Annotated in this window: 64 protein-coding genes (2 of these 64 cut by a window edge); 24 read left to right on the forward strand and 40 right to left on the reverse strand. The window is 70.2% G+C overall.

Annotated elements, in window-relative coordinates; translation table 11 throughout:
* From ACFUN8_RS03415 to ACFUN8_RS03430, 4 genes are all read right to left on the reverse strand, one after another.
* A protein-coding gene (locus ACFUN8_RS03415) for a phosphotransferase family protein (RefSeq protein ID WP_383630698.1) crosses the window boundary here: on the reverse strand, positions 1-1,581 show its 5' portion. 603 nt of this gene lie to the left of the window's left edge; only the first 1,581 of its 2,184 coding nucleotides appear in the window; it begins with the start codon at positions 1,579-1,581; its stop codon lies off the left edge, out of view.
* 142 nt (positions 1,582-1,723) lie between these two features.
* Positions 1,724-2,647: a GntR family transcriptional regulator gene (locus tag ACFUN8_RS03420; protein ID WP_383630701.1), complete on the reverse strand. Its 924-nt coding sequence runs from the start codon at positions 2,645-2,647 to the stop codon at positions 1,724-1,726.
* Between the two features lie 176 nt (positions 2,648-2,823).
* A complete protein-coding gene (locus tag ACFUN8_RS03425; protein ID WP_383630704.1) occupies positions 2,824-3,525 on the reverse strand; it encodes an HAD family hydrolase in 702 nt (233 codons plus the stop codon).
* A gap of 266 nt (positions 3,526-3,791) precedes the next feature.
* Positions 3,792-4,682, reverse strand: a complete 891-nt coding sequence (locus tag ACFUN8_RS03430) for a winged helix-turn-helix domain-containing protein (RefSeq protein ID WP_383630707.1) — start codon at positions 4,680-4,682, stop codon at positions 3,792-3,794.
* 268 nt (positions 4,683-4,950) lie between these two features.
* Between ACFUN8_RS03430 and ACFUN8_RS03435 the strand changes: the two genes are divergently transcribed.
* Entirely contained in the window at positions 4,951-5,121 is a 171-nt protein-coding gene (locus ACFUN8_RS03435; protein WP_383630710.1) for a hypothetical protein, read from the forward strand.
* Positions 5,122-5,152: 31 nt separating this feature from the next.
* Here ACFUN8_RS03435 and ACFUN8_RS03440 read toward each other — a convergent pair whose 3' ends face one another.
* The 3 genes from ACFUN8_RS03440 to ACFUN8_RS03450 all read right to left on the reverse strand — a co-directional run bounded on the left by ACFUN8_RS03440 (position 5,153) and on the right by ACFUN8_RS03450 (position 8,206).
* Complete coding sequence (locus ACFUN8_RS03440) at positions 5,153-6,400, reverse strand: GNAT family N-acetyltransferase (protein ID WP_383630712.1); 1,248 nt, start codon at positions 6,398-6,400, stop codon at positions 5,153-5,155.
* A gap of 120 nt (positions 6,401-6,520) precedes the next feature.
* On the reverse strand, positions 6,521-7,543 hold the full coding sequence (locus tag ACFUN8_RS03445; protein ID WP_383630715.1) for an asparaginase: 1,023 nt from the start codon (positions 7,541-7,543) through the stop codon (positions 6,521-6,523).
* 45 nt (positions 7,544-7,588) lie between these two features.
* Positions 7,589-8,206, reverse strand: coding sequence for an ABC transporter substrate-binding protein (locus tag ACFUN8_RS03450; protein WP_383630718.1), 618 nt, complete (start codon positions 8,204-8,206; stop codon positions 7,589-7,591).
* Positions 8,207-8,330: 124 nt separating this feature from the next.
* Here ACFUN8_RS03450 and dtd point away from each other — a divergent pair, with 124 nt between their 5' ends.
* On the forward strand, positions 8,331-8,768 hold the full coding sequence (gene dtd, locus ACFUN8_RS03455; RefSeq protein WP_383630721.1) for a D-aminoacyl-tRNA deacylase: 438 nt from the start codon (positions 8,331-8,333) through the stop codon (positions 8,766-8,768).
* A gap of 36 nt (positions 8,769-8,804) precedes the next feature.
* Here the strand turns inward: dtd and ACFUN8_RS03460 are convergent, their stop codons facing one another.
* The 6 genes from ACFUN8_RS03460 to ACFUN8_RS03485 all read right to left on the reverse strand — a co-directional run bounded on the left by ACFUN8_RS03460 (position 8,805) and on the right by ACFUN8_RS03485 (position 13,683).
* Positions 8,805-9,785 carry a YgfZ/GcvT domain-containing protein gene (locus ACFUN8_RS03460; RefSeq protein WP_383630724.1) on the reverse strand — a complete coding sequence of 327 codons (981 nt, stop codon included), beginning with the start codon at positions 9,783-9,785 and terminating at the stop codon, positions 8,805-8,807.
* A 129-nt stretch (positions 9,786-9,914) separates the two neighbouring features.
* Positions 9,915-10,355: a Fur family transcriptional regulator gene (locus ACFUN8_RS03465; RefSeq protein ID WP_383630727.1), complete on the reverse strand. Its 441-nt coding sequence runs from the start codon at positions 10,353-10,355 to the stop codon at positions 9,915-9,917.
* Between the two features lie 80 nt (positions 10,356-10,435).
* The gene (locus ACFUN8_RS03470; RefSeq protein WP_383630730.1) at positions 10,436-11,008 is read right to left on the reverse strand and encodes an FABP family protein; all 573 of its coding nucleotides are present in this window, start codon (positions 11,006-11,008) and stop codon (positions 10,436-10,438) included.
* 253 nt (positions 11,009-11,261) lie between these two features.
* Positions 11,262-12,143, reverse strand: a complete 882-nt coding sequence (locus ACFUN8_RS03475) for a hypothetical protein (RefSeq protein WP_383630733.1) — start codon at positions 12,141-12,143, stop codon at positions 11,262-11,264.
* A complete protein-coding gene (locus ACFUN8_RS03480) occupies positions 12,140-12,922 on the reverse strand; it encodes a hypothetical protein (protein WP_383630736.1) in 783 nt (260 codons plus the stop codon). Before ACFUN8_RS03480 ends, ACFUN8_RS03475 begins: the two co-directional genes overlap by 4 nt.
* Positions 12,919-13,683, reverse strand: coding sequence for a hypothetical protein (locus tag ACFUN8_RS03485; protein WP_383630739.1), 765 nt, complete (start codon positions 13,681-13,683; stop codon positions 12,919-12,921). The genes ACFUN8_RS03480 and ACFUN8_RS03485 overlap by 4 nt, the downstream gene beginning before the upstream one ends.
* 122 nt (positions 13,684-13,805) lie before the next feature.
* On the opposite strand from ACFUN8_RS03485, the gene ACFUN8_RS03490 reads away from it, so the two are divergent.
* Positions 13,806-14,168 carry a DsrE family protein gene (locus ACFUN8_RS03490; protein ID WP_356587362.1) on the forward strand — a complete coding sequence of 121 codons (363 nt, stop codon included), beginning with the start codon at positions 13,806-13,808 and terminating at the stop codon, positions 14,166-14,168.
* A 93-nt stretch (positions 14,169-14,261) separates the two neighbouring features.
* The gene (locus ACFUN8_RS03495) at positions 14,262-15,107 is read left to right on the forward strand and encodes a maleylpyruvate isomerase family mycothiol-dependent enzyme (RefSeq protein ID WP_383630743.1); all 846 of its coding nucleotides are present in this window, start codon (positions 14,262-14,264) and stop codon (positions 15,105-15,107) included.
* Between the two features lie 82 nt (positions 15,108-15,189).
* On the opposite strand, the gene ACFUN8_RS03500 is transcribed toward ACFUN8_RS03495, so the two are convergent.
* The 7 genes from ACFUN8_RS03500 to ACFUN8_RS03530 all read right to left on the reverse strand — a co-directional run bounded on the left by ACFUN8_RS03500 (position 15,190) and on the right by ACFUN8_RS03530 (position 19,787).
* Entirely contained in the window at positions 15,190-15,450 is a 261-nt protein-coding gene (locus ACFUN8_RS03500) for a DUF3099 domain-containing protein (RefSeq protein WP_383630746.1), read from the reverse strand.
* Positions 15,451-15,549: 99 nt separating this feature from the next.
* The gene (locus tag ACFUN8_RS03505) at positions 15,550-15,837 is read right to left on the reverse strand and encodes a DUF1416 domain-containing protein (RefSeq protein WP_078076505.1); all 288 of its coding nucleotides are present in this window, start codon (positions 15,835-15,837) and stop codon (positions 15,550-15,552) included.
* Positions 15,838-15,937: 100 nt separating this feature from the next.
* Complete coding sequence (locus ACFUN8_RS03510; protein WP_383630749.1) at positions 15,938-16,777, reverse strand: sulfurtransferase; 840 nt, start codon at positions 16,775-16,777, stop codon at positions 15,938-15,940.
* Between the two features lie 148 nt (positions 16,778-16,925).
* Entirely contained in the window at positions 16,926-17,033 is a 108-nt protein-coding gene (locus ACFUN8_RS03515) for a putative leader peptide (protein WP_023540667.1), read from the reverse strand.
* A 255-nt stretch (positions 17,034-17,288) separates the two neighbouring features.
* On the reverse strand, positions 17,289-18,035 hold the full coding sequence (locus ACFUN8_RS03520; protein ID WP_383630753.1) for a DUF2993 domain-containing protein: 747 nt from the start codon (positions 18,033-18,035) through the stop codon (positions 17,289-17,291).
* 221 nt (positions 18,036-18,256) lie between these two features.
* Positions 18,257-19,522: a hypothetical protein gene (locus tag ACFUN8_RS03525; RefSeq protein ID WP_383630756.1), complete on the reverse strand. Its 1,266-nt coding sequence runs from the start codon at positions 19,520-19,522 to the stop codon at positions 18,257-18,259.
* Positions 19,523-19,532: 10 nt separating this feature from the next.
* Positions 19,533-19,787 carry a MoaD/ThiS family protein gene (locus ACFUN8_RS03530; protein WP_383630759.1) on the reverse strand — a complete coding sequence of 85 codons (255 nt, stop codon included), beginning with the start codon at positions 19,785-19,787 and terminating at the stop codon, positions 19,533-19,535.
* Positions 19,788-20,194: 407 nt separating this feature from the next.
* Between ACFUN8_RS03530 and ACFUN8_RS03535 the strand changes: the two genes are divergently transcribed.
* Positions 20,195-21,025: a winged helix-turn-helix domain-containing protein gene (locus ACFUN8_RS03535; protein ID WP_383630762.1), complete on the forward strand. Its 831-nt coding sequence runs from the start codon at positions 20,195-20,197 to the stop codon at positions 21,023-21,025.
* Positions 21,026-21,049: 24 nt separating this feature from the next.
* A complete protein-coding gene (locus ACFUN8_RS03540; RefSeq protein ID WP_383630765.1) occupies positions 21,050-22,072 on the forward strand; it encodes a LacI family DNA-binding transcriptional regulator in 1,023 nt (340 codons plus the stop codon).
* Between the two features lie 50 nt (positions 22,073-22,122).
* Here ACFUN8_RS03540 and ACFUN8_RS03545 read toward each other — a convergent pair whose 3' ends face one another.
* The gene (locus tag ACFUN8_RS03545; protein ID WP_383630768.1) at positions 22,123-23,085 is read right to left on the reverse strand and encodes an alpha/beta hydrolase fold domain-containing protein; all 963 of its coding nucleotides are present in this window, start codon (positions 23,083-23,085) and stop codon (positions 22,123-22,125) included.
* Positions 23,086-23,147: 62 nt separating this feature from the next.
* Complete coding sequence (locus ACFUN8_RS03550; RefSeq protein WP_383630771.1) at positions 23,148-23,465, reverse strand: putative quinol monooxygenase; 318 nt, start codon at positions 23,463-23,465, stop codon at positions 23,148-23,150.
* Between the two features lie 142 nt (positions 23,466-23,607).
* On the opposite strand from ACFUN8_RS03550, the gene ACFUN8_RS03555 reads away from it, so the two are divergent.
* Both ACFUN8_RS03555 and ACFUN8_RS03560 read left to right on the forward strand, forming a co-directional pair.
* Positions 23,608-24,513, forward strand: a complete 906-nt coding sequence (locus ACFUN8_RS03555) for an AraC family transcriptional regulator N-terminal domain-containing protein (protein ID WP_383630775.1) — start codon at positions 23,608-23,610, stop codon at positions 24,511-24,513.
* A gap of 157 nt (positions 24,514-24,670) precedes the next feature.
* Positions 24,671-25,420 (forward strand): SDR family oxidoreductase, encoded by a 750-nt coding sequence (locus tag ACFUN8_RS03560; protein ID WP_383630778.1) that lies wholly within the window; start codon positions 24,671-24,673, stop codon positions 25,418-25,420.
* A 23-nt stretch (positions 25,421-25,443) separates the two neighbouring features.
* Here the strand turns inward: ACFUN8_RS03560 and ACFUN8_RS03565 are convergent, their stop codons facing one another.
* Both ACFUN8_RS03565 and ACFUN8_RS03570 read right to left on the reverse strand, forming a co-directional pair.
* The gene (locus ACFUN8_RS03565) at positions 25,444-26,226 is read right to left on the reverse strand and encodes a GntR family transcriptional regulator (RefSeq protein ID WP_383630781.1); all 783 of its coding nucleotides are present in this window, start codon (positions 26,224-26,226) and stop codon (positions 25,444-25,446) included.
* Complete coding sequence (locus ACFUN8_RS03570; protein WP_383630784.1) at positions 26,223-26,765, reverse strand: GntR family transcriptional regulator; 543 nt, start codon at positions 26,763-26,765, stop codon at positions 26,223-26,225. Before ACFUN8_RS03570 ends, ACFUN8_RS03565 begins: the two co-directional genes overlap by 4 nt.
* A 450-nt stretch (positions 26,766-27,215) precedes the next feature.
* Here ACFUN8_RS03570 and ACFUN8_RS03575 point away from each other — a divergent pair, with 450 nt between their 5' ends.
* The 3 genes from ACFUN8_RS03575 (at position 27,216) to ACFUN8_RS03585 (ending at position 30,654) form a co-directional block, all read left to right on the forward strand.
* Positions 27,216-28,304, forward strand: a complete 1,089-nt coding sequence (locus ACFUN8_RS03575) for a S1C family serine protease (RefSeq protein WP_383630787.1) — start codon at positions 27,216-27,218, stop codon at positions 28,302-28,304.
* A gap of 110 nt (positions 28,305-28,414) precedes the next feature.
* Entirely contained in the window at positions 28,415-29,224 is an 810-nt protein-coding gene (locus ACFUN8_RS03580) for a response regulator transcription factor (RefSeq protein ID WP_383630790.1), read from the forward strand.
* The gene (locus ACFUN8_RS03585) at positions 29,221-30,654 is read left to right on the forward strand and encodes a sensor histidine kinase (protein ID WP_383630793.1); all 1,434 of its coding nucleotides are present in this window, start codon (positions 29,221-29,223) and stop codon (positions 30,652-30,654) included. The genes ACFUN8_RS03580 and ACFUN8_RS03585 overlap by 4 nt, the downstream gene beginning before the upstream one ends.
* Positions 30,655-30,797: 143 nt before the next feature.
* Here the strand turns inward: ACFUN8_RS03585 and ACFUN8_RS03590 are convergent, their stop codons facing one another.
* Positions 30,798-31,736: a phosphatidylinositol-specific phospholipase C gene (locus ACFUN8_RS03590; protein WP_383630796.1), complete on the reverse strand. Its 939-nt coding sequence runs from the start codon at positions 31,734-31,736 to the stop codon at positions 30,798-30,800.
* 92 nt (positions 31,737-31,828) lie between these two features.
* On the reverse strand, positions 31,829-32,422 hold the full coding sequence (locus tag ACFUN8_RS03595) for a DUF1062 domain-containing protein (RefSeq protein ID WP_383630799.1): 594 nt from the start codon (positions 32,420-32,422) through the stop codon (positions 31,829-31,831).
* Between the two features lie 275 nt (positions 32,423-32,697).
* On the opposite strand from ACFUN8_RS03595, the gene ACFUN8_RS03600 reads away from it, so the two are divergent.
* On the forward strand, positions 32,698-33,621 hold the full coding sequence (locus ACFUN8_RS03600; RefSeq protein ID WP_383630802.1) for an NAD-dependent epimerase/dehydratase family protein: 924 nt from the start codon (positions 32,698-32,700) through the stop codon (positions 33,619-33,621).
* A 241-nt stretch (positions 33,622-33,862) separates the two neighbouring features.
* Here ACFUN8_RS03600 and ACFUN8_RS03605 read toward each other — a convergent pair whose 3' ends face one another.
* The 6 genes from ACFUN8_RS03605 to ACFUN8_RS03630 all read right to left on the reverse strand — a co-directional run bounded on the left by ACFUN8_RS03605 (position 33,863) and on the right by ACFUN8_RS03630 (position 37,244).
* Positions 33,863-34,405, reverse strand: a complete 543-nt coding sequence (locus ACFUN8_RS03605; protein WP_383630806.1) for a GNAT family N-acetyltransferase — start codon at positions 34,403-34,405, stop codon at positions 33,863-33,865.
* A gap of 125 nt (positions 34,406-34,530) precedes the next feature.
* Positions 34,531-34,872 (reverse strand): YciI family protein, encoded by a 342-nt coding sequence (locus tag ACFUN8_RS03610; protein WP_383630809.1) that lies wholly within the window; start codon positions 34,870-34,872, stop codon positions 34,531-34,533.
* 100 nt (positions 34,873-34,972) lie between these two features.
* Complete coding sequence (locus tag ACFUN8_RS03615; RefSeq protein WP_383630812.1) at positions 34,973-35,215, reverse strand: helix-turn-helix domain-containing protein; 243 nt, start codon at positions 35,213-35,215, stop codon at positions 34,973-34,975.
* Positions 35,215-35,799, reverse strand: coding sequence for a DUF2975 domain-containing protein (locus tag ACFUN8_RS03620; protein ID WP_383630815.1), 585 nt, complete (start codon positions 35,797-35,799; stop codon positions 35,215-35,217). Before ACFUN8_RS03620 ends, ACFUN8_RS03615 begins: the two co-directional genes overlap by 1 nt.
* Positions 35,800-35,977: 178 nt before the next feature.
* A complete protein-coding gene (locus tag ACFUN8_RS03625) occupies positions 35,978-36,355 on the reverse strand; it encodes a hypothetical protein (protein ID WP_383630818.1) in 378 nt (125 codons plus the stop codon).
* Between the two features lie 61 nt (positions 36,356-36,416).
* The gene (locus tag ACFUN8_RS03630) at positions 36,417-37,244 is read right to left on the reverse strand and encodes an SDR family oxidoreductase (protein WP_383630821.1); all 828 of its coding nucleotides are present in this window, start codon (positions 37,242-37,244) and stop codon (positions 36,417-36,419) included.
* A gap of 186 nt (positions 37,245-37,430) precedes the next feature.
* Here ACFUN8_RS03630 and ACFUN8_RS03635 point away from each other — a divergent pair, with 186 nt between their 5' ends.
* Positions 37,431-37,868: a nuclear transport factor 2 family protein gene (locus ACFUN8_RS03635; RefSeq protein WP_383630824.1), complete on the forward strand. Its 438-nt coding sequence runs from the start codon at positions 37,431-37,433 to the stop codon at positions 37,866-37,868.
* A gap of 88 nt (positions 37,869-37,956) precedes the next feature.
* Here the strand turns inward: ACFUN8_RS03635 and ACFUN8_RS03640 are convergent, their stop codons facing one another.
* On the reverse strand, positions 37,957-38,574 hold the full coding sequence (locus ACFUN8_RS03640) for a TetR/AcrR family transcriptional regulator (protein ID WP_383630827.1): 618 nt from the start codon (positions 38,572-38,574) through the stop codon (positions 37,957-37,959).
* Between the two features lie 112 nt (positions 38,575-38,686).
* Between ACFUN8_RS03640 and ACFUN8_RS03645 the strand changes: the two genes are divergently transcribed.
* Positions 38,687-39,064, forward strand: coding sequence for a DUF4267 domain-containing protein (locus ACFUN8_RS03645; RefSeq protein WP_383630830.1), 378 nt, complete (start codon positions 38,687-38,689; stop codon positions 39,062-39,064).
* A gap of 64 nt (positions 39,065-39,128) precedes the next feature.
* On the opposite strand, the gene ACFUN8_RS03650 is transcribed toward ACFUN8_RS03645, so the two are convergent.
* Complete coding sequence (locus ACFUN8_RS03650) at positions 39,129-40,301, reverse strand: epoxide hydrolase family protein (protein ID WP_383630833.1); 1,173 nt, start codon at positions 40,299-40,301, stop codon at positions 39,129-39,131.
* A gap of 81 nt (positions 40,302-40,382) precedes the next feature.
* Here ACFUN8_RS03650 and ACFUN8_RS03655 point away from each other — a divergent pair, with 81 nt between their 5' ends.
* The 3 genes from ACFUN8_RS03655 to ACFUN8_RS03665 all read left to right on the forward strand — a co-directional run bounded on the left by ACFUN8_RS03655 (position 40,383) and on the right by ACFUN8_RS03665 (position 41,943).
* Complete coding sequence (locus ACFUN8_RS03655) at positions 40,383-40,958, forward strand: CGNR zinc finger domain-containing protein (protein ID WP_383630836.1); 576 nt, start codon at positions 40,383-40,385, stop codon at positions 40,956-40,958.
* Between the two features lie 105 nt (positions 40,959-41,063).
* Positions 41,064-41,576, forward strand: coding sequence for a helix-turn-helix domain-containing protein (locus ACFUN8_RS03660; protein WP_383630838.1), 513 nt, complete (start codon positions 41,064-41,066; stop codon positions 41,574-41,576).
* Complete coding sequence (locus ACFUN8_RS03665) at positions 41,569-41,943, forward strand: DUF4180 domain-containing protein (RefSeq protein WP_383630841.1); 375 nt, start codon at positions 41,569-41,571, stop codon at positions 41,941-41,943. Before ACFUN8_RS03660 ends, ACFUN8_RS03665 begins: the two co-directional genes overlap by 8 nt.
* An 85-nt stretch (positions 41,944-42,028) precedes the next feature.
* On the opposite strand, the gene ACFUN8_RS03670 is transcribed toward ACFUN8_RS03665, so the two are convergent.
* From ACFUN8_RS03670 to ACFUN8_RS03680, 3 genes are all read right to left on the reverse strand, one after another.
* Complete coding sequence (locus ACFUN8_RS03670) at positions 42,029-42,460, reverse strand: hypothetical protein (RefSeq protein ID WP_383630844.1); 432 nt, start codon at positions 42,458-42,460, stop codon at positions 42,029-42,031.
* 76 nt (positions 42,461-42,536) lie between these two features.
* Positions 42,537-42,806 (reverse strand): hypothetical protein, encoded by a 270-nt coding sequence (locus tag ACFUN8_RS03675; protein ID WP_383630847.1) that lies wholly within the window; start codon positions 42,804-42,806, stop codon positions 42,537-42,539.
* Entirely contained in the window at positions 42,803-43,165 is a 363-nt protein-coding gene (locus tag ACFUN8_RS03680; RefSeq protein ID WP_383630850.1) for a DUF2089 domain-containing protein, read from the reverse strand. Before ACFUN8_RS03680 ends, ACFUN8_RS03675 begins: the two co-directional genes overlap by 4 nt.
* A 188-nt stretch (positions 43,166-43,353) precedes the next feature.
* On the opposite strand from ACFUN8_RS03680, the gene ACFUN8_RS03685 reads away from it, so the two are divergent.
* Together ACFUN8_RS03685 and ACFUN8_RS03690 are read left to right on the forward strand one after the other, a co-directional pair.
* A complete protein-coding gene (locus tag ACFUN8_RS03685) occupies positions 43,354-43,899 on the forward strand; it encodes a hypothetical protein (RefSeq protein ID WP_383630853.1) in 546 nt (181 codons plus the stop codon).
* A gap of 65 nt (positions 43,900-43,964) precedes the next feature.
* Positions 43,965-44,834 carry a DUF4097 domain-containing protein gene (locus ACFUN8_RS03690; RefSeq protein ID WP_383630856.1) on the forward strand — a complete coding sequence of 290 codons (870 nt, stop codon included), beginning with the start codon at positions 43,965-43,967 and terminating at the stop codon, positions 44,832-44,834.
* A 55-nt stretch (positions 44,835-44,889) separates the two neighbouring features.
* Here the strand turns inward: ACFUN8_RS03690 and ACFUN8_RS03695 are convergent, their stop codons facing one another.
* The 3 genes from ACFUN8_RS03695 to ACFUN8_RS03705 form a co-directional block, all read right to left on the reverse strand.
* On the reverse strand, positions 44,890-45,513 hold the full coding sequence (locus ACFUN8_RS03695; RefSeq protein ID WP_383630859.1) for a TetR family transcriptional regulator: 624 nt from the start codon (positions 45,511-45,513) through the stop codon (positions 44,890-44,892).
* A 48-nt stretch (positions 45,514-45,561) separates the two neighbouring features.
* The gene (locus ACFUN8_RS03700) at positions 45,562-46,179 is read right to left on the reverse strand and encodes a DUF7010 family protein (protein ID WP_383630862.1); all 618 of its coding nucleotides are present in this window, start codon (positions 46,177-46,179) and stop codon (positions 45,562-45,564) included.
* A gap of 162 nt (positions 46,180-46,341) precedes the next feature.
* A complete protein-coding gene (locus ACFUN8_RS03705; RefSeq protein ID WP_383630865.1) occupies positions 46,342-48,165 on the reverse strand; it encodes a bifunctional metallophosphatase/5'-nucleotidase in 1,824 nt (607 codons plus the stop codon).
* Positions 48,166-48,354: 189 nt separating this feature from the next.
* Here ACFUN8_RS03705 and mshD point away from each other — a divergent pair, with 189 nt between their 5' ends.
* From mshD to ACFUN8_RS03730, 5 genes are all read left to right on the forward strand, one after another.
* Positions 48,355-49,275, forward strand: a complete 921-nt coding sequence (mshD, locus tag ACFUN8_RS03710; protein ID WP_383630868.1) for a mycothiol synthase — start codon at positions 48,355-48,357, stop codon at positions 49,273-49,275.
* A gap of 145 nt (positions 49,276-49,420) precedes the next feature.
* On the forward strand, positions 49,421-49,849 hold the full coding sequence (locus ACFUN8_RS03715; protein ID WP_383630871.1) for a GntR family transcriptional regulator: 429 nt from the start codon (positions 49,421-49,423) through the stop codon (positions 49,847-49,849).
* Entirely contained in the window at positions 49,846-50,745 is a 900-nt protein-coding gene (locus ACFUN8_RS03720; protein WP_383630874.1) for an ABC transporter ATP-binding protein, read from the forward strand. Before ACFUN8_RS03715 ends, ACFUN8_RS03720 begins: the two co-directional genes overlap by 4 nt.
* On the forward strand, positions 50,742-51,773 hold the full coding sequence (locus tag ACFUN8_RS03725) for a hypothetical protein (RefSeq protein WP_383630877.1): 1,032 nt from the start codon (positions 50,742-50,744) through the stop codon (positions 51,771-51,773). Before ACFUN8_RS03720 ends, ACFUN8_RS03725 begins: the two co-directional genes overlap by 4 nt.
* Positions 51,774-52,011: 238 nt before the next feature.
* On the forward strand, positions 52,012-52,852 hold the start of the coding sequence (locus ACFUN8_RS03730; protein ID WP_383630880.1) for an RNA degradosome polyphosphate kinase. 1,385 nt of this gene lie beyond the right edge of the window; 841 of the gene's 2,226 nt are visible here — the first part of the coding sequence; it begins with the start codon at positions 52,012-52,014; its stop codon lies off the right edge, out of view.

Below are 52,852 nucleotides of genomic sequence, written 5' to 3' on the forward strand. Positions count from 1 at the left end.
GTCGTACACGGCGTCGGGATCGACGGTCTCCGTCGCCACCCCGGTGAGTGCGCACAACTGGTCGACCAGATCGTCCGCCTCGCGCAGACTGAGCCCGTTGACGGGATGCTCGGCCGGATGTGTACCTCCGACCGCCCCGACGTAGGAATGGATGACGAACTGGTCGTTGAAGTTGCTGATGCCACGCGCCAGGACCTCCGGAGCGCGCACGCTGGGCCGCACGGGTTTCAGCGCGTGGAGTACAAGGTGCTCGTCGAGGAAGCGGCGCTCCCGGCGATTGCTGTCGTCGAGCCTGCGCCGTACGACCACGGTCCCACCGTCCCGGCCGGCCCTGACAACGGTGTTGAGGTGCCCGGTGCCCTTGAAAACCTGCTCGGCCCCTGCCGTCCCCTCCGCCGCCAGCGCCTGTGAGACTGCTTCCAGGGGGTAGCCGCTCCACCGATGGACCTCCTCGTCGGCCACCCAGGGCACGCCGCCGACGGGATACAGCACCCGGGCCGCCCGGCCCGGCTGCGCCGTGTGCCAGCGGTAGAGGGCCTTGCTGATCTCCGTGGCCCCCACGACGCCGCTGAGCCTCAGCGGGCCACGCGCCAGTTCGAGCGCCGCCTGCACCGCTTCGGTGGCTCGCTCAAGACCGACGGGCTCGGCGGCGACACCCAGCGACTGGGCCGCACGCATCACATCCGGATAGACGGACTGGGCGCGCTCGAAATCCACGTAGTGCTGAAGGTCCGTCTCCAGACCGTTCACAGCCTCCGGGCGCGTGTCACGCATCGCCAGCGACCACGCTTCCTTGACGTCGTCCCACTGATGCTCCGGATAGCGCATTCGCACAAGGTGGGTGGCGAGGTCGTGCAGCGGATCCCCGTAGGACGCCAGCTCCCAGTCGACGCAGATCAACGGCGCCTTGGGCTTGAAGTAGGAGAGGATCACATTGTCGCGGTGCAGATCCGTGTGCAGGAGGCTGAACGGCCTCGCGAACATCGCGGGGATTCGCTCGGCGAAACCGCCCAGGGCTCCCTCGGGCACACCGAGAGCCGCGAACAGACCGCCGAAGACGGCCCGGTTGGGCCACCGGACCTGCTGGTCCGTCAGCACCGCGAGGGTCCGCAGAAAGGAACGAGTCGCGCCGTCCCGCGGCCAGAAGGCGGGCAGCTCCGGCAGATGTGCCCTGCGGACGGCCGCCAACTCGGCCAGCATGCCCGCCAACGCCTGGAGCAGTCGGGCGTCGAGAGGCCTGCCGTCGGAGCAGATGGTGGAGAGCGGAACACCCTCCACATAGCTGTGTACGGCGAACTCGTCCATCCTGACGAGGCATTCGGGGACGTACTTCAACCGGCCCTTGATCGAGCCGAGGATCGCGGACTCGTCCAGCCAGGTCCGCAGCACCACCGGCAGCACATCCGGATGCCTGCGCCGCAGCATGACCTGCGCTCCGGGCTCCAGATTCAGTGGAGCCGCCAGCCTCTCGGGCGGCGCGACCAGATAGTTCTCGTTGTGATGGCCTCGCTGTCGGACACCCTTTTCCAGGGCGTACCGCACGAAGTTGTTGTACGGATCCAACCGCGCGTTTTCGGACACCTATGCTCTGCACCTCACGGGGGACTGCCCACTGAGACGGTGCTGGGTGAATGACCGACAGCCGGTGGGATGCACATCCTAACCACCAACCCACTGATCACATGCGTCACTTGGATCAGAACACAACCAACCAGGCGAGCGATTACTCCAGTCGTGTCGACGGTGACTGTACAGATGAATCCTCGCCAAGTATTGCCCAGTGCTTGTCGAACCACGTTTGCGCGGAATCAACAAAAAGCGACCCCTGGGATTCCTCCTGGTCTTTCACGTAGTGGAAGAGCGTCGCGCCGAGTCCCAGAACGTCGAGGGCCTCGACCTCCTCGCCGTCGTCGAGTCGCATCGCCCGTTCCGTCAGCACATACAGGCCGTGCAGCGCCTGGGTCTCGTTGAGCAGGTAGAGCTTGAAGGTGGGCGTGAAGGGCACCGTCCTGACCTGGACGTCCACCGCGTTCACCAGATTCTCCGTCTGGAGATCCTCCAGGGCGGCCCGCAGGGAGTCCGTATGCAGTCGGGTGATGCGGCGCAGCCGGGCGAGGGGTCTCACGTCCTCCGTGTTGTTCTTGTCCCTCAGCCGGGGGTAGGCGAGCGTGCTGCTCTGCGCCGGCAGGAGCAGCCTCACCGAGATGCTCTTCGGGTGAATCTCCTCGTTCCGTACCCGTTCCGCCTGGAGCCGGATGTGCGTGTGCAGTGATTCGGAGGTGAGCGTGGCCACGTCCAGCGTGACGTCCTGAGCCTCGAACGCCTCCGCGATGAAGGGTCCGAGCGCCGGACGGCCGCTGTGCGTGGGCAGCGCGGAGCTGGTGTGTACGTGCTGCCGCTCCTCGGTCTGCGCACTGAGCACCCGGGATCCGATGCCCTGTCTCGACTCGATCACTCCGTCCGCGATCAGCACGCGCAGCGCCCGCTGGACGGTGTCACGCGAGACACCGAACTGCACCACCAGTTGACGCTGGGTCGGCAGATAGTGGCCCACGGGATGTATCCCGTCGCCGATCTCCGCCCGCAGCGCATCGGCGATGCGCTGGAACTCCCAGCCCTCACTGCCTTCGAACCGGCCAGCTTCCATGACCCGACCGTACAACTCCGGACCGGTTGGCACCCAGACTTTCAGCCAACCCACCACTGGAAAGCCCTAAGCCGTTAACCGATCAGTCAAAGAGGGGACCAATAAGGCAACTTGACCGACCTGATCGCCAGTTGACTGGCCAGCAGGTTCGAATGAAGGAGGGGTCAGCCATGTCGCTACTCTCCCTGCGCCTGGCCGACCACGTCCAGCACCTGCCCCATCGACGAGACGATGGTGGTCGCGCCCGCGCTCAGCAGCAGTTGGCGCTTCCGCTCGTTGCGCGCGTAGCCGACGAAGGCGACGCCCGCCTTCCGGGCCGCGATGCAGTCCGCGGAGGTATCCCCGATCATCAGTGCTCGCTCCGCGACGACCCCCGTGGAGTCGAGGGCCCGCAGCAGACAGTCCGGATCCGGCTTGAGCCTGAGCAGATCCCGCGTACGGCCGTGGATGTGTTGCCCGAAGCGGTCGGCCAGTCCACGAGCAGTCAGGTAACGCTCCACCACGGAGGCCGAGTTGTTGGTCGTGATGGCCAGCGCGAAGTCGCGCGCCCGAAGGCCCCGTATCAGCTCGTCCGCGGCCGGGGTGGCCTCCGCCGTCTCCGTGGCAAGCAGCTCATGCCTGGTGAGTTCGGCCTCCAACTCGGCGAGGAACCCACTGCCCGGAGCGGTGAGGGCGACCGCGCGCAGCACCGCGTGGGGGTCGCCCGAGCGGGCCTCCTCCTCGGTCAGCAAGCCTTCCCGTCCTTGCCGGCGGAGCCAGTCCACCAGATCGGCGGCCACACCGTCGGCGGGATACCCGGCGAACAGCCGGCAGACGGGGCCGTCGAAGTCGAAAAGCACGCATGTTGCCGAATCGAAGAGTTCGCGCAGGTCAGCCACATCGTTCCGTCCGTCGAGAACAAGTCAGTAACTACGCGGGAAAGGACCGGCACTTTCCCCTTCCTGTACGGGACGTCATTCGTACCCACCAGCTGTTCGAGCGGCCGCTCCTCCGAGGGGCGGTCCTGGGCGTCGGCGGAAACACACAAGAACGCTACCGCGTGGCTGCCGAATACGGCCCCAACAGCCCCCGGGCCCCCTTGTCTTGCCGACAACCACGGCCAACTCCACACACCGAAGCGCCGCCGGCCGGGAAACGGCCGGCGTCAGCCCAGGTTGAGGTCGGTGGCGATGGTTGTCCACAGCGCGTCGAACCAGGCCTGCGACTGCACCACGAACGCGTGGTCCCGATGAGGCTGCCGGGCGTCCGCCCCGAACGAGAAGAGCGGCGACTCGCCCCCCAGCGCGTCGTACATCGCGACCGGCTGCCGGTTGATCTGCTCTTCACGCTCCGTCACGCGGTAGTACGCGAACAGCGCCTCCGTGCCGTTGAGGAGATACAGCTTCACCGGCGGCGTGAAGGGCAGCGCCTTGAACTGCACGTCCACGTCGATGCCGTGCGCCGCGCCCAGCCCCCGCAGATGGTCGCTGAGGACGGTCCCGTGCGCGTTGCGCATCCTGAGCCAGCGACGGTGGACGGGATCGGCCTCCTCGGGACTGCTGATCATTCGGGGAAAGGCCAGATCGATGTCCCGGTTGGGCATCAGCACGCGCACCGTGACGGTGGCGGGCATGGATTCCCGGGTGTGGACGAGCCTGCGCTGCTCGCCGAGGGCCGCACTCAGGGACTCCGCCGTGAGGCAGAGGGCATCTATCCGCACGTCGGCGGCGCCGAAGGCCGCGCTGATCCGGGGTCCCAGCGCGACCATCGTCTCCCGGGGGGTGCCGTCCGCCGCCTCCGTACGGGCGGAGCGGTCGGCGACGCGGGCCGGGGAACCTCGGGTGACCTCGGTGAGCAGCCCCTCCTGCTGGAGGATCTTCAGGGCCTGCCGGACCACACTGCGCTGCACCTCGAACTCCACGACCAGGGCGGCCTGCGTCGGCATGGCCTCGCCGACTCCGAGTTCGCCGGACTCGATCCGCGCACGGAGAACCTTCGCCACGGCGTCCGACGTGGGCTTCTCCGTGCCGTTCAGTGCACTGCGTTCAGGGTTCACACAAGAACGTTACAACTTATGGCCATCTCGCGTCAGGCACAACGGAGTTGGTTATTCTCTCCATTTCTTGGGAACAACTTCAGTAGTTGGTAACCAAGCTGATGAACTTGGCGGAATTACTCGCTCCACTCGTCGCACGCACTCGTATCCGCACCCGGCCCCGTCCGCCGTCGTACGGGCTCGCCCCACGCGCTTCCAGTCGCGTCCCTCACGCTTCGTGCCACGCCTCGCACAACTCTGAGTCACCACTCTGCCTGGAGGGGCCGTCATGCCTGTCTTCACCTTCGTACTGGAGCAAGCCGTCCAGCTGAAATACGGCGTCTTAGGGGCGGGAGCCTTCCTCATGCTCACCGGCGGCATCAGGTTCAGGAACTCGACCTGCGCCGGCATCGGCGCCGTCGTGCTGGCCCTGTTGGTCATGCAGCCGGGAATGGGCTGATCCCTCGGAACACGCCTCGGCCCGCCGCCCGTCAGAACCCGTCCGGGCACCAAGGCCGTCGCGACGTGCGGAACAGCGTGTCCGTCCGGGAGGCCGCTCCCGGCTTCTCCTCCGTCACCGTGCCCAGCGCCGACAGCCGTACCGCCGACTCGTCGCCCAGGTACAGCGCCCCCAACTCCCGCACGTCCAGCGTCAGATCGGCCGACTCGGTCGTCGGTACGCAGGTCGTGCCCGACGGGGACGTGTCCAGGCGGTAGCGGCCCGAGGCCAGGGACGAGCGGTCGTGGACGGCCAGGACCAGGGTGCCGGCGGCCGCGTACGTGCGGGACTCCAGCGCGCGTACGGTGTCGAGGATCCGCACCCACAGGTAGTCCGCCTGCGTGACGATCCTCGCCGCGCGCGGGTCAGGGAGGAAGAGCGGCAGCAGGTCGTCGGGGGCCCGGTAGCCGGTGCGGACCGTGGTGATCCAGTCGATCGAGCAGACGTAACGCCACAGCGCCCGCTCCGCCGCCGTCGTCACGGCGATCGCGTCGAGCACCGTCGCCGTGTTCAGCGGCTGCTTGGCGTCGCCCCACACCTCGTCCGCCCGGTACGTCAGCAGGCCCTCGACCTCGCCCGACGCCGAGCGGTACACCGCGTAGAACGGTTCGCTCCAGGATGCGCCGTGCGAGGTGGCCAGGCCCGTGTGGACCCGCCACCAGCGCTCGTTGCGGCTGATCACGCCGTGCCGGAGGGAGCGCAGCCGGTCGTGCAGTTCGGGGCCCAGTTTCCGTACGTCCTCGCCGTCGACCAGGTCCACCCGGCCCCCGTCCTCCGGCCGGCCGGACGCGCGCGGGTCGAGGCCCGCGCGGGGCACGTCGATCGACCAGTCGGTGATCCAGGCGGCCGGGCCGAAGCCGTACCGCCCGTAAATCGGGTACTCCGCCGCGATCAGCGTGGACACGACGTCGCCGCGCTCCTTCGCCTCCGCCAGATCGTCGTTGATCATGCGGCTGAGCAGCCCGCGGCGGCGGTGCGTGGCCGAGACCGTGACGTTGGAGATCGCACTGGCCGGCAGCGGGGCGCCGCCGACGGCGGTCAGTTCCTGCGGGAAGGTGCGGTACGTCGCCACGCAGCGGCCCTCGTCGAACGCGCCCCGCATACGGCGCACGTCCATGTACGCCCGGCGGTCCTCGACATCCTCCTCGCTCACCGCGGGCGACCTGAGGAAGCCGGTGTTCAGGGCGCGGAGCCAGGCGGGCAGATCGGAATCGCTGATCACTCGGACGTCGATGGCCATGCTCGTACGCTAAACACAGGCGGGGTGGAAAGTCCTGCGGATTTCCCCCGGTCCGGCGAGGACGAGGCCAACCGGGCGAGGACGAGGCCAACCGGGCGGCGGCGGTGACGACGCCTGCGGTCAGAACGCCGCGCGGACCTCGCCCACCTCCGCGGCGCCCCCCAGCAGCGGCGCCCGGCCGATCCGCTTCAGCACCGGCCCCTCGACCCCCAGCAGCCCCAACGCCCGCGCCAGCACCGGCCCCAGCGCGCGCATGCCGCCGTCGTCCACCTTGAACGCCAGCGCGCGGCCGTCCGCCAGCGCCACCGCCTGCACGGCTTCCGCGCCCATCTTCGACAGCGCGCCGGGCACCTCGCGCATCAGCCAGGTGTCGGCCCTGCGCGTGCCGGCCACGTACTCCGGGTGCGCGCGCATCGCGTCCGCGACCCGGCGCTCCGCCGTGCCCGGCTCGGCGAGTACGAAGTGGCGGAAGGCGCGGGCGAGTCCGGTGAGGCTGATGGCCATCAGCGGGGCGCCACAGCCGTCCGTACCGACCGCCGCGACCCGCTCCCCCGAGGTCTCCTCGACCACGTCGGCGACGAGCCGCTGCAGCGGATGGGACGGCTCCAGATACGTGGCGAGCGGCCAGTCGTTGCGTACGCAGGCCGCCAGCATCGCCGCGTGCTTGCCCGAGCAGTTCATCGTGACCCGGTCCCTGACCCGCCCCGCCGCCAGATACGCCTCGGCCTCGACCGGGTCCAGCGGCAGATCGGCGGGGTTCAGCAGATCGTCCGCGGTCAGTCCCGACTCGGAGAGCATCTTCTGTACGAGATCGAGGTGGAAGTCCTCGCCGGAATGGCTGGCCGCCGCCAACGCCAGCCGCTTACCGGCCAGTTCGGCCCCGGCGCGCAGCACGGCGGCCGCCTGGAGGGGCTTGTTGCTGGAGCGCGGGAAGACAGGGGCGGCCACATCGCCCAGCGCCAACTCCACGCTGCCGTCGGCCGCGAGGAGCACCAGCGAGCCGCGGTGCCTGCCCTCCACGAAGCCGGACCGCACGACCTCCGCGAGGACGGGGCCGGGGACGGGAGCCGGGACGAGGCCGGGGCCCGAGCCGGGGCCGGGGACTTCGGGCGGCTGTACGGCGCTGGTCCTGCGAGTCGTCATCATCGGCCTTCCGGGCGGGGACCGCTCCGGAAGGCAGTCACGGCATTACGTGAGCAGGTCGTCTACTTGGGCTTCGCCTTCACGGTACCTGCGCGCGATCTCCGCGCTGCACTCGTCCGCCGTCCGCTGGAGGAGGTGCCGCCGTTGCGAAACCTGCTGCTCATGACGGACCAGCCGCCCCATCGCGGCCCTCAACTCCTCGTCCGTACGGGCCGCGAGGTCCGACAGCTCCACCTCGGCGAGCGCTTCGGCGGCCAGCAGTCGGAACTCCTCGTTCCGTGGTGTGGAAAGAGTCACATGCCGGGCCGACGACCGGTGGAGGGACGGAGTGTCCGCCAGGATCTCGGACAGCCGGTCCACGACCGGCGTCTCGGGCGCCGCCCGGCGCGCCAGTTCGGCCCGCAGGATGTCGATACGGCCCTGGAGCAGCCGGCGCAGATAGCTGAGGTCGGCCTCGTCGCGCGTCGCGTCCCGCCGTACGGCGCGCAACTCGGGCAGCCGCAGGGCGTTCTCACCGCCCGGCGCCCGCTGTGCGGGGGGCCGGACCGTCGCCGCACCGGCACCGCCAACGGCACCAGCACCGCCACCGGCACCCCTGCCGGACGCCGTACTGCCGATGATCGGTACAGGACCGGGCGACTGCCCGGCACCAGATGTGCTCATACGCGCTTACTTCCCCTCAGTCCGCCTGCGTGCATCGTGCCACTCCTGCACGTGCACCTGCAGGCGATCTGCACCCGTTCGGCCCTGGATGGGCGTAGGTCGGTACCTGGATAGGTTGGTCCGTATGCGAGCAGTGGTGCAGAGAGTCGACGGCGCGAGCGTCGCCGTGGTGACGGAGTCGGGGACCGAGACGGTCGGCGAGATCGTGGGCGAGGGGCTGTGTGTGCTGGTGGGAGTCACCCACGAGGACACGAAGGAGAAGGCGGCCCAACTGGCCCGCAAACTCTGGACCCTGCGGATCCTCGTGGGCGAGAAGTCCTGTTCGGAGGTGAACGCCCCGCTCCTGGTGATTTCGCAGTTCACTCTCTACGGGGACGCGCGCAAGGGCCGCCGCCCGACCTGGAACGCGGCGGCGCCGGGGGCGGAGGCCGAACCGCTGGTCGAGGAGGTCGTGGCGCGGCTGCGTGAACTGGGGGCGACCGTCGAGACGGGCCGGTTCGGAGCGGACATGCGCGTCTCGCTCACGAACCACGGCCCGTTCACGGTGCAGTTGGAGATGTAGTGGGAGATGCGGGCCAAGGCTGGAGGGAGCGCGCGCTCAGGCCTGGACGACCACTTCCTGCGCCGCCGCCGTGTTCCCCGCCATCAGCGGCGCGTCCAGCGGCACATTGCGCTTGACCAGGGCCAGCGCGATCGGCCCCAGCTCGTGGTGGCGGGCCGACGTCGTGATGAAGCCGAGCTGGCGGCCCTCCTCGCCGTCGGCGGCCAGCCGTACGGGCGTCCCGTGCCCCGGCAGCAGCACCTCGCTGCCGTCCAGGTGCAGGAAGACCAGCCGCCGCGGCGGCTTCCCCAGGTTGTGGACGCGCGCCACCGTCTCCTGGCCCCGGTAGCAGCCCTTCTCCAGATGCACGGCGGTGCCGATCCAGCCCAGCTCGTGCGGGATGGTCCGGTGGTCGGTCTCGAAGCCGAGGCGCGGGCGGTGGCCCTCGATCCGCAGGGCCTCGTACGCGAGGATCCCGGCCGGCGGGCCGTTCTCGCGGGCGTACGACTCCAGGTCGGCGCGCGGCAGGAACAGGTCACGGCCGTACGACGTCTCCCGTACGACGACCCCGTCCGGCGCCTCGGCGATGGACCCGGCCGGGACGTGGACGACGGCGAAGTCGTCCGTGCGGTCGGCGACGTCCACCCGGTAGAAGAACTTCATCGACTCCAGGTAGGCGATCAGCGCCTCCTGCGTGCCCGGCTCGACGTGCATCCACACCGTCTCGCCGTCGTCGACGAGATACAGCGCGTGCTCGATGTGGCCGTTCGCGGAGAGGATCAGCGCCTCGGTGGCCTGCCCGGCGGGCAGCGCGCTGACGTGCTGGGTGAGCAGCAGATGGAGCCAGCTCAGCCGGTCGTCGCCGGTGACGGTGACGACGCCGTGGTGCGAGAGGTCCACCAGGCCCTTGCCGTCGGCGAGCGCCCGTTGCTCGGGGAACAGATCGCCGTAGTGCGCGGCGACACCTTCGTCCTGTCCTTCGGCGGCCACGGCACCGGGCAGGGAGAGGAGCGGGCTGGTCGTTGACTGTCGCTGCATGACGACAAGCGTACGACTCGGTCAGGAGTCCCCGCTTTGCCAGTCGTCCTAAGAGGCGTCCTAAGAGGCGTCCTAAGAGGCGTCCTACAAGGCGCCGCTCACGAGTCGCCGCCGCTCACGACTCGTCTCCTACGACTCGTCGCCCGCCGAAACGGCGGCGGTGCAGTTCTCGCATCTGCCGAAGATCGCGAAGTGCTTCATGTCCGTCGTGAAGCCGAACGTGTCGCGCAGCTTGTCCGTGAAGTCGGTGGCGACCGAGACGTCCGCCTCGATGACGTTCGTGCAGTCGCGGCAGACCAGATGGATGTGGTGGTGCCGGTCCGCCAGGTGGTAGGTCGGCGCCCCGTGGCCCAGATGCGCGTGGGAGACGAGGCCCAGCTCCTCCAGCAGCTCCAGCGTCCGGTAGACGGTGGAGATGTTCACGCCGGACGCCGTCCTGCGTACTTCGACCAGGATGTCGTCCGGCGTCGCGTGCTCCAGGGTGTCGACGGCTTCGAGGACAAGCTGGCGCTGCGGGGTCAGGCGGTAGCCGCGCTGCCTCAGGTCACTCTTCCAGTCGGTGCTCACCACGCGCCCAGTGTAGGCAGGGCGGCCCGGATCGGCGTGCGAAGGACGGGAGGAGCGGGAGGAAGGCCCTCCCCGTGCGGCCTCTACTTGAAGAAGGCGATGCCGTCGTCCGGCAGATCCCCGAGGTCCTTCGCCCAGGCCGCGACCTGCTCCGGCGAGACGATCTTCTTCAGATGCGCCGACATGTACGCGCGCAGCGGGACCTCGGGGGTGGACTTCTCGCCGACCCACATCAGATCGCTGTTGACGTAGCCGTAGAGCCGCTTGCCGCCGCTGTACGGGTCGGCCGACGCCGTACGCGCGACCGCGTCCGTGACGAGGTCGATCTGCGGCTTCTGGTCGGCCAGCTCCCCATACCAGATCTCCACGATGCCCTGGTCACGCACCATGACGACCTCGACCTTGCGGTCCTTGTCGATGCGCCAGAAGCCGGACTCGGACTCGATGGGGCGGAGCTTGTTGCCCTCGGCGTCGAGCGCCCAGGTGTGCGAGGCGTACTCGATGAAGTCCCGGCCGTCGTGGCTGAAGGAGACTTCCTGGCCGAAGTTGGCCTTCTCCTCGCCGGGGAAGTCGAAGACACCCACGCCCTCCCAGTCACCGAGGAGGAAGGCGAGCGGGACAAGGTCCGGGTTGAGGTCGGACGGGATCTCGATCATGAGCGGCTCAGGCGATCTGTAGAGAGGGGCGATACCGGGCGGGAGGGGGCGGGATCAGTTCTGGCCCTGGTAGAGCTTCTTCACGGCCAGCACGGTGAACGCCAGGATCGCCACCGCGATCAAGGCGAGCAGGGCGGAGAAGAAGTTCTCAAGCACGGGGTGCTCCTCGAAGAGTGTCAGGGCGGTTGTGGCGTTGATGGCCGGTCCCCAGCCTAATGGGTGGGGACCGGCCACTCTCCGCAGCCCTCGGCCGTCAGCCGAGCAGCTGGTTCTGGAGGATCACCGTCTGGTGGAAGGGGACGCGGGGCGCGGAGCCCTTACGGGACTGGACGATCAGCGCGAGCGTGTCACCGGCGCTGATGTACGCGTGCCGGACATGCACCGGGCCGCGCGGCGCGACCTCGTCGTAGACGTACGACTCCGTCCCGGCCGCACCGCCGTAGGGGAACGTCTTGTCGCCGGACGACAGTTTCTCGACGTCCGTCACCTTCTGCGACGCGTCCGTGGCCCCCTGGAGATGGGTGCCGAAGAAATTCTGCGCGGTCGCCATGGAGTGGAAACGCAGCAGGTAGACACGGGTGGACGTGCCGTCGTCCGGCATGGTCCAGCCGCGCGCCGCGATGTGGCGCAGGCCGTTGTCCCCGAGGTCGGCGGCCATCGTGGGCCGGACGGACTCGCCGTACTCCTGGAGGAAGCGGCTGACCGGCACCCGGCTGTCCTTGCCCGCGAGCGACGGGTCGGGGCTGCTCCCCTCGGGTGCGGGCAGCAGCAGCCGCTCCAGGTCCGCGTAGTGGATCTGGCCCGTGTTGGCGGGGGCGAACGGGGCCGGGGCGCCGGCCGGCAGGGGCGGCTTGGCGAGCCGGGGGTACGTCCAGCGGCCGTCGCTCTCGGTGGCGAGGGTGGGGACGTCGGTGCGGTCCAGGTCGGTCACGGCGTACGCGACGGTCGAGCCGAGCGCGCCGAAGACGACCACGGCGGCGGTCCAGCGCAGGGCGGCGCGCAGCGCGGTGCCACGGCGGCGCGGGGCGGGGGTGGGAGCGGGGGCGTTCGCATCGGGGCTCGCGTCGGCGTTCGCGTCCGCCGGCGCGACGCTCTCTTCGGCGGGCGAGAGGGCGGTGGTGGGCCGGTCGCTCACACGGACTCCCCGGGGGATACGACCTGGTGGAGCTGGGCGGCGAACACGCGTGCGATCTCCTTGGTGTCCAGTTTCTCGGAGCCGTAGGCATACGCGGTGACCACCACGTCGTGCGTGTACGCGCTGCACAGCATGGCGTCCAGCTCCCGGCCTTCGGTGTCCGGCATCAGGTAGCAGTCCGCGTCGGCGTTCGCCTTGACCGGTGGGCCCTTGCGGACGCCGCCGAGCGCGGAATCGACGTCCTCCCGGAACCGGGAGAGCGCGCTGTCGGCCCCGGCCTTCTTGACCTGCGCGAGGTGCAGCTCCACGACAAGCCGGTCGTCGGCCCGGTAGTAGCTGCGCCGCGCGCCTCCCGTGAACGTCAGCTCCTCCAGGGCCGCGGCGATCTCTTCACGCTGATAGCCGTGGAGGCCACGCGCGACGTCGCGGGCGTGTTCGGCGGTGCGCCCGGCGTCCAGCACGTTGTCGTTGCCGAGCGATCCGATGTCCGGCCCCGGCAGATAGCCGTCCGGCACCGGCAGGAGCTTGGCGCCGACGCCGCCGAGCAGGAGGGGTTCCTCGGCCTGCTGCTTCGGGCTCGCCTCCGCCCAGGCGCGGGTGGGCGGCGCGGTGCGGTCGGCCTCGCCGATCTTGCCGGCGGCCCAGACACCGCCACCGACGACGGCGAGGGCGAGCACGGCCGTGACACCGGCGACGACGCCTCTCGGGAGGCGGCGGCGCGGTGCGGCGGAGCCGATGACGTCATCGGTCGGTGCTCCTGACGGTCGCGGCTCGTTCACAGAAGCTCCAACTGCCGCTCGGCGAGCGCTTCGAAGGCCCTCTTCGAGACGGGTCCCGCGTTGTTGTCGTAATGGATTTCCATGAGGATGTCCCCTCGGAAGGCGACGGCGCGCGCCTGGTACGGGGCGGTGTTCGGCCGCGGGTCCGGCTCGACGAACAACCAGATCCGGCCGTTCGTACTGCCCGGGACGGCCGAGCCCTCGCTGCCCGCCCGATCGTCGCCCAGATACTCCTGCTGCCGCCTGCCCGCGAACTCGGCGGCCTCCAGGTTCTTGTCGTCACGGAACTGGACGAGCGTGACCGTCACGTAGCTCGCGTCCCCGTCCCCCTCCGACCAGGCGACGCTCGCGGCACGGCGGAAGTCGCTGTCGACCATGATCTCGAACACCTCGCCGGGCCGCTCGAACCCGGCCGCGTAGTCGGGGAGATCGAGCAGGCCGGCCTTCTTCTCGGTCCGCGCGCCCTTCGGCTTCTTCACCAGCAGGTCGCGCAGATCGCCGTCGGTCTTGTCCCACCGGTGCGCGGACAGCGACCGCGCCGTGGTCTTCCCGTCGGCCGGGATCGGCGCGGGCGTACGGAGGTCGGCCTGGGCCAGCGGCGGCAGTGGCGTGGGTCCACGCTGGTACTGGACCGCGTACCCGGTGACGGCTCCGGCGAGTACGCCGAGCACGGCGGCTCCCGCGATCAGAGCCGTGGTGCGCCGCCCCCGGCGCGGGCGCGGCGTCCCGTACAGGTCAGGGCTCGTTCCCTGATCGGGCACGGTTTCGGGCGATTCCAAGAGGTCCCCCCACAGGACTGAGGCGCGGATTCCGAATGCCCGCGCAACCAACAGACCTGCCGCGCGCCAACGGGGTTGTACAGGCGCGCATTACAGTTCGGATCATGGCGAAGAAGCTCGTGATCAAGGTAACCGCCGGCGCCGACGCCCCCGAGCGCTGTTCGCAGGCTTTCACCGTGGCGGCGGTCGCCGTGGCGAGTGGGGTGGAGGTGTCCCTCTGGCTGACCGGCGAGTCGGCGTGGTTCGCCCTGCCGGGCCGGGCCGCCGCGTTCGAACTGCCGCACGCCGCGCCGCTGCCGGACCTGATCGAGTCGATCCAGTCGGCGGGCCGGATCACTCTCTGTACGCAGTGCGCGGCGCGCCGGGACATCGCGGAGAAGGATGTGCTGGAGGGCGTACGGATCGCGGGTGCCCAGGTCTTCGTCAGCGAGGCGATGGCGGACGACGCGCAGGCGCTCGTCTACTGAGCCCGCGCCGGCGTCGCGTCAGCGCGTCGCGGGGTCGCGGGCCCGCCCGAAATCCGGTCGCCGCGCGCCCGCCCCGCCTCCTACCGTCACCGCATGACGGCACACGAGCCTTCCCCTTTCGGGCCGGTCCTCGACACCCGCCCGCTGTTCCCGCGCGAACGGCACGCGCTGCTCGAACTGCTCCGGTCGCTGGAACCCGCCGACTGGACGGCGCCCACGGTCTGCCCCGGCTGGGACGTGCACGACATCGCCGGGCATCTCCTCAACGACTACCTGCGCCGTATCTCGGGCGGCCGTGACGGCCACCGCGGCGCCGTGTTCGAGAACGACGAGACGCTGCCGGCCTATCTGACCCGGGTCAACGGCGTCTTCGCGGAGGCCACCCGCCAGCTCAGCCCCCGCGTCCTGACGGACCTGCTGTCCCACCTCGGCCCCCAGCTCGACGCGCTGTGGGCGACGGTCCCGCTCGACGGCCCGGCGGGGATCGACGTCTCGTGGGCCGGCACCGACGAGCCGAGCCCGGCCTGGCTGGACATCGCCCGCGAGTACACGGAGTTCTGGGTCCACCAGCAGCAGATCCGCGACGCGGTGGCCCGCCCCGGCGCGGCCGGACCGGAGCTGCTCCGCCCCGTGCTCGACACGTTCCTGCGCGCGCTGCCGCACACCCTGCGGGAGCACGAGCGCCCGGACGGCACGTCCGTACGCTTCGAGGTCACCGGCCCGGCGGGCGGCACCTGGTCGGCGGTACGCCGCACGGGCCGCTGGCTGCCGTCACCCCCCGCCGCCGACGCCTCGGCGCGTGTGACGACGGACCAGGACACGCTGTGGCGCCTGGCCACCCGTGGCATCACGGTCGAGGAGGCCCGCACCCGCTGCGTCCTGACCGGCGACGAAGCACTGACCCGGGCGGCGACGACACTGCTCGCGGTGGTCGCGTAGCGCGGTCGGGCGCGGGCACGGTCGGGCGCGGGCACGGTCGGGCGCGGTCGGGCGTGTGCGGTCGGGCGTGTGCGCGGTCAGGTCATTTCGGCTTCTTCTTGCCGTCCAGTTCGTCCCACCACTCGTCCGACTTCGGATCGCCCGACGGGTCGTCCCACCACCGGTCGTCCGGGCCCCGCGCGTTCGCGACCATCGCCGCGACCGGGGGGATGACCATCGCGACCACGCACATGCCGATCGCCGCCGGCACCGACCACAGGCGCACGAACGCCCACGCGGAGACGAACAGGGCGATGCATCCGCCCATCAGCACGAAGTAGCGGCGACGGCGTCGCGTATACATACGCCGAGCTTACCGACGGCACGAAGGGCCGCACCCCGTCTCAGGAAGCGTCCAACCCCCTGGGGTGCGGCCCTCCGGCCGATCATGTCCTGGTTCGGCTCAGACCGCGATGGCCACCTCGGCCAGACCACCGGTCTGTGCGACGACCGTACGGTCCGCCGTACCGCCCGGCACCAGCGCGCGCACGGTCCACGTGCCCTCGGCCGCGTAGAAGCGGAACTGTCCGGTCGCCGAGGTCGGGACCTCCGCGGTGAATTCTCCGGTCGAGTCCAGCAGGCGTACGTAACCGGTGACGGGCTCGCCGTCACGGGTCACGGAACCCTGGATGGTGGTCTCACCGGGCTTGATCGCCGAGGCGTCCGGGCCGCCGGCCTTCGCTCCACACATATGGGATCTGTCCTCCGGGTCAGGCGGGTGGTCTCGCGGAACAGGTTGAGCAGGATGGGTCGAACAGGATGAACTCGTTCACCGACCGGGCGGAACCGGGCTACTTCGCCGCGCCCAGCTCGATCGGCACGCCGACGAGGGAGCCGTACTCGGTCCACGAGCCGTCGTAGTTCTTGACGTTCTCCTGGCCGAGCAGCTCGTGCAGCACGAACCAGGTGAGCGCGGAGCGCTCACCGATGCGGCAGTACGCGATGGTGTCCTTCGACAGGTCGACCTGCTCCTCCTCGTAGAGGGCCTTGAGCTCGTCGTCCGACCGGAAGGTGCCGTCGTCGTTGGCGTTCTTCGACCACGGGATGTTGCGGGCGCTCGGCACGTGGCCGGGGCGCTGCGACTGCTCCTGCGGGAGGTGCGCCGGGGCGAGCAGCTTGCCGCTGAACTCGTCGGGCGACCGCACGTCGACCAGGTTCAGGCTGCCGATCGCGGCGACGACGTCGTCACGGAAGGCGCGGATGGACTTGTCCTGGGCCTTGGCCTTGTACTGCGTGGCCGCGCGCTCCGGAACCGCCTCGACCAGGTCGCGCGAGTCCAGCTCCCACTTCTTGCGGCCGCCGTCGAGGAGCTTGACGCCCTCGTGGCCGTAGAGCTTGAAGTACCAGTAGGCGTAGGACGCGAACCAGTTGTTGTTGCCGCCGTAGAGGATCACGAGGTCGTCGTTGCCGATGCCCTTCGCGGACAGGAGCTTCTCGAAGCCCTCCTGGTCGACGAAGTCGCGGCGCACCGGGTCCTGGAGGTCCTGCTTCCAGTCGATGCGCACGGCGTTACGGATGTGGTTCTTCTCGTACGCCGAGGTGTCCTCGTCGACCTCGACGATGACGACCTTCGGGTCGTCGATGTGGGCCTCGACCCAGTCGGCGTCTACCAGGACGTCGCTGCGGCTCATGTGTTCTCCTCCGGGGCAGTGTGCGGCGGGTGGTGCGGGCGGCGGCGCCTTCCGGGCACGGGGGCGCGGCGGGCTGCGTACGGCACGGGGTGGCCCTGACGTGTCAGAAGGCCGGGGAGAGGTGGCGGGACGGACGGACGTGTCCCGCTCAGGCGGTGCGACAGAGCATGGCGGCGACGCGGCACAGGTCGACTGCCCGCCGCTTCGTGAGGTTCGCCTGTCCCCGCTGCTGGAGACCGCTGATGAAGCACTGCATGCGTCCGATCGTAAGGACGGATACGGTGCGATGTCACCGGCGTGTCGGATGGTGAGACGGGATCGTCCGAGATGTGGGACGGATGGGCGTTCCGGGTGGCCGGGAGGCGGCTCCGGCGCCTCTCGTACCCCTGTTCCCGCTGCGGGATGGACATCCGCGTCTCACGATACGGCGACCGGTGGAACATCCCCTGCCGAGCGGACGGCCCGGCGCCTCAGCCCGTCGTCAGCCCGTCGTTGGCTCGTCAGCCCGTCGTCAGCTCGTCAGGTCGACGTTCTGGCCCGTGCCCGAGAACCGCAGACCGTCCTCCGTCGCCGTGGCCTTGTCGAGCTTGATGGTCGACGGCAGCCCGTCGATCGTCAGGTCGTAGTCGACGACGTCCTTCAGCTTGTCGTCCACACCCGGCACCGGCAGCTCGGGAAGATCCTCGGCGCGCAGCCGGACCTTGTCGCCGTCCTCCAGCGAGACGGTGCTGTACGTCGTGAAGTCGTCCGTCAGCAGCCCCTCGAAGGCGGCCGGCACGTCGATGCCCGCGCCCTCCACCAGATCGCCCAGCGGCCCCGAGACCTTGACCTGGCCCTTCGCCGCCCGCTCCGCCCCGGCGTAGCCGACCGTCGCGCCCTTCGGCGCGGACTTGGTGAGGTCCTCGTACGAGATGAGTGCCGAGCCCTCCGCGCTGCGCGCGACCGCCGACGAGAAGCTGCTGTTCACCTCGACGTCCCGGAGCTTGCCCTTCACCTCGGTGACCTCGACCTGGCGGCCCTCGGTGGTCGCGGTTATCCCGCCGATGCTGACCTCGATCTCGTCCAGCGACGAGCCGGCGACCTGGGTGAGGAAGGGGAAGCCCTTGATGGAGACCTTGGGCTCACTGTTGAGTCCTTGGGTGCTCTTGATCTTGCTCGCCGCCTCGCTCTCGGCGAAGTACACCGCGGCCCGGTCGACGGCGACGAACAGCCCGCCGAGGATCACGACGAAGATCAGCAGAATTCGCAGTGCACGCATTGCTCGGTGTCCCCCACCCTGGTCGTACCAGCCCCCATGACGACCGTGAGCCTAATGGCAGCGTTGTCGCTCCGGTCATGCGGATCGATCTCGACGCGGCGTCTCGACGCGGCCGGGCGCCGTGCGGTGACACCGCACTGGGTCGACGTCCGGGGCCGTGGTTCGGTTCCCGGGGCGGGCTTTCGCCGGAACGGGCGGTGTCACGCCGGCGCCCCGCCCCGTTACGCCAGCGCCCTGCCCAGCAGGTAGATCGCGGGCACGGCGACCGTCAGCGGCAGCGCCACCCCGGCCGTCATGTGGACGAAGCGCGACGGGTAGTCGTAGCTGGCCACCCGCAGCCCGATCAGCGCGCACACACCGGCCCCGAGGCCCAGCAGCGCGCCCTGGCCGCCGATGTCCGTCAGTCCGCCCGCCGCGACTCCGGCGCCCGCGGCGGCCGCGAGCGCGACCACGATCGAGACGAAGCCCGGCAGCGGGAGCGCGCGGGCGACGGTCGCGGCGGCGACGGCGAGCGCGCCGACCGTCACGGCGTCCGGCGCGGCGGCGAGGTTCCCGGTGGCGATGATGGCGAGCGAGGCCGAGGCGACGGTGGCCATCAGGCCCTGCATCCGTTCGTCGGCGCCCGCGTAGCTGCGCAGTTGCAGTACGACCGTGAGCAGCACCCACGCGCCGAGCGAGCCGAGGATCGCGGCGAGCGCGTGTTCGTCGCCGACGGCGAGCACCGCGACATCGGCGACGAGCGCGCCGGCGAAGGCGAGCGCGATGCCCTGACGGGCGGGCCACATGCCGTTCAGCCGGAACCAGCCGGCGGCGGTGACGGCCTGGAGAATGACGAGCGGAACGAGGAGCGCGTACGGGCCGGCGGCCGCGCCGCCCGCGAGCAGCAGGGCCAGTACGGCGGTGAGCCCGGCGGGCTGGGCACCGGGCGGGATGATCGGCGACCGGCCCTCGGCGCGGGCGCGCTGGGCGTCGGTGATACGGGCGTTGCCCATGGTGGTGGGCGGGCTGTAGCTGTCCGGGGCGGGGGCCGCGGGGACGGAGGCGGCGGCCGGGGCCGCAGACGAGGCCGGGTTCGCGGGGGGCACGGGCTGGTACGGCTGCTGTCCGGCGGCCGGGACCTCGGGCGGCAGCGGGTACGCGCCCGACTGCTGCGGCAGATAGGCCGTCTCGGCGGCGGCCTGCGGCTGGTGGGGCTGTGGCTGCTGGGGCTGGTGCGGCTGCGGCTGGTGCGGCTGCTGGTACTGGACCTGCGGCTGGTACTGCGTGTCCCAGGTCTGGCCCTGCCACGTCTGCGCGTCCTGCGTGTTGGCGGGTTCCTGGTACGGCTGCTGGTAGGGGTCGTACGCCTGGGCCGGTCCGGGTACGCCGTACTGCTGCTGCGCGTACTGCTCGGAGTCGTAACTCTGGCCGTAGCTCTGCCCGTGCCCGCGATCCGGATCACGCCGGTCGTACTGCCGGTCGTACTGGTTGTACTGGTCGTCGCTCATCCTCGGCTGTTCACCCTCCTGCGAACGGCGGGAGCACTTCGACCGTGCCGCCCTCGGCAAGCCGTACGGTCTCATGCCCGCGGGTCCCCACGGGGTCACCGTCGATCAGGAACGAACACCGCTGGAGTACGCGCACCAGCTCACCCGGGTGCTTCTGCCGCGCGACGTCGAGCGCCTCGGCCAGGTTGTCCGCCGTGTAGGGCTCCTCGGCGAGGCCCGCCGCGGCCTTCGCCGCGGCCCAGTAGCGGATGGTTCCCGTAGCCATCGCGACTCCTTCCGCTAATTTCTCGGCAATATTCCCGTCGATTTCCGTCGGCCCTCCATGATGGCCGATCCCCAGCCCCGCCATGGCATCGGCACCCTTCGGGGCAGGCCCGGGGCCGGTCCCCCGAGCGGATAACCCACTGTCCGCACCCTCTGACACTGAGCACCTGTGGGTTATTCTGCTGCGGAAGAGGATCCGGGCAATGTAGCCCCCGGGTCCTTTTGCGCTTTCCGACCCCAGGGCGCGGGACGGTCAGCGGTGCCACATACGCCCCCACTCCCTCCGGGTGTGGGAGGTGCCCCCTTGCAGGGACCGAGGAGGAACCACGTAATGGGCGAGCCAAAGACGCGGATGACGAAGATGACGCAGACGCATGAAGATTGTCCGACCCGGGCAGGTGGGCGGCGATGAGTTCTCTGCTGCTGCTCACGAACGCCCTCCAGCCGTCGACGGAGGTGCTGCCCGCTCTCGGACTGCTTCTGCACCACGTACGGGTGGCCCCGGCCGAGGGTCCGGCGCTCGTCGACACCCCGGGTGCCGACGTCATACTGATCGACGGCCGGCGCGACCTGCCGCAGGTGCGGTCGCTGTGCCAGCTGCTGCGCTCCACCGGCCCCGGCTGCCCGCTGATCCTCGTGGTGACCGAGGGCGGTCTCGCCGCCGTCACCGCCGACTGGGGCATCGACGACGTCCTGCTGGACACCGCGGGCCCGGCCGAGGTCGAGGCGCGGCTGCGGCTGGCCACCGGACGCCAGCAGATCTCGACCGACGACTCCCCGATGGAGATCCGCAACGGTGATCTCTCGGTGGACGAGGCGACCTACAGCGCGAAGCTGAAGGGCCGGGTCCTGGACCTGACCTTCAAGGAGTTCGAGCTGATCAAGTACCTCGCGCAGCACCCCGGCCGGGTCTTCACCCGGGCGCAGCTGCTCCAAGAGGTCTGGGGCTACGACTACTTCGGCGGTACGCGGACGGTCGACGTGCACGTACGGCGGCTGCGCGCGAAGCTCGGCCCCGAGCACGAGTCGCTGATCGGGACCGTCCGGAACGTCGGTTACCGCTTCGTCACGCCGGAGAAGGTCGAGCGCGCGGCGGAGGAGGCGAAGGCGAAAGTCATCGCCGAGGCGACCGCGAAACTGAAGGCCGCGGGGCCCGCGGAAGGCGCCGACGACGACACCACCCATTCGGCCGACACGTCCGAGGTACGCGAAGGAGCCGTGCGGCCTGCCGGGCGGTAGGTCACCACGCGTAGACTGCCGCGCGTGGCCAAGGTGACGCGGGACGACGTGGCACGACTGGCGGGGACTTCGACCGCGGTCGTCAGTTACGTCATCAACAACGGACCGAGGCCGGTCGCCCCGGCCACGCGCGAGCGTGTACTCGCCGCGATCAAGGAGCTGGGCTACCGGCCCGACCGGGTCGCGCAGGCGATGGCGTCGCGGCGGACCGACCTCATAGGGGTCGTCGTGCCCGACGCGCGGCAGCCGTTCTTCGCGGAGATGGCGCACGCGGTCGAGCAGGCCGCCGCCGAGCGCGGGAAAATGGTGCTCGTCGGCAACTCCGACTACCGCAACGAGCGCGAGGTCCACTATCTGCGGGCCTTCCTCGGCATGCGGGTCTCCGGGCTGATCCTGGTCAGCCAGGGCCCCAGCGAGCGAGCGGCCGCGGAGATAGAGGCGTGGGACGCCCGCGTCGTACTGCTCCACGAGCGGCCCGAGGGCATCGACGACGTCGCGGTCGTCACCGACGACATCGGGGGCGCGCAGCTCGCCACCCGGCATCTGCTGGAGCACGGGTATCCGTACGTGGCGTGCCTCGGCGGCGTCGAGTCGACGCCGGTCGTCGGCGACCCCGTGACCGACCACGTCGAGGGCTGGCGACGGGCGATGCGGGAGGCCGGTCTGTCGACGGAGGGGCGGCTGTTCAAGGCGCTCTACAACCGTTACGACGCGTACAACGTCGCACTGACACTGCTGGCGGGCCCCGACCGGCCCCCGGCGATCTTCTGCTCCACCGACGACCAGGCGATCGGCGTCCTGCGGGCGGCACGCGAGCTGCGGATCGACGTCCCCGGCGAACTGGCGGTGGCCGGCTTCGACGACGTCAAGGAGGCGGGCCTCACGGACCCGCCGCTGACGACGGTCTCCTCGGACCGCCCGGCGATGGCGCGGGCCGCGGTGGACCTGGTGCTGGACGACGGGCTGCGGGTGGCGGGGTCCCGCAGGGAACGGGTGAAGCAGTTCCCGTCGGCCCTGGTCGTCCGCCGCTCGTGCGGCTGCGCCTGAGCGGTCGGCTCTCCCCGGGGGTCAGGGTCCTTCCAGGGCCCGCCCCGGCGTTACGCGGAGCGCAGGAGTCGGGCGAGCCAACGAGTCCGGGTCCCGCGGGCCGTCTCCGAGATCTGTGCCTGCGGGTACAGGGCGTCGAACCCGTGGAATCCCCCCGCCCAGACATGGAGTTCGGCCTGGCCGCCGGCCGCCCAGATGCGGGAGGCGTAGTCGGTGTCCTCGTCGCGGAACACCTCGGCGGAACCGGTGTCGACGTAGGTGGTCGGCAGGCCCGAAAGATCCTCTGTCAGCGCGGGTGAGACGTACGCGGGCACCTCGTCGTCGGTGAGGCCGCCGAGGACTGAACGCCATCCGAACTCGTTCATCTCGCGGGTCCACACACCGGGGTCACCGGCGAACTGGCGGCTGGAGACGGTGGTGTTGCGGTGGTCGAGCATCGGGCAGATCAGCAGCTGCCCGGCGATCGCGGGGCCGCCCAGGTCACGGGCCAACAGGGCGACACCGGCGGCGAGGCCGCCGCCCGCGCTGGCGCCGGCGACGACGATCCCGGCGGGATCGACGCCCAGTTCCGCGGCGTGTTCGGCGAGCCAGAGCAGTCCCTGGTAGCAGTCGTCGACGAGTGTGGTGCCGGTGGCCTCCGGGGCGAGCCGGTAGTCCACGGAAACCACGACCGCGCCGAACTTGTCCAGCCACTCCAGCGGGATGTCGATCTGTGAGAAGCGGTCGCCCATGACCATCCCACCGCCGTGCATCCAGTAGACGCACGGGGCCGCGGTGGTGCGGTCGCGGTCGGTGGGTGTGAAGACCGACAGTCGGATCGGCGTGCCGTCCTCGGCGGGGACGGTCACTTCGCGCAGGTCGGCGTTCCGGTGGGCGAGGAGGGAGTCGACGGAGGGCGAGGGGTACTGGCGCAGTTGCGCGAGGATCTCTGGATCGAGCCGGGACATCAGTGGCATCTCGGCGAGCAGGGCGCGGAGTTCGGGGTCCAGGGCGGGGCGGGCTGCGGTGGTCATGGCTGTTGGCCTTCCATGGGACGGGGCGTTCGGACGGGACGGGACGTGGGGACGTTCGGCCGTCAGAGGGTCGCCTTGCCGCGGACCGGCACGTAATCCGTGTACTCGGACTCCTCGGCCAGCAGCCCCTCGATCCGCGCCACGATGAGCTGGGCGGCCTCACCGGCGAAGACCCGGTGATGGTCCTCCTCGCTGCTCCAGCCCTCGGTGACATGGACGACGTCGGGATCGGACGCGGAACGCGAGACGAGGTAGACGAGGCAGTGCTCGCTCGCGCCCGGACTCCCCTCGTCCAGACCGGTCAGCAGCAGCTCGACCAGGCGGTCGCCCATCCCGGTGCGGGCGGTCAGGGTGGCGTTGAATCCGTACGTGGCGATCATGGGAACCTCTCCTCGGTGGTGGAGTGAACTGATTCCATTGAACCGCCCTGACCTGCGGTGATGTTAGAAGCATCCTCCCTCTCGCTTGCACAATCCTCGCGACCTTGAAGGCCGTGCCGGGAAATGGTGCTGCAATGGAGACATGTCTCTCGAAGAGTTCCGCAGCCTGCTGAACCGGCACGCCCGCCCCGACTGGACCACCGCCGTCGACGGTGTCCTCATCTCAAGGATCGACCGGGCGGATCCGCCGGCGCCCTCCATGTCCGGCACGGTGCTCGCCGTCATCGCCCAGGGCGCGAAACGGCTCGCGTTGGGCGACCGGGTGTACGAGTACGGTCCGGGGCAGTTCCTGGTCGCGTCCGTCGACCTCCCCGTGACCGGGCAGTTCCTCCGGGTCGAACCCGAGCAGCCGGCCCTCGGCTTCGGGCTCCTGCTGGAACCGTCCGCCGTCGCCGAACTCCTGTTGCGGGCGGGGCCCGGTGACACCCCACGAACCGGCGTGGGCACGCCGTCGGGGATCGCGGTCGGTGACGCCCCGCCCGCGCTGCTCGACGCGGTGGTCCGGCTGCTGCGCCTGCTCGACGAACCGCGCGACCGGGCGGTGCTGGCCCCGCTGGTCAAACGCGAGATCCTGTGGCGCCTGATCACCGGCGAGCAGGGCGCGGCGGTGCGCCAGCTCGGCCTCGCCGACAGCGGCCTCAGCCATGTCTCCCGCGCCGTGCGCTGGATCCGCGAGCACTACGCCGAGCCCTTCCGGGTCGAGGACGTGGCACGCCTGTCCGGTATGAGCGCCTCCGCGTTCTACCGCAACTTCCAGGCGGTGACCGCGATGAGCCCCATCCAGTTCCAGAAGCAGATCCGCCTCCAGGAGGCCCGGCTGCTGCTCGCCACCCACCCCGGCGACGTGACAGGAGTCGGCCTGCGGGTGGGGTACGACAACCCGTCGCAGTTCAGCCGCGAGTACCGCCGCCAGTTCGGCGCGCCTCCGAGCCAGGACGCGGCCCGCCTGCGCGGCGCCGTACGCACACCTGCGGGCGCCGTGACCTGAACGGGAGGATCGTGTTAGCGGACGCGAGAATAGTTCTACTATCCCCGCAGCCCAGAGCGTTTCAATGGAATCACAGCTTCCCAGCGGAAGCAGGAATGTATCTGCCCGTTCGGCAGATTCCAGATCCCGGATTCCATCGCATCGCAAGGGGCACACCATGAAGACAGTCCTGATCACCGGCACCTCGTCCGGCTACGGCCGGGCGACCGCTCTCCACTTCCACGAGCGGGGATGGAACGTCGTCGCGACGATGCGCAAGCGCCGTCCGGACGTCCTGCCGGAGTCGGACCGGCTGCGCATCGTCGAACTCGACGTCACCGATCCCGAGAGCATCACCGCCGCGTTCGAGGCCGCAGGACCTGTCGACGCCCTGGTCAACAACGCGGGTGTGCCCTCGATCAGCGTGTTCGAGGGGACCCCGATGAGCCGGGTGCGGGAGGTGTTCGACACCAACACGTTCGGCGTCATGGCGACGACGCAGGCGGTGCTCCCGCAGTTCCGCGAGCGCGGCTCCGGCGTGGTGGTCAACGTGACCTCCAGCGTGGTGCTGGGCCATATGCCGCTCTCGGCGATCTACAAGGCCAGCAAGATGGCCGTCGAGGGGTTCACCTCATCCCTCGCGCTCGAACTGGCGCCCTTCGGCGTCCGGGCGAAGACGGTCGAGCCGGGCGCCTGTCTGACGACGAACTTCGCGGCCAAGGCGACGGGCGGAGGGGCACTGACCGAACTGGTCCCGCCGCCGTACGCACCGTTCGTGGAACGGACCATGGCCGGCTTCACCGGTCAGGACGTGTTCACCGAGGAGACCGACGTCGCCGAAACGATCTGGCGGGCGGTTCACGACACGACGGGCCAACTCCGCTTCCCGGCCGGCCCGGACGCCCTCCGCCTCGCCGAGGTGAAGTAACCGGCGCCGTCCCTCGGCCGGGGTCACTGCGGGGTGAACTCGTAGCGCAACTCGTAGAGATGGCCCGCCTTGGCCATCACGGTGACCTCGATGGGCCGCTCGTCGGCGCCGTACACCACGCGCAGTGTGCGCAACACGGGCAGAGCGCCGGGCAGTTGGAGTGCCTCGTACTGTTCCTGTGTCGGTATGCGCGCGGAGACGTGATCGACGCTGAGCCGGGGCGGGTGGCCGAGTGCCGTCAGCAGGGTGGGAGTTCCGCCCTTGATCCGACGGTTCTCGGCGAGCGGGGTGCCGCGGGCGATGTGCGGCGGGTAGTAGGAATGGACCAGCTCCACCGGGTCGCCGTCGAGCGTGAGTACCTGGTTCCGCAGGATCGCACTGCCCTCGGCGGGCAGGCGAAGGGCCGCCGCGACGTCCGCCGGCGGCGTCACCTCCGTAACGGCGAGAAGCGTGCTCCGGGCCTCGCCGCCGCGTTTCGCGATCTCCCCGAGCCAGGGGTAGGGATCGCCGGCGGCGGCCGGGGCCAGGGACGAGGCGGGGCGCACGGTCGACTGCCGGTGCTCCCGCACGGTCACGGAAGCGCCCGCGCGGCCGACAACCAGCCGCTCGCTCTTGAGGAGTTGCAGGGCCTTCTGCACCGTGGCGTTCGAGGCGTCGAATCGCTCCTTGAGCCGCGCGGTGGACGGCAGGCTGGCGCCGGGAGCGAGGTCCCCGGTCATGATCTCGTCCCGCAGATCGGCGGCGATCCGCTCGTGGAGCGAGCGCCGGTCGTACGCGTTCTCGTCGGTGCGCGGCACGGTTCTCATCCGATCCGGATTTCGTAGCGCAGCCGCTGCCGGTGCGCGGGCATGGTCATCACGTCGGCCTGGATGGGCCGGTCGGCGGCGTCGAAGGTGACCCGGACCAGCCGGAGCACCGGCTCGCCCGGTTCGGTACGGAGCGCTTCGCGCTCTTCCTCGTCGGGCATCCGGGCTGTCACATCCTCCTGTACGCGTACGCCGGTATACCCCAGCTCGGCGAGGAGAGTGACGGCGCCGCCGGGGATCTTCGCGGTGCCGGCGAGACGGGTGCCGCGCGCTATGGACGCGGGGTAGTAGGTGTCCGTCAGCTCGCAGGGCACGTCCTCCAGGACCATCACCCGCCTCCGTACGACCACGGCCTCGCCGGTGTCGATCCCCAGCAGCCCGGCCACCTCACCGGACGCGGCGACCTCTCCCGCACCCACGATCCGCTGCCCACCCCGCCGCCCTCGGGCCGCCAACTCGGCCCCCCACGCGTCGGGTTGACCGTCGCGGCGGGGCGTCAGATACGGCATCGAGGTGCTGATCCAGGCGTCGGCGCTCATGACGTCCTCCTGTGCTGCTGACGGGATCCAGCCTTATCGCTTTTCGTGAATAGCAGTACGGTTTCCCGGATCGTACAGACTCGTTTTCTGCCGACGGGGCTCCCGCACCCCGACGGCCTGCGGATCGAGGTGCACGACGCGTCCGAGCCGCGGCCGTACCGGCGAACGGGGGCGCCGGACGCGAGCGACGGGCGCGGCCTTCTCATCGTGGACGCGCTGGCCGACGCATGGGGTGTCGCCGACCGGGTCGGCCCATGGGGATGCTGCACGCTCAACGACAGCCCCCGCGGGCCCCGCTTCACAGAACGGTTCATCGCCTATCGGGGGGACGCGACGGACACCCCGCCCTCGTAGCACCCCGGCCGCCTTTATATGGGACATACACGGTTCTGTCGGGCTTCTCAGAACGTCTTCAGACTGCTCTCATCCAGCGGGCGGATTGTCGAAGACATGACCGACAACTACCGTCGCAGCGGCGACGAAGACGCGAACCAGCAGCAGGATTCCGGTATCGGTGGCGGGCAGGCGTACCCGCCGCCGCCCCCGTACGACCCGGCCGCGCAGGCCGCGGGGCAGCACGCTCAGCCGGGGCACGCCACCTGGGGGTGGGGTGCCGCCGCTCCCGCGCACAGTGGGGCGCATGCCCGGCGCGCCAAGCGGCCCGTCGCGCTGCTCGCCGCCGCCGCGTTCGTCGCGGCCGTCGTCGGGGGCGGTACGGCCGCGCTGACCGCGACGCTGACGGACAACGACGCCAGCACCGCCGCGAGCACCGTCGCCACCGGTACGACCGTCTCGCAGAGCAGCAAGGGCACGGTCGCGGGCGTGGCCGCCGCCGTGTCGCCCGCCATCGTGGAGATCCAGGCGTCGTCCAACGCCGGGCAGTCCACCGGGTCCGGTGTGGTCATCACCAGCGACGGCGAGATCATCACCAACAACCACGTCATCGCGGGCGCGCAGACGGTGAAGGTGCAGCTCAGCACCGGCAAGTCGTACACCGCGGACGTCGTGGGCACCAGCCCGGACAAGGACCTCGCCCTGATCAAGCTCCAGGGCGCGAGCGGCCTCAAGACGGCGGCCCTCGGCGACTCCGGCAGTGTGAAGGTCGGCGACGAGGTCGTGGCGATCGGCTCCCCCGAGGGGCTGACCGGCACCGTGACCAGCGGTATCGTCTCCGCGCTCGACCGGGACGTCACCGTCTCGAAGGACGAGGGGCAGGGCCAGCAGCAGCAACAGCAGCAGGGCGGTGGCGGCGGCCAGTGGCCGTTCGAGTTCGGCGGTCAGCAGTTCAACGGCGACACGGGCTCCTCCACCACCACGTACAAGGCGATCCAGACCGACGCCTCGCTCAACCCGGGCAACTCCGGCGGCGCGCTGATCAACATGAACGGCGAGATCATCGGCATCAACTCGGCCATGTTCTCCGCGAGCGGTTCGAGCAGCGACAGCTCGTCGGCCGGCAGCGTCGGCCTCGGCTTCTCCATCCCGGTCAACACCGTCAAGGCCGACCTGAGCGCCCTGCGGGCCGGGAACAGCGACTAGGAACACGCCTGACGTGCGAGGCTGAAGTGCCAGAGACCCGAGTGGCAGAGACCCGAGTGCCGGAGACCGGACTGCCGGCCCTCGAAGCCGTTCAGAGAAAGAGCGACGACATGAGCCCCGCCGAAGGCGATCCGCAACGCGTCCTGATCGTCGACGACGAGCCCGCCGTCCGCGAGGCGCTGCAACGCAGTCTCGCCTTCGACGGATACGGGACCGAGGTCGCCGTCGACGGTGTCGACGCGCTCACCAAGGCCGCCGCCTACCAGCCCGACCTGATCGTGCTCGACATCCAGATGCCGCGCATGGACGGGCTGACGGCGGCCCGCCGGCTGCGCGCCACCGGATCGACCGTGCCGATCCTGATGCTCACCGCGCGCGACACGGTCGGCGACCGGGTCACCGGGCTCGACGCGGGCGCCGACGACTATCTGGTGAAGCCCTTCGAGCTGGACGAGCTGTTCGCCCGGATCCGCGCCCTGCTGCGCCGCAGTTCGTACGCGGGCTCCGCGGGCGGCGGCGAGACCCCGGAGAACGACATCCTGGCCTTCGCCGATCTGCGGATGGACCTGGCGACGCGCGAGGTCACCCGGGGCACGCGCCGGGTGGAGCTGACCCGTACCGAATTCACCCTCCTTGAGATGTTTCTGGCCCACCCGCGCCAGGTGCTGACGCGCGAGCAGATCCTGAAGGCCGTCTGGGGCTTCGACTTCGAGCCCAGCTCCAACTCGCTGGACGTGTACGTGATGTATCTGCGGCGCAAGACGGAGAGCGGCGGCGAGCCGCGCCTGGTCCACACGGTGCGCGGGGTGGGTTACGCGCTGCGCGCCGAGGGCTCGGGCTCCCCCACCGGCGGAAACATCGGCGGAAACTTCGGCGGACACGGCGGTGGAAACGCCGGCGGACACGGCGGCGCCGAATGACGTCGCTCGCCCGGCGCTTGCGTACGCTGCCGCTGCGCTCCCGTCTCGCGATGCTCGTCGCCACCGCGGTCGCCGTCGCCGTCGCGGCCGCGGCCGTCGCGTGCTGGCTGCTGACCCGCGCCCAGCTTGAGTCGGAGCTGGACAACTCGCTGCGCAACACCTCGGCGCCCAGCAACGTGGTGCAGAGCGCGCTGAGCCTGTGCGACCGCGGACAGAACCCGCCGACGCCGGCCAGCCCCGGATTCGCCTACGTCCAGATCGTCTTCGCCGACGGCACCCGGTGCGTGGACGCCGGCTCGCAGCCGGTGAAGGTCCAGCCCTCCGACATCGACGTCGCCGGTGGCGAGCAGCGGGACAGCCTGCACGACTCCACCACCGACAACGGCGCCCCCGTACGCGTCCGCACCCAGTTGTTCCGCATCCCCGGGCAGCAGCCGTACGCCGTCTCCATCTCCCGCCCCCTCGGCGAGATCGACGCCTCGCTGAACCGCCTCGCCCTGCTGCTGACCGCCGTCGCCGGCGCGGGTGTCATCGGGGCGGGCGCCGCCGGGCTCTGGGTCGCCAGGACCGGTCTGCGGCCGGTCGACGGACTGACCCGCGCGGTCGAGCACGTGGCGCGGACCGAGGACCTGAGCCTGCGCATCCCGGCCGAGGGCGAGGACGAGATCGCCCGCCTGTCCCGCTCGTTCAACTCCATGACGGCGGCGCTCGCCTCCTCGCGCGACCGCCAGGCGCAGCTCATCGCCGACGCGGGCCACGAGCTGCGTACGCCGCTGACCTCCCTGCGTACGAACGTCGAACTGCTCGCCCGCAGCGACGAGACCGGCCGCGCGATCCCGCCGGAGGACCGTACGGCGCTGATGGCGTCGGTGAAGGCGCAGATGACGGAGCTGGCCTCGCTGATCGGAGACCTCCAGGAACTGTCCAGGCCGGACGCCCCCGACCCCGGCCCGCTCCAGGTCGTCGCGCTGCACACGATCGTGGAGAGCGCCCTGGAACGCGCCCGTCTGCGCGGACCGGACCTGACGATAGAGGTGACGCTGCGCCCCTGGTACGTACGGGCCGAACCGGCCTCGCTGGAAAGGGCGTTGGTCAACGTCCTCGACAACGCGGTGAAGTTCAGCCCGCCGGGCGCGGCCATCGAGGTCGCGCTGAGCGCGCAGGGCGAGTTGACGGTACGGGACCACGGCCCCGGCATTCCGCCGGAGGAACTCCCGCACGTCTTCGAACGCTTCTGGCGCTCCCCGTCGGCCCGCGCGCTGCCGGGCTCGGGCCTGGGCCTGTCGATCGTGGCCCGCACGCTGCAGCAGACCGGGGGCGAGATCGCGCTGCGCCGGGCGGCGGGTGGCGGCACGGTGGCGGCGATCCGTATCCCGGGCGCGCCGACCCCGCCGCCGGACCGGACGGGCTACGGGGAGTCCGCGCCGTAGCCATCGGGCCGGCGCCTCGACCGGTTCGTACTCCGCGGCGGACAAGGAGTAGGAAGGAGTAGGTACGGGCAGGCACGTCGGCCGGAGCCCTGTGTACGGACCCCGGCCGAGTGGGACGCCTCCGCGCGAGCTGAGCCGTCGCGTCAGCCGTTGTGCCGGATCAGGGAATCCACCAGTCCGCCCCTGGTCTCCGGGAAGTCCAGCGGCACGATGCCCAGCCCGCGCCAGCCCGCGCCGGCCGAGCCGTCGAGCAGCGAGTGCACCTGCGGGTTCAGCCGGTCGGAGTTCCAGCGGGGCGGCAGCAGCGCGGCCGTACTGACAAAGTTGATGTACTGCTTGCCCGGCTGCGTCGCGGCCTTACGGAAGTGCGCCTCGATCTTGGAGTACTTGGCGACCGGCTCGGCCATGTAGTCGTCCTGGATGTCGAACAGCCCGCCGTCCCCGTACCGCACACCCGGCAGCCCGCCGTTGTCCGCGAGGAGCTGGACCTTGCCGCGTGCCTGACCGAGCGTGGGCAGGTTGCTGTCGAGCCGGAAGAGGGACCGCCAGCCCTTCCCGTCCAGGTACGTGTCGAAGATCCGCCGGAACTCCGCGTCGCTCTCCGTCGAGTACTCCTGCTTGACACGCATCAGCACGGTCTCGGAGGGGTGCGCCTGGAGGAAGTTGCGGCAGGCGGTGAGGACGTCGTCGAAGTTGAGGTTCTGGTAGTACGCGGCGTGGTGGATCGGGAACGCGTTCTCGAACGCCCGGCAGCGCACGTCCAGGAACCGGACGCCGCTGTTCAACTGCTCGGCGATGGTGGTCCCTTGACAGGCGACGTACAGACCGCCGCTGCGGGCACCGGAGTTGTGGGTGCCCGGGAGGGTCAGGCTCTGTACGGGGGTGGAGTCGGCGAACCCGGAAAGCCAGTCGGAGGGGGCGAGAGCGCGGCGGGCCTTCGCACGGGCGGTGTCGGACGCGACGGCTGTCGCGGCGCCCGTACCGACAAGGGCGGTGGCGGAGACGGCAAGAGCGCCGGCGAGGATTCCTCGGCGGCCAAGTCCAGTACGGGTGGGGGAGGTTGTACCTCTGTCTGTGACCATGGGCCGAAGTATGACGTGCACGCATCACGCAGGGACAGGGCCCGATGCCCGTCCGGCGGATCTTGCCGGACAGGCATCGGGCCCACGAGGATCTAGTCCTTGAGCATGAAGGTGAAGTCGCCGGAGAGCCTGCCGCTCAGCCGGACCGCCGAGACGATTTTCCCCTCCGCGATCAGTCTCCCGGCCTCGGCCCGCGAATGGCCGAAACCGTCAGCGATCAACCGCACCGGCCGGACCGGGATCCGCGCCGCGAAGCGGACCGAGACCTCGATCGCCTCTTCCGCCTCGCCTACCTCGCCCGCCTCTTCCACTTCGCCCGCCTCGCCCTCCGGCTGATCCGATCCGCCGGTGTCGAGGCGCCAGGCGTTGTCCCAGTCGAGGGTGATGCGATTACGGCGCCGGACGACCGGATCCTGGAGCAACTCAGCGGCCAGGCCGAGGTCGTTGTCATGCAGCCGGTCCAACAGCTCGGGTCGTACCGAGCGCACATTCATCCGCTCCAGGACCGTGAGCTTGGTGGTCTCCCCGCAAACGGTGCAGAGCGCGAGGAGCCAGGCGTCGATGAGCTTGTGGTGCGCGTTGACGCGGAATTTGCCGTTCGCCCGGAAACGCTCGGACGCGCACGTGTGGCATCGGCGGCGAACGAGTGGCAGGCAGGTGGGCATAACCACCCAGATTTTGAGCACAGAAGTACACCGGTTCCAGTGAGAAGTCCGCAGCAAAAAGGAGCGCGGCGCACATGCGCGACGCGCGACGATTCATCGCCCGGGAGGTCTCACTTGGTGTACAACGGCACGTCCTTGCCTTGACGCCTTGACGGGCCTTGACGGCTTGGCCCGGCAGCACGGTAATGGCGCGCAGCGGCGCTGTTCCACCGGTTTTCGGGCGACGGCCGACCGTCGCTTTGCCGAAACGGCAACGAGAATGGGCGGGCCCTGATGCGTCTGGCACCTTGAGCGCCATGGACATCTTCCTCACCGGCGCGAGCGGCTACATCGGCGGAGCCGTCGCCAAGCGCCTCATCCGCGACGGGCACACCGTGCGCGGCTTGACCCGTACCTCCGGCGTCGTCGACACGCTCACCGCGGCGGGCATCGATCCGGTTGTCGGCGAGTTGGACGACGCCGCTCTGCTTGAGCGGGAAGCCAAGCGGGCGGACGCGGTCGTCAACGCCGCACACAGTGATCACCGCGGCGCGGTCGAAACCTTCATCGGTGCGCTGCGCGACTCGGGCAAGGTCCTGATCCACACCAGCGGCACAAGCGTCATCGGCGACGACGCCCAGGGTCTGAGCGCCTCAAGCACGGTCTTCGACGACGCCGTGCCCTTCAGTCCGGGCGACCATGAGGTCCGACGGGCCCGTTACGCCATCGATCGCGCCGTGGTCGACGCCGGTGGTGGCGGAGAAGGCGGAGCGGGGCTGCGCACGCTCGTGCTGTGCAACTCGCTGATCTACGGCAACGGTACGGGCCCCCGCCCGCAGACCGTACTGATTCCACCCCTGGTCATCCAGGCCCGGCGCAGTGGCACCGTCCGCGTGGTCGGAAGCGGCCTCAACCGCTGGTCGACCGTCCATCTCGACGACATGGCCGACCTGTACGCACTGGCGCTCACCGAACCCACCGCGGAGGGGTTCTACTTCGTGGCGGGCGGCGAGGACGCCTCGTTCGCCGAGATCGGCCAGGCGATCGCCCGCCGGCTGGGCCTGGGGCCGGTCGAACCGTGGGATCTGGACTCAGCGGCGGCCGCGTGGGGAGAAGGATTCGCCCGCTACGCGCTCGGCGCCAACAGCCGTGTCCGCGCCACCCGGGCCCGCGCCCTCGGCTGGCACCCCTCGGCCCCTCCCGTCACCGCCTGGATCGAGGACGAGATGCCGTTGCCGTAATTTCCCGGTACTGGCAGACGCCACGGCTGCGGAGAACAACGCATGACGGCTTACCGATCGAGAGGACCTGCGCGGTGCCGATCGGCGTGAGCCTCGAACGCCGGATCCGGCGACTTCTCCGAACCTGGTCGGCGACGGAGATTGGACTGGCGCGGCCTTCTGGTCGCGGCCGGGTGGCCCACGAAAGCCGGCCCGATCGCCTGCGGGCCGAACTCGGCCCCGAGGCGGCCCACGACGGACCCTAGACCGGCGAGTCCCGCTTCCACTCCTCGACCAGGAGACCGAGCAGCACCTCGTCCAGGAACTCGCCCATCACCCAGGCCGCGGAGCGCAGCACACCCTCGCGTACGAATCCGTTGCGTTCGGCGGAGCGCAGCATCGCGGCGTTGTCCGACAGCGTGTCGATCTGCAGCCGACGCAGGCCGCGCATGACGAACCCGTAGTGGCACAGCACCGCGACCACGTCCGTGCCGTAGCCCTTGCCACGGGCGGACGGCAGCAGCCCGAGCCCGACGTGCGCGGACCGGTTGTGGTTGTCGATGCCCCACAGCGTCGCGGTGCCGACCAGCGCGCCGCCGTCCAGCTCCACCACGGAGAACGGGACGCGCCCCTCCTCCTCGTCGTTCACCGCGAACCGCGAGCCCTCCGAGCCGGGCGGGATCGGCCGCCACGGCCGGGCGTCCGACCGCGAGGCGTTGACCACGTCGTCGTACAGCTCGGTCTGCAGAACCGGAATGTCGCCCTCGTGCCGGGCCCTGAGCCCGACCTTGCTACCCGTAAGCATGTGAGATTCCTATCCGACCGGGCTCGGCGGCGGCAATCCAATAACCCGCAGGTCACGGGCCGCTTCCGAAACGGACCCCCGGCCACCGCCCCGGGTCGCCCCCGATCAGGCGGTCGACTCCTCGATCAGGCGGTCGGCTCGTCGGCCATGATCTCCCGGACCTCCTGCGCGCAACGACACGCGGCGGCGATCTTGGCGGCCCACTCCAGCGCGTCCTCACGTGAGGGCACATCGATGATCGAGAACCCGCCGAGCACCGGCTTGGTCTCCGGGTACGGTCCGTCGGCGACGGTCCCGTCGGTGGCCACCACGCTCGCCCGCTGACTCCGCAGTCCACCGCCGAAGACCCACACACCGGCCCCCTGGGCTTCACGCACCACCGCGTGCGAGGCGTCGGACAGTTCGGGCAACTCCTCCTCGGAGAAGACCATCGCGCCGTCGTCGAACGAGATCAGGTACTTCGTCATCCATGGCCCCCTTGGCTGTCGGCCTCCGTCGGCCGCCTCTCACTTTATGACGGACGTCTCCTCGTGGAACCGAACTCTTCCCCGGTTACCGACACACGTCCTAGCCCCGGTCCGGCGGCTCGGCGGGGTCGTGGGTGATCAGGTCTCCCGGCTGGCACTGGAGGACGTCGCAGATCCTCGACAGGGTCGAGAAGCGGATGGCCTTGGCCCGGCCGTTCTTGAGCACGGACAGGTTGACGACGGTGATGCCCACTTGCGCGGACAGCTCGGTGAGCGTCATGCCGCGTTCGACGAGGATCCGGTCGAGGTGGATCCGGATCGAGTGGAGTTCCTCTTCGGGCATCAAATGGTCCCTTCGAGGTCCTCTCGCATGCGCACACCGTCGCGCATGATCCTCCCCATGATCACCGCGGCGAGACCGGCGAGAACGAGCACCATTGGTCCGGTGACCGTCGGCCCCGAACCCACGATCGGCGCCATGCTCCCCACGAGCCAGGACTGCGACCAGCCGACGACGAGGCCGGTCAGCGGCGTACCCACGGCGACGGACCAGCCGAGAACGGTGAGCCGTCGCGACACCGCTTCGGTGAACGGCCCCTGTTGCAGAACGGCATCCAGCACCCGGGAGAAGAGCAGCAGCGCGAGTGCGCCGAACAGCAGCCAGGGCAGTTCACCCCCGAGGTCGGCGGCGCGCTGACCCACGGACGGACCGTCCTGGCACAGGCGCGTGGCACTGGTGGACGCTTCCACGCCCTTGCCGATCGGCAGGCCGCCCGCCGGCGTGCCGTTCGCCCAGAAGCCGGTCCGTACGCAGACCGCCCCGTCGTCGAGCATGTGCGTGAGCCCCTTGCCTATGAAGGCGAGCCCGCAGATCGCCGCCAGGGCAAAGGTCACCGAGGCCAGGATCTTCGTCAGTCGCGTGTTCATCGCGCCCCATCCCATCGATTTTCGATATGCCGGGAGCATAGAGGACCATATCGATATTCGACAAGTCCCGCCCGTCGCGGACGCGTCGCGAAAAGGTCAAGTGGCGGGCGGCGGGGCCGACATGGGACGGCGGCGGCAAGGTGGGAGCGCCGGCCGGTGGCGGTCTTGACCGCGCGTTCTACCAGTAGGTGGCCGGCCCTGAGAGGACCCAGCCCGCGTCGGTGGGCTTGATCCAGAAGCTCAGCTCCACCTCGATGATCCGCGCGTGGTAGTCGATCCCGATGCTGACGTGACTGTCGGTGTAGCTCCAGCGGAACTCCGCGAGATCGAGTTCGCCGAGCCAGGACAGATCCCGTTCCCACTCGTCGGCGGCGAACTCCTCATCGGTGCTCGCCTCGACGGAAGCGGTCCACAGCGCGTCGAGGACATGCCGGACCGGGGAGTGAGCGACGAGTTGTTCGGCCTCAGGGATCCGCCCGGCGCGGAGCAGGCCGAAGTAGGTGCGAAGGACCTCTTCGACGTCGGTCCTGCCGGGCAGCTCCGTCCAGATCTTCATCGCGAAATGATAGGAGTTCCGCGGCGCGGCGCCGGCCGACGGGCCGCGGGGGGAGACCGCCCTACTTGTCCGCCAGGAACGCGTCGAACGTACGCGGCGGACGCCCCGTCAGATCCCGCACCGCCGTCGTCACCTCGGACATCGAGCCGGCCGCCATGTCCGCGTAGAGCCAGAGAAGATCATCCACGAACCAGGCGGGCAGCCCTTGCGCCCGCAGGCCCTCGGCCGCCTCCTCGGGCGGCTGGTCATGGAAGGGAACGGCGAGCTTCGCGGCGATCTCCTCATGCGTCAACGCCTCCGGCCCGGTCAGCGCATAGGTCTCACCGGCGCCGGGCGGACCGGTCAGCAACACGGCCGCGCAGTCGGCCACATCGGAGGCGTCGACGTACGCCACCCGCCCCGCGCCGTAAGGGCCCGCCAGGACGCCGCCGTGCGTGAACCCGCCCTCCCCGGTGAAGAAGTTCTGCATATAGCCGGTGGGCCGCAGTGACGACCATCGCAGCCCGGACGCTTCGAGATGCCGCTCGATCTCCCAGTGCGCGCGCACCGACAGCTTCGCGTCCGGACCGGGCTCCCACGCCGACACCTTCACCACCCACGAGACCCCGGCGGCCCGTGCCGCGTCGATGGCGCCGGTCTGCTGCCGCACCATCGGCTGCTGTCCGGCCACGGGGAGCGCACCGCCGCTGTTGAGCAGAAGCCGGTCGACACCCTTCAAGGCGGTCACCATCGAGGCCGGATCGTCGAAGTCCCCGACGACGAACTCGCAGCCCAACTCCGCACCCTTGCCCGCGTCCCGCACCAGCGCCCGGAAGGGCACGCCCGCCTCCGCGAGCGCCCGTACCAAGTACCGGCCGATGGTGCCGGTCGCACCCGTCACAAGAATCATCCTGTCCCCCACGTCCGTCCGAGAAGGCGTCAAGAGTCCTCCCCGACAGTACCGGAGGCAGCGTCCGCTTATCGGGACAACGACGATCCTCTTCGATTAATCAAGTTTGACTAGCTGACGGAACGGGCATACGCTGCGAGCGAGCGATCTAGTCAAGCTTGACCAATGAAGCACGGGAGACAGCATATGCCCCTTCTGCCCGACACCGGTTACACCCCGACCTCGGACGAACTCGCCTCCGTCCAGGCGTGGTTCGCCGCGTACGACGCCTACAGCGCCAAGCGCGACATCGCGCGGATGGCGGACGTCGCCGTCTTCCCGCTCAATCTCATCAGCGACAACTCGGCCGGCGACGGGGCGTCGGCCCAGTGGGACAGGGAGCAGTTCGTCGCGACGATGACCCATGTGATGGGCGACGGCGGGGACGGGGACCTGACGTTCGAGTCCGTACGTACGCCCGTCTTCCTCACGTCCGCGATGGTCGTCGTCTTCACCGACTCCACGATGACGACGGCCGGGGGCGAAACTCAACAGCTGCGCTACGCGGACGTGTTGATCAAGCGGAACGGCGAGTGGGCGTTCCAGACCATGATCCAGGGCGGCTGGGGCGACAACCTCGGCTGAGCCACGAGGAGCCACCGGCCGGGGCGGCCCTTCCACGGGGGAAGGGCCGCCGACGCGTCACCGCCGCCCCGGGGGGGGTGGTCTTCTCTTAAGGCGCGGCCGGCCCGCCGGGAGCGCCGAGGGGAGCGCCCGCGAACCGGGTGATGAGGAAGTCGAGCCGTTCCCCCTGGGCGTCCGGCGGGATGCGGCCGCTGCCGGACAGGACGGCCATACCGTGCAACGCGCTCCAGGTGACTTCGGCGACCAGTTCACGCCGGTCGTCGTCCGGACGGAAGCAGTCGACGAACTCGTCGAAGCAGGCCCGTAGCGGGGGCGGTGTCTCGGCGCTCGCGAACTTCAGGTCGGTGGGCAGGACGAACATGGCCTGGTAGAGGGCGGGTCGCTCGGTCGCGAACTCCAGATAGGCGCCGCAGACGGCGCGCAGAGCCTGCCCCGCCCGGGATTCAGGCGCGGGGGCGGCCTGTCGCGCGCGGCGCAGTTGGGCGGCGAGTTCGATGAAGCCGTCCATGGCGACGGCGCGCACGATGTCGTTCCTGCCGCTGAAGTGGCTGTACAGCACCGGCTGGCTGTACTCGACGCGTTCGGCCAGCCGTCGTGTCGTCACCGCCTCCCAGCCTTCGGTCTCCGCGAGTTCGCGCGCGGCCGTGACGATCAGTTGATGACGGTGGGCGCGTTCGCGTTCGCGGCGCTCGCTGATGGCGGACATGACGACATTCTAGCAACGCTAGACATCCTGTCGAGGGCAGAGCTATCGTCGCTCCAGTTACTAGCGCCGCTAGATCCACTGTGGGCGCTGCTACCGGGAGGGGAACCAACCCATGCTCACCAACATCGCCAACGTGCTCGCCGGACTGATCGGCGCGGGCGTCATCCTCATGGGCGCGCGTGCCTTCTGGGCACCGGAGGCCGCGGCCGGCTTCGGCATCCCCGACACACCGACCGAGGACAGCAGCTTTCGGGCCTGGCTGACCGTCAAGGCCGTACGCGACATCGCCTCGGGGCTCTTCATCTTCATCCTGCTGGCCGGCGCGACACCGCATCTGCTGGGCTGGTTCATGCTGGCCGCCGCCGGCATACCCGTCGGCGACGCACTGATCGTGCTGCGCAGCAACGGGCCCAAGGCGACCGCGTACGGCGTCCACGGGGCCACCGCCGCGGTGATGCTGCTGATCGGCGTGCTGCTGCTCGTCGCGTAATCGCGTAGTCCCGTAGTCCCGTAATCGCGTGTCGGACCCCGGCGATGCCCTGCGGCTTGACCGACTACCGCCCGGCGGCCAGCACGGCCGTGAGACCCTCCCGCAGATCCTTGACGAAGTACTCGGGAACCTCCAGCGACGGGAAATGCCCCCCGCTTTCGGGCGACTTCCAGCGGACGATCCGCCGGTACCGCTCCTGCGACCAGGCGCGCGGATACTTCTCGATGTCGCGGGGATACATGGTGATCGCCGACGGGACGTCGACCCGGAGTTCGGGGTCGAGCGAGTTGTGGCTCTCGTAGTAGATACGGGCCGACGACGCGCCGGTGCGGGTCAGCCAGTACAGGGTGACGTTGTCCAGGACCCGGTCCCTGGACAACGTCTCGAACGGGCTGTCCTCGGTGTCCGACCACTCGGCGAACTTGTCCAGGATCCAGGCGAGAAGCCCGACCGGCGAGTCGACGAGCGAGTACCCGATGGTCTGCGGCCGGGTCGCCTGCTGCTTCGCGTACGCCGCGCGGTGGCGCCAGAAGTCGCGGGTCTCCTCGGTCCATTCGCGCTCGGCGGCCGTCAGACCGTCCGTGGTCAACCCGGGGGGCGCCTCCGCGAAGGTGGTGTGGATGCCGAGTACGTGCTCCGGGAACCTGCCGCCGAGGACCGTGGTGATATTGCCTCCCCAATCGCCGCCGTGGGCCACGAACCTGCCGTAACCGAGCCTTCCCATCAGCTCCACCCAGGCGGCCGCGATCTTCTCGGTCCCCCACCCGGTGGTGGCCGGCTTGTCGCTGTAACCGAAACCTGGCAGCGACGGGACCACGACGTGGAACGCCGGCGCGTCCGCGTCCTTCGGATCGGCCAACTCGTCCACCACATCGACAAACTCGGCGATGCTGCCCGGCCAGCCGTGCGTCAGGATCAGAGGAGTGGCCTCCGCGCGCGCGGACCGGCGGTGCAGGAAGTGGATTCCCAGATCATCGATGGTCGTACGGAACTGGCCGATCCCGTTGAGGCGCGCTTCGAACGGCCGCCAGTCGTACCCGGTACGCCAGTAGTTCACGACCTCGACAAGGTCGGCGAGAGGAACGCCCTGATCCCATCGGCGCGGGTCGGGCGCGGCGCGACGGACCGTCTCCGCTTCCGGCAGCCGTGCCGCGGCCAGTCGCGCGCGCAGATCGTCCAGGTCGGTGTCGGTCGCGTGGGCTTCGAATGCTTGTACGTCGTCGGTGGGACGGGGCATGAGACCTCCTGACATCGCGGAACCGGCTAAGACGGTTCTAACAGCTCTCGATGGCGGCGCGCAACCGGCTAAGGTGGTTCCATGCGTGCTCAGTTTCCTGAATTCCGTCTCGGCAAGGTGCTGGCGACCAGCTTCACGGGGACTCTCTCGGAGCGTCACGGCACAGCCGTGGAGCGCATTCCCACGCCGGACCGACTGGTCGACTGGCTGGCGGTGAGCGGCCTCGCCGTGGAGTCCTGCACCCCCGCCCAGCTCGAACGCGCCTGGGAGTTGAGGGAATCGATTCACGCCGTCGCGACGGCGGCCGCCCGCCGGGACCCCCTCCCGGCGCCCGCTGTCCAGGTCATCAACGACCGCAGCACGCAGGGCCGGGCCGTGGCTGTCCTGACGCCCGAGGGCGATCGGCGATGGCGGCTCGGCTCGGCCTCCGCCGTGGAGGACGCCCTGGGCGTTGTCGCCGCCGACGCGATCAGCGTCGTCGCGGGCGAACGAGACGGAAGACTGGCCCTGTGCTCGTCGCCGACCTGCCGGGCGGCCTTCTTCGACACCAGCCAGAGCCGCACCCGCAGATGGTGCGACATGAACACGTGCGGGAATCGCCAGAAGAAGGCGCGCTTCAACGCGCACAAGCACGAGAGCCCCGGATCGGGTACGTAGTCGTCGCGTCCCACGTCATCCCGACGACTTCCGCATCACTCCCTATTTTCCTCACTGGGCATCCGACGGCATCCGACAGGGTAGCTTGAGGTAATATTCGTGCACATGGAGAGCGGTGAACGTGAGCTGTACTCGGTCGGCGAAGTCGCCGAGCGGCTGGGACTGCATGTGCGGACGGTGCGTAACTACGTCCGCGACGGGCGGCTGAAGGCTGTCCGGATCGGCAAGCAGTACCGCATCAGCCGGGCGGACTTCGAGGCCCTGACCAGCCTCCCGGAGGCCGGAGATGCCGCGAAGGCCGGGGAAGCCGGGGAGGCCGCCGCCGGCATTCCGCGCGTGCGGCACGTCGAGGTGTCGAGCATCGTGCAGATCGATTCGGTCGGCCCGGAATCGGCGAGCCGGCTGAGCACTCTCGTCACGGCGAGCGCGCAGTCCGTACGGGACACGGCCGACTCCCTGCGTATCCAGGTGGTTTACGACGAGGAACGGGCCCGCATGAAGATCGTGATCCTGGGCGGCGCCGCCGACACCGCCGCTCTGCTGAACCTGATCGACAGCGTGCTCGGGCCGGGCAACGACCTGCTGCCCACCGAAGGATGGGAGACGGACCGTGCCTGATCTGCTCGTGGAGCACCACGGCGTACACGTGCTCGTGTGCGGCGCCGACGGCGCCTCGATCGGCAGCGTCCAGGACGCGCTCGACCAGTTGGTCGGCGCGGCCTACGAGGGCGCGGAGCTGGTCGCCGTCCCGGCCGGACGGTTCGACGACAGCTTCTACGACCTCAGCAGCGGCCTGGCCGGCGAGATCCTCCAGAAGTTCGCCAACTACCGGCTCCGGCTGGCCGTGGTGGGGGACATCTCGCGCCATCTGCTGGCCAGCTCGGCCCTGCCCGATCTCGTACGGGAGGGGAACCGCGGCCGGGACATCTGGTTCGTGACCGACATCGACGAACTCACGGCGCGGCTCGGCAAGTCCACTCCCTGATGCCGAGCAGCAGGCCACGCGGCGTCCCGACCGCGGGCGGGAACGGCTGGTGCTCGGCGATCGGCCGGAACCGGCCGTGGCGGTGTTACTCGCAGAACACCTGCACCTTGGCACCGGGGTCGTCGACATCGACGACGACCTCGTCCAGCTGATCGATGAACTCCTCGATGTGCTGCGGCTTCAGCTCGGTGAGGTCGATCGGCACCCCGGACTTGTCCAGCGCCGCATTGACCCGGGTGAGCGCCTGCGGAGGGATGAGGCTCGCGAGCCGGACCCCCGCGCGCAGCAGCTGCAACGGGATCTGGACGTTGACGCGGCTCGGCCCGTCGCCGCCGCCGTCGTCCTCCGAACTCACGAGCACGCGCAGGTACTTGGGCCGGGTCTTCGGGCGGGGCGCGGCTCCCGGGGGCGACTCGGGCCGGTCGCGTTCGAGGGCGTTGATCAGCCGCTCGGCCTCGTCCGCGGTGATCTTGCTCTCGGCCAGCATCTGAAGGACCTGGCGGCGCTGCTCGTTCATCGTTGTTCTTCCCCTCTGGCTCTTCGATTCATCGGCTCTACGGCTCTACGGCTCTGCGACTCTGAGACTCGTCGGCTCATCTGACGCTTATCAGCAGGGCGGTCCGGCCCTGCTCGATCTCGAACCGGGTGCCGGGCAACGCCCACATCAGCTGCCCGGCGCCGCGCACCGCGGCCGGCACGACCGCCGGGCTCACCCGGAGGACGACGCAGGCGACCAGCCCGGCCGGCACGGCGAGCAGCAGGAGCGGTGACAGCACCAGCAGGACCGGCAGGACCGGGACGTACAGCCGCAGTCGGCGACCGTCGGAACGCCGGCCCCGCACCGTCACCAGGTACGGCATCATCGGGACTTCTCCAGTTCGGCCAGCGCCTCCTCGACGCCGATCTCCCCCCGCCGCAGGCGGTCGACGACATCGGCGCCGGTGGGCGCCGGGTCGGTGTCGACGAAGTCGAGATGCTCGGCGATCCGGTTCAGCCGGGACTTGACCGTCGGGTAGCTCACCCCGAAGATCCGCTCCATCTCCTTGATCGACCCGTGCGACCGCACGAACGCGGCGACGAACACCTGATCGTCGCCGCTGAGTTGAGCCAGTTGCGGCGTCTCGAACTGCCCCTCGACGGCGATGCCACTGCCGACGAGGCGGACCCGCTCGACCACGAACGGCTGCCCGTGCGTCAGGTCCGTCAGCTCCTGCCAGTCCACGCTTGACTCCCTTGCTCTCAGCGATGCGCTCGCCATTCATTTCTATGTTGACTTTCTTAAGATGTCAACGAGCGAAGCTTGATTTTCATCATTCAGACTTCAACACCCAGACCGAGGCGCAGCACTGGCACCGCAACATGGCACCTACGGGCTTGCGTATAGCACCACAATGGTGCCACTATGACGTCATGGACCTCACGCCGTATGTCGACAACCTCCGCCGCGAACTCGCGGTGGCCGCCGAAGCCGGCGGCGACGAAGCCCGCGCGCTGGCCGAGCGGCTCACCGCCCCCCTGGAGTCGGCGACCCGCCTGACGATGCTCAACGTGCTCTCCGCCGCGATGGACGAGATCACCCGTGAACTCGCCCCCGGCTCCGTCGACGTACGACTGCGCGGGCTCGACCCCGACTTCGTCGTGACACAGCCGGCGCGCGACGAGGCGTACGAGGCGTACGACACGAGCGGGCCCGCCGAGCCGCTCAAGGCGCCGGCCCCGGCACCCGCCGACGGCGAGGACGGCGGCGGCACCGCCCGCGTCAATCTGCGCCTGCCCGCCCACCTCAAGACACGTGCCGAGGAGGCCGCGAGCCGCGAGGGCCTGTCGGTCAACGCCTGGCTGGTACGAGCCGTGTCCGCCGCGGTCGAAGGCGGTGGCGGCACCCCGTCACGTACGCCGGAGAAGTCCCGCACCACCCGCACCGTCGGACAGAGCTACACGGGCTGGGTCCGCTAGCCGCACCACGCCCCCCACGCACCACCAGCAGGGACGCCACCAAGACCCAAGAGGACGGGACAGCCATGCCTTCTTTCGACGCTTCTTACGACTCTCCTTTCGACACCCCCGGACCCATCTCCGCCAACATCCACGTGGAGGCCGGATCCATCCGGTTCATCGCCACCGACCGGCTCGACACCCTCGTGGAGGCGCACCCCCGCGACCCGAAGAAGGACGCGGACGTGCGGACGGTCGAGCAGACCGAAGTGCGTTGCGTGAACGGCCTGTTGACCGTCAAGACGCCCAAGCAGCGCTATCTCGTCGGCCGCACCGGCGCCGTCGACGTGACGGTCCAACTGCCCACCGGTTCCGAGGTGGAGGTGACCGGCGCCTGGGCCCAGGTGCACGGCGAGGGCAGGCTCGGCAAGGTCCGGGTGAAGACCTCGTCGGGCGACGTCCGCCTCGACACCACCGGGCCGCTGGAGGTCATCGCCTCGCACGGCAGCATCACCGTGGACCACGTCCAGGGCCCGGCCGAGATCACCACCAGCTCCGGCAGTCTGCGCGTCGGGACCGTGGACGGCCCGGCCATCCTGAAGAACTCGCACGGCACCACGACCGTCGGCGACGCCCTGGGCGATCTGCGCGTGAGCGGCGCCAACGGCGACATCCTCATCGAGCACGCCGAGGGCTCCGTGACCGCCACCACCTCGCACGGCGCCCTGCGTGTCGACGACGTCGCCCGCGGCACCGTTCAGCTGGAGACCTCCTACGGCGCCATCGAGATCGGCATCCGCCAGGGCACGGCCGCCTGGCTCGACGCCGGCTCACGCGCCGGACAGGTGCACAACGCGCTGACCGCCTCCGACAGCCCGGACAAGTCCGAGGACACGGTCGAGGTCAGGGCCCACACCCGCTTCGGCAACATCGACATCCGCCGCGCCCGGTCCTGACCCGCCCAACTCCCCTACCGGCAGAACCGCTTCACGGGCTCACGGGCTCACGGGCTCACGGGCTCACGGCGTCCAGCGCCGGGGTGAGCACCGCGAACGCCAGGTCCGTCAGCACCGCCGGGTCCCGCGTACCGTCGCTCTCGCTCCACCGCTGCAGCACCGTGTCGAACGCGGTGAGCGCCATCCCCGCCGCCAGCCGCGGATAGAGATCCGTCGCGGGATCGAGACCCAGCCGGCGCCCCAGCTCGGCCGTCAGGTCGTCACGCCACTGCGCCTCCCGCTCAAGCAGGCGCGCGCGCAGGGCGGGCGTACGGAGAATCAGCCGCACCACGCGCAGCGTCCGGTCGGCGTGGTCCGGGTGGTCGGCGGCGCACGCGGCGAGCGCGACCCAGACCGCGTGGCGCAGCGCGACGGAGGGCGGTTCCCCGGCGGGGCGGGCCGCCAGCTCCGCGTGGATGCCGGCGCCCAGGTCGGCCAGGAACTGGACGACCACGTCCTCCTTGGACGCGAAGTACCGGAAGAACGTCCGCTTGGACACTCCGGCGGTCGCCACGATCTCGTCGACGGTGACGACGTCGAACCCCTTCGACGCCAGCAACTGCAGCGCCGCCTCGGTCAGTTCGTTCGCGACGAGCTGACGTTTGCGCTCGGCCAGGGTGCCTGCGGATCGGGTACTCACCCGGCAATCGTAGCGCCGATGCCCTGCACGACACTCGGTAGCATCTCGCTACTCTGCGCCATGCCCGGCAACTCGTGCCACGGGTGTGCGCAGCAGATACACGCTCGTCGCGTACAGCGCCGCCGCCGAGCCGAAGCCCGGGAGTGCCGTCCACAGGGCGGGAGTTGACGTCAGCGGGGCCAGGACCGCGGCCGCCGCGGCCGCCACGCACATCGCCGCGCCCGTGAGGTGGTAGGCGCGAATTCCGAAGAGGCGGGCCAGCGGGAAGAAGTGGACGCCCACCACCATGGCGACGAACGCCGGGATCGCCTCCGCGTGGTCCGTCGCCACCAGGACGCGGGCGACGGCAAAGATGGCCACCCACTCCGCCACGACCACCAGGCCGAAGATCAGGCCCGCCTTCTTCTTGCGGTCGGCCGTCGGCTCGCCCGCCGTCGGGGCGTCGGCCGCCCCGCGCCCCATGCGGAAGCCCAGCACGGCGAAGGTGATCGAGACGACCGCGCCGACCGCGAGGACCGCGCGGCCCGGTGTGACCGGCATGTCGGTGACGCCGCAGGCCATCCAGCCGAGGCCGAAGAAGGCCATGACACCGGCGCCGCTCGCGCGACCGCGCAGTTCGGCGCGGGATATGCCGGGGTGGGGGCCTGCGGCCGGGGCGGTGGTCATGGGGCGGTGTCCTTACGGCGGAGAGAAAGGCCAGCGCGATTGTGCCAGTAGTCCGGCCTGCCGTACGGCGCGCTCCGGCGCAGGCCGGGAGGGCGGCGGCGAACGAAGGGCGGCGGGACGTGAAATCCGTCCCGCCGCCCTCAGCCGTGGCCGTACCGCCGGCTACTTGATGATCGTGATCCGGTCCGTCGCCGGCGGCGCCAGCGGCGCGTCGGCCGTGGAGTTCGCCGCGAGGTAGGCGTTGAACAGGTCCAGGTCGGACGCGCCGACCAGCTTGTTCGTGCCCTGGCCCAGTGCCGCGAAGCCGTCGCCGCCGCCCGCGAGGAACTCGTTCATCGCGACGCGGTAGGTCTTGGCCGGGTCCAGCGCCTCACCGTTGAGCTTCACCGAGGAGGTGACGATCCGGTCGGCGCCGGTCTTGGTGTTGTCCAGCGTGTAGGAGAGGCTCTTCGAGATCTGGAGGATCTTGTTGGAGGTCGCGTTGGCGCCGCTGACCTGCTGCTGGAGCGCGGTGATGACCTGCGCCCCGGTGAGGTCGACCACGTTCATCATGTTGGTGAACGGCTGGACGGTGAACGCCTCGCCGTACGTCACCACACCGTCGCCCTCGCTGCCCGACTGGGCGTACACGAGGTCGGCGCGGATACCGCCCGGATTCATGAACGCGAGCTGGGCGCCGCCCTTGTCGGCCGGGGCCAGGCCCGCGAGCTGGGCGTCGGCGATGACGTTGCCGAGCGGCGTCTCGGGCGTGGTGGCACCGCGCCCGTTGATGTCGGCGGAGATGAAGCCCTGCGGCGTACCGGCGATCGGCGCCGCGGTCTTGTTCCAGCGGGCGATCAGGTCGGTCAGGTCCGGGGCCTTGGCCTGCTCACGGGTGACGACGTGGTTGGCCGACTTCACCTTCGTACGGACGATGTCCTTGGTCCGCAGGTCGTAGGTGAGCGTGGTGTCCGTGTAGACCTTGCCGAACGACGAGGCCGAGGTGACCATGCGGTCGTTGCCCGCCGGGTCGGGGAGCGTGCACGCGTACGCCTGGTGCGTGTGGCCCGTCACCAGCGCGTCGACCTTGGGCGTGATGCCCTTGGCGATGTCCACGATCGGACCCGAGATGCCGTCACCGGGACCGGGGCTGTCGCAGTCGTAGTTGTACGAGGTCGAGGCCGGGGCCCCGCCCTCGTGGATCAGCGCGACGATCGACTTGACGCCCTGGCGGTCCAGTTCCTTGGCGTACTTGTTGACGGTCTCGATCTCGTCGTGGAACTTCAGGCCCTTGACGCCCTCGGCGGTGACGATGTTCGGGGTGCCCTCCAGGGTCACGCCGATGAAGCCGACCTTGACGCCGTTCTTCTTCCAGACCGTGTACGGCTTGAGGACCGGCTTCCCGGACTTCTCGTACGTGGCGTTGGCCGCCAGGTAGGGGAAGTCGGCGCCCTTGAACTTCTTGCCCTTCTCGTAGCAGCCCTCGACCGGGTGACAGCCGCCCTTCTGGAGGCGGGTCAGCTCGGCGGAGCCCTCGTCGAACTCGTGGTTGCCCACGGCCGTGACGTCGAGGTCGATCTTGTTGAGCGCCTCGATGGTGGGCTCGTCGTGGAACAGCCCGGACAGCAGCGGGCTCGCGCCGACCAGGTCACCGGCCGCGGCGGTGACGGAGTACGGGTTGCCCTTGCGCGCGGTGCGCAGCGAGGAGGCCAGGTACTCGACACCACCGGCGGGGACGGCCTTGACCGTGCCGTCCGCCTGTATCTCGTTGACGTTGCCCGCGGAGCCGGCCGGCGGCTCCAGGTTCCCGTGCAGGTCGTTGAAGGACAGCAGCTGGACATCGACGGTGCGGGGCTTGGGGTGCCCGTGTCCGTCGCCGTGCCCGTGGCCGCGGTCCTGCGCCCCGGCGGCGGGCGCGGCGGCGGCGAGAGCGCCGAGTGTGGCAAGTCCGGCTACGGCGGCGAGCACCCGCCGTGCCGCGCGGTTTTTCTGCGGTGTCGCTGACATCGATCCCCTTGTTGCTTCCGCTTGTAAGTTCCGTGTGAGGGAGAACAGCTGCGAGCGGCAGCCTAGGGTCCACGCGCGTAGAGCAACAGGGGTGTTCGGGTTACGACCTGGTTGCCAATGCCCGTCGACGGGTGGTCGGCGGCGGACCGGTACCCGGGGGATCGCGCGGGTGCGCCGTACCCTCGACGCATGACTGATACCGCAGCCGCCGATCCGGGTCGGCAGATCGAGACCCTCGACGAGATCACCCCCGAGCAGGCACGGGCCGTCCTCGAACTGCTCGACGCGGCGGCCCGGTCGGACGGGGTGCAGGCCGTGTCCGAGCAGGGGCGGTTGCAGTTGCGCGGGGGGCCGAGGGCCGGGGTGCGGCACTTTCTGCTGACCGCCGGCGGGGAGCTGACGGGGTACGCCCAGTTGGAGGACACCGACCCCGTCGAGGCGCCGGCCGCCGAGCTGGTCGTGCATCCGTCGCACCGGGGGCGCGGGCACGGGCGGGCGCTCGGGGCCGCGTTGCTCGCCGCGTCCGGGAAGCGGCTGCGGGTGTGGGCGCACGGCGGCAAGTCGGCCGCCCGGCATCTTGCACAGGTCCTCGGGCTGACCATGTTCCGTGAACTGCGCCAGTTGCGGCGGCCGTTGGAGCCGCTGGACATCGCCGAGCCGGTCCTCCCCGACGGTGTCACCGTCCGTACCTTCGTACCGGGCCGGGACGACGCCGACTGGCTCGCCGTCAACGCCGCCGCGTTCGCCCACCACCCCGAGCAGGGCGGACTCACCCAGCGCGATCTGGACGACCGTGTCGCCGAGTCGTGGTTCGACCCGAAGGGCTTCTTCCTGGCCGAGCGGGACGGCCGGCTCGTGGGCTTCCACTGGACCAAGGTGCACGCCGCCGAACACCTCGGTGAGGTGTACGTCGTCGGCATCAGCCCCGACGCGCAGGGCGGCGGCCTCGGCAAGGCGCTCACCGCGATCGGGCTGCGGCACCTGGCCGCGCAGGGCCTGCCGACGGCGATGCTCTACGTCGACGCCGACAACACGGCCGCCGTGACGGTGTACGAGCGGCTGGGCTTCGCGACGCACGAGGTGGACCTGATGTACCGCACGGAGTCGTGAAGGATCCGGCGGAGGACCAGGTGAAGGACCCGGCGAAGGATCCGGCGGAGCGCCTGGTCAAGTAGGCGGAGGGGCGGTGAAGTTGACACCGCCCCTTCCTCGTTCCATGCTTTCACTACTTCCCTAGTGAAAGGGTGCTTGCGGCGTGATCGAATACCGCATCGACCGGCGCAGCGGTGTCGCCACCTACCTCCAGATCGTCCAGCAGACCAAACAGGCACTCCGGCTCGGCCTGCTGGAACCCGGCGACAAACTGCCCACGGCACGCGAGGTCGTGGAAGCCACGGCCATCAATCCCAACACCGTCCTCAAGGCCTACCGCGAGCTCGAACGCGAAGGGCTCGCCGAGGGCCGCCGCGGGCTCGGCACCTTCGTACGCGGCACGCTCGGCGGCGACTCGGCCGACCACCGCGCCCTGCGCGGCGAGTTGCGCGCCGAACTCGGGGCGTGGACCGACCGGGCCCGCGCGGGAGGGCTGGAGAAGGACGACCTGACCGCGCTCTTCACCTCGGTCGTCGACGAACACTTCGAGCGCACGGACACCGACCGACAGAAACAGGGGAAAGACTCATGACAGCCGCCGCGATCGAGGCCACCGGCCTTGGCAAGCGCTACCGGAAGAGGGGCCGTTGGGCCCTGCGCGACTGTTCCTTCCGGGTCCCGCAGGGCCGTATCTGCGCCCTCGTCGGCCCCAACGGCGCCGGAAAGTCGACCCTCCTCGCCCAGGCCGCCGGACTGCTCGCGCCCACCGACGGCAGCGTCCGTGTCCTCGGCGAGCACCCGGCCGACGCCCGTGACCGCGTCGCGTACGTCGCCCAGGACAAGCCCCTGTACGGGCAGTTGACGATCCGCGACACCCTGCGGATGGGGCACGAGCTGAACCCCGGCCGCTGGGACGCCGAGACCGCCGAGCGGATCGTCGCCGAGGGCCGGCTCGACCCCGCCGTACGCGTCCGTACGCTCTCCGGCGGCCAGCGCACCCGCGTCGCGCTCGCCCTCGCCCTCGGCAAACGCCCCGAACTCATGCTGCTGGACGAGCCGATGGCCGACCTCGACCCGCTCGCCCGGCACCAGCTCATGGGCACGCTCATGTCCGAGGCCGCCGAGCGCGGCACCACGGTCGTGATCTCCTCGCACATCCTCACCGAGCTGGAGGACACCTGCGACTACCTGCTGCTCGTCGACGACGGACACGTCCGCCTCGGTGGCGAGATCGACGACCTGCTGACCGCGCACTCCCTGATCACCGGTCCCGTACGCGACCTGGCCCCGCACACGGTCGTGGACTCGCGCACCACGGGGCGCCGGCTCACGGCCCTGATCCGCCCCGAAGGCCCCGTCGACAGCGACTGGCAGGCCCTGCACCCCTCCCTGGAGGAACTGTTGCTCGCCCATCTGCGCTCGCCCGACGCGCCCGTGCTCCTGACCCCCAGCGCCGAGCAGAACGGCCGCACGGCGGTGACGGCATGAGCGCGCTCCTCGAACGGCCATCGGCCCCCGCACCGGCGGCGGCGCCGACGCGCCCCGGGCTGCGCGGTCCGCTCCGGGTCGCCGTCCGGCAGCACCGCACCGCCCTGCTGATCGCGGCCGGCGCGATCGCCGTCGGCGTGCTGATCCTTCTCGGCGTCCATATCTGGGCCGGGAGCGTGGCTTCGGACTTCGCGGCGACGGGCTGCTCGCTCTCGGGCTCCGACCGGGACTGCTTCCAGCGCGACCGTGACTTCTCCGACGACATGTTCCTCTTCGGTCGGGTGATGGACTACGGCAGCTTCTTCCTCCAGGTCCTTCCGGGCGTACTCGGCGCGTTCGTCGCCGGTCCCATGGTCGCGCGGGAACTGGAGTCCGGGACCTACAAGCTGGCCTGGACCCAGTCCGTCAGCCCGGCCCGCTGGCTCGCCTCGAAGCTGCTGACGCTCGCTGTGCCGGTGCTGCTCCTCGTTCCGCTGCTGACGGCCCTCCGCGCCTGGATCGCCTCGTCGGTGCCGGACAGCAGCCCGTACCCCCCGACGCCCTGGCACGAGACCACCACCTACCTCTCGCTCGGTACGGTCCCGGTGGCGTACGCGCTGCTCGGAATCGCGGCCGGCGCGCTCGTCGGACTGCTGGTCGCGCGGACCGTCCCCGCGATGTCCGTCGCCGCCCTGGCCCTGGGCGGGGTGTTCCTCACCATGCTCCAGTTCCGGGACCGGCTGTGGCCGGCCACCACGGTCACCAGTCGGCTGGACGGCTTCCCGTCGACCGGCGACGGGGACACCTGGTGGCTGGACAACGGGCTGACCAGGGCCGACGGCACTCGCATGCCCGACTTCGCCTGCAACAGCGCCACGCTGGACGAGCTGCCGTGCCTCGCGGACCGGGGCGCGACCGGCCGGTACGTCGACTTCCACCCCGAGTCGCACTTCTGGCCGATCCAGCTGGTCGAGACGGGCATCGTGCTGGTGCTGACCGCGGCGTGCGTCTTCGCCGCGTTCAAGGTATTGGGCCGGCGGCACGCCTGATCCGCCCGCCAGGTGGGGCCGTACGGGGTCCCCGTCCGCCACGGGGAGGCGGACGGGACCCCGTACGGCCCCACCCCGCTTCCCCTGCACGTCATGTCGCCGTTACCGGCCATTCAGACGCGCTTGCGACCCTCTCGGAATGCAGCCCGCTGTGCCCCCCACTCCGAACGGCAGGTTCCGTCTCGCCCCCGCCGGCTCCGACGCGCCTGTCATGCCTTCCGCGCGGAACAATGGAGGTATGAGCCAGCAGCCTGCCGAGACCCCGGTCCACCCGCAGCCGTCCGTCGGTTCCATCGCCGCGCACCGGCCGCACACGGTCAGCGCCGCCGTGTCCGATCTGGAGCCCGATCTCGACGCCGATCTCGACTCGTACGAGCAGGACAGCGACCACGAGGACGGGGAGCTGCCCCAGGGCCGCTTCCTCGACCGTGAGCGCAGCTGGCTCGCCTTCAACGAACGCGTACTGGAACTGGCCGAGGACCCCGCCACCCCGCTACTCGAACGGGCGAATTTCCTGGCGATCTTCGCGTCCAACCTGGACGAGTTCTTCATGGTCCGCGTCGCCGGCCTGAAGCGCCGCATCGCGACCGGCGTCGCCACCCGATCGGCCTCAGGGCTCCAGCCCCGCGAAGTGCTCGACCTGATCTGGACCCGGTCCCGGGAGATCATGGCCCGGCACGCCGCCTGCTTCCAGCAGGACATCTCTCCCGCGCTGGCCGACGAGGGCATCCATCTGATCCGCTGGGGCGACCTCACGGAGAAGGAGCAGGCGCGCCTGTTCACCCTGTTCCGGCAGCAGATCTTCCCCGTCCTGACGCCGCTGGCCGTGGACCCCGCGCACCCCTTCCCGTACATCTCGGGCCTCTCCCTCAACCTCGCGGTCGTCGTCCGCAACCCCGTCAGCGGCCACCGTCACTTCGCCCGCGTCAAAGTCCCTCCTCTGCTGACCCGCTTCCTGGAGGCGTCCCCGCAGCGGTACGTGCCGCTGGAGGACGTCATCGCGGCGCACCTGGAGGAGCTGTTCCCCGGGATGGAGGTCCTGGCGCACCACATGTTCCGGGTCACCCGCAACGAGGACC

Origin of the sequence: Streptomyces sp. NPDC057307, from assembly GCF_042667665.1 — a bacterium.
GTDB lineage: Bacteria > Actinomycetota > Actinomycetes > Streptomycetales > Streptomycetaceae > Streptomyces.

Bases quoted from the DNA above. Each gene is read 5' to 3' on its own strand.
- ACFUN8_RS03420 (WP_383630701.1), bottom strand. From the start codon at position 2,647: ATGGAAGCTGGCCGGTTCGAAGGCAGTGAGGGCTGGGAGTTCCAGCGC.
- ACFUN8_RS03435 (WP_383630710.1), top strand. From the start codon at position 4,951: ATGCCTGTCTTCACCTTCGTACTGGAGCAAGCCGTCCAGCTGAAATAC.
- ACFUN8_RS03440 (WP_383630712.1), bottom strand. From the start codon at position 6,400: ATGGCCATCGACGTCCGAGTGATCAGCGATTCCGATCTGCCCGCCTGG.
- ACFUN8_RS03445 (WP_383630715.1), bottom strand. From the start codon at position 7,543: ATGACGACTCGCAGGACCAGCGCCGTACAGCCGCCCGAAGTCCCCGGC.
- ACFUN8_RS03450 (WP_383630718.1), bottom strand. From the start codon at position 8,206: ATGAGCACATCTGGTGCCGGGCAGTCGCCCGGTCCTGTACCGATCATC.
- dtd (WP_383630721.1), top strand. From the start codon at position 8,331: ATGCGAGCAGTGGTGCAGAGAGTCGACGGCGCGAGCGTCGCCGTGGTG.
- ACFUN8_RS03460 (WP_383630724.1), bottom strand. From the start codon at position 9,785: ATGCAGCGACAGTCAACGACCAGCCCGCTCCTCTCCCTGCCCGGTGCC.
- ACFUN8_RS03470 (WP_383630730.1), bottom strand. From the start codon at position 11,008: ATGATCGAGATCCCGTCCGACCTCAACCCGGACCTTGTCCCGCTCGCC.
- ACFUN8_RS03490 (WP_356587362.1), top strand. From the start codon at position 13,806: ATGGCGAAGAAGCTCGTGATCAAGGTAACCGCCGGCGCCGACGCCCCC.
- ACFUN8_RS03495 (WP_383630743.1), top strand. From the start codon at position 14,262: ATGACGGCACACGAGCCTTCCCCTTTCGGGCCGGTCCTCGACACCCGC.
- ACFUN8_RS03500 (WP_383630746.1), bottom strand. From the start codon at position 15,450: ATGTATACGCGACGCCGTCGCCGCTACTTCGTGCTGATGGGCGGATGC.
- ACFUN8_RS03505 (WP_078076505.1), bottom strand. From the start codon at position 15,837: ATGTGTGGAGCGAAGGCCGGCGGCCCGGACGCCTCGGCGATCAAGCCC.
- ACFUN8_RS03510 (WP_383630749.1), bottom strand. From the start codon at position 16,777: ATGAGCCGCAGCGACGTCCTGGTAGACGCCGACTGGGTCGAGGCCCAC.
- ACFUN8_RS03515 (WP_023540667.1), bottom strand. From the start codon at position 17,033: ATGCAGTGCTTCATCAGCGGTCTCCAGCAGCGGGGACAGGCGAACCTC.
- ACFUN8_RS03520 (WP_383630753.1), bottom strand. From the start codon at position 18,035: ATGCGTGCACTGCGAATTCTGCTGATCTTCGTCGTGATCCTCGGCGGG.
- ACFUN8_RS03525 (WP_383630756.1), bottom strand. From the start codon at position 19,522: ATGAGCGACGACCAGTACAACCAGTACGACCGGCAGTACGACCGGCGT.
- ACFUN8_RS03530 (WP_383630759.1), bottom strand. From the start codon at position 19,787: ATGGCTACGGGAACCATCCGCTACTGGGCCGCGGCGAAGGCCGCGGCG.
- ACFUN8_RS03535 (WP_383630762.1), top strand. From the start codon at position 20,195: ATGAGTTCTCTGCTGCTGCTCACGAACGCCCTCCAGCCGTCGACGGAG.
- ACFUN8_RS03545 (WP_383630768.1), bottom strand. From the start codon at position 23,085: ATGACCACCGCAGCCCGCCCCGCCCTGGACCCCGAACTCCGCGCCCTG.
- ACFUN8_RS03550 (WP_383630771.1), bottom strand. From the start codon at position 23,465: ATGATCGCCACGTACGGATTCAACGCCACCCTGACCGCCCGCACCGGG.
- ACFUN8_RS03555 (WP_383630775.1), top strand. From the start codon at position 23,608: ATGTCTCTCGAAGAGTTCCGCAGCCTGCTGAACCGGCACGCCCGCCCC.
- ACFUN8_RS03560 (WP_383630778.1), top strand. From the start codon at position 24,671: ATGAAGACAGTCCTGATCACCGGCACCTCGTCCGGCTACGGCCGGGCG.
- ACFUN8_RS03565 (WP_383630781.1), bottom strand. From the start codon at position 26,226: ATGAGAACCGTGCCGCGCACCGACGAGAACGCGTACGACCGGCGCTCG.
- ACFUN8_RS03570 (WP_383630784.1), bottom strand. From the start codon at position 26,765: ATGAGCGCCGACGCCTGGATCAGCACCTCGATGCCGTATCTGACGCCC.
- ACFUN8_RS03575 (WP_383630787.1), top strand. From the start codon at position 27,216: ATGACCGACAACTACCGTCGCAGCGGCGACGAAGACGCGAACCAGCAG.
- ACFUN8_RS03580 (WP_383630790.1), top strand. From the start codon at position 28,415: ATGAGCCCCGCCGAAGGCGATCCGCAACGCGTCCTGATCGTCGACGAC.
- ACFUN8_RS03585 (WP_383630793.1), top strand. From the start codon at position 29,221: ATGACGTCGCTCGCCCGGCGCTTGCGTACGCTGCCGCTGCGCTCCCGT.
- ACFUN8_RS03590 (WP_383630796.1), bottom strand. From the start codon at position 31,736: ATGGTCACAGACAGAGGTACAACCTCCCCCACCCGTACTGGACTTGGC.
- ACFUN8_RS03600 (WP_383630802.1), top strand. From the start codon at position 32,698: ATGGACATCTTCCTCACCGGCGCGAGCGGCTACATCGGCGGAGCCGTC.
- ACFUN8_RS03605 (WP_383630806.1), bottom strand. From the start codon at position 34,405: ATGCTTACGGGTAGCAAGGTCGGGCTCAGGGCCCGGCACGAGGGCGAC.
- ACFUN8_RS03610 (WP_383630809.1), bottom strand. From the start codon at position 34,872: ATGACGAAGTACCTGATCTCGTTCGACGACGGCGCGATGGTCTTCTCC.
- ACFUN8_RS03615 (WP_383630812.1), bottom strand. From the start codon at position 35,215: ATGCCCGAAGAGGAACTCCACTCGATCCGGATCCACCTCGACCGGATC.
- ACFUN8_RS03620 (WP_383630815.1), bottom strand. From the start codon at position 35,799: ATGAACACGCGACTGACGAAGATCCTGGCCTCGGTGACCTTTGCCCTG.
- ACFUN8_RS03625 (WP_383630818.1), bottom strand. From the start codon at position 36,355: ATGAAGATCTGGACGGAGCTGCCCGGCAGGACCGACGTCGAAGAGGTC.
- ACFUN8_RS03630 (WP_383630821.1), bottom strand. From the start codon at position 37,244: ATGATTCTTGTGACGGGTGCGACCGGCACCATCGGCCGGTACTTGGTA.
- ACFUN8_RS03635 (WP_383630824.1), top strand. From the start codon at position 37,431: ATGCCCCTTCTGCCCGACACCGGTTACACCCCGACCTCGGACGAACTC.
- ACFUN8_RS03640 (WP_383630827.1), bottom strand. From the start codon at position 38,574: ATGTCCGCCATCAGCGAGCGCCGCGAACGCGAACGCGCCCACCGTCAT.
- ACFUN8_RS03645 (WP_383630830.1), top strand. From the start codon at position 38,687: ATGCTCACCAACATCGCCAACGTGCTCGCCGGACTGATCGGCGCGGGC.
- ACFUN8_RS03650 (WP_383630833.1), bottom strand. From the start codon at position 40,301: ATGCCCCGTCCCACCGACGACGTACAAGCATTCGAAGCCCACGCGACC.
- ACFUN8_RS03655 (WP_383630836.1), top strand. From the start codon at position 40,383: ATGCGTGCTCAGTTTCCTGAATTCCGTCTCGGCAAGGTGCTGGCGACC.
- ACFUN8_RS03660 (WP_383630838.1), top strand. From the start codon at position 41,064: ATGGAGAGCGGTGAACGTGAGCTGTACTCGGTCGGCGAAGTCGCCGAG.
- ACFUN8_RS03670 (WP_383630844.1), bottom strand. From the start codon at position 42,460: ATGAACGAGCAGCGCCGCCAGGTCCTTCAGATGCTGGCCGAGAGCAAG.
- ACFUN8_RS03675 (WP_383630847.1), bottom strand. From the start codon at position 42,806: ATGATGCCGTACCTGGTGACGGTGCGGGGCCGGCGTTCCGACGGTCGC.
- ACFUN8_RS03685 (WP_383630853.1), top strand. From the start codon at position 43,354: ATGGACCTCACGCCGTATGTCGACAACCTCCGCCGCGAACTCGCGGTG.
- ACFUN8_RS03690 (WP_383630856.1), top strand. From the start codon at position 43,965: ATGCCTTCTTTCGACGCTTCTTACGACTCTCCTTTCGACACCCCCGGA.
- ACFUN8_RS03700 (WP_383630862.1), bottom strand. From the start codon at position 46,179: ATGACCACCGCCCCGGCCGCAGGCCCCCACCCCGGCATATCCCGCGCC.
- ACFUN8_RS03705 (WP_383630865.1), bottom strand. From the start codon at position 48,165: ATGTCAGCGACACCGCAGAAAAACCGCGCGGCACGGCGGGTGCTCGCC.
- mshD (WP_383630868.1), top strand. From the start codon at position 48,355: ATGACTGATACCGCAGCCGCCGATCCGGGTCGGCAGATCGAGACCCTC.
- ACFUN8_RS03720 (WP_383630874.1), top strand. From the start codon at position 49,846: ATGACAGCCGCCGCGATCGAGGCCACCGGCCTTGGCAAGCGCTACCGG.
- ACFUN8_RS03725 (WP_383630877.1), top strand. From the start codon at position 50,742: ATGAGCGCGCTCCTCGAACGGCCATCGGCCCCCGCACCGGCGGCGGCG.